General features: G+C 35.8%; 63 protein-coding genes (2 of these 63 running past the window's edge). 44 read left to right on the top strand and 19 right to left on the bottom strand.

Translation table 11 applies throughout. The annotated features are described in order from the left end of the window. On the top strand, positions 1-672 hold the 3' portion of the coding sequence (gene glnA / locus NST00_RS12725; RefSeq protein WP_340710053.1) for a type I glutamate--ammonia ligase. It extends 663 nt beyond the left edge of the window; only the last 672 of its 1335 coding nucleotides appear in the window; the start codon falls outside the window, past its left edge; the stop codon is at positions 670-672. A gap of 56 nt (positions 673-728) precedes the next feature. Here glnA and NST00_RS12720 read toward each other — a convergent pair whose 3' ends face one another. The 4 genes from NST00_RS12720 to NST00_RS12705 form a co-directional block, all read right to left on the bottom strand. After that, positions 729-2354: a pilus assembly PilX N-terminal domain-containing protein gene (locus tag NST00_RS12720; RefSeq protein ID WP_340710052.1), complete on the bottom strand. Its 1626-nt coding sequence runs from the start codon at positions 2352-2354 to the stop codon at positions 729-731. Continuing rightward, a complete protein-coding gene (locus tag NST00_RS12715; protein ID WP_340710051.1) occupies positions 2354-2809 on the bottom strand; it encodes a PulJ/GspJ family protein in 456 nt (151 codons plus the stop codon). Before NST00_RS12715 ends, NST00_RS12720 begins: the two co-directional genes overlap by 1 nt. Positions 2810-2826: 17 nt before the next feature. Next, positions 2827-3306, bottom strand: a complete 480-nt coding sequence (locus tag NST00_RS12710) for a hypothetical protein (RefSeq protein WP_016836857.1) — start codon at positions 3304-3306, stop codon at positions 2827-2829. A 309-nt stretch (positions 3307-3615) separates the two neighbouring features. Further along, positions 3616-4071, bottom strand: coding sequence for a hypothetical protein (locus NST00_RS12705; protein ID WP_016836858.1), 456 nt, complete (start codon positions 4069-4071; stop codon positions 3616-3618). 491 nt (positions 4072-4562) lie between these two features. Here NST00_RS12705 and NST00_RS12700 point away from each other — a divergent pair, with 491 nt between their 5' ends. From NST00_RS12700 to NST00_RS12655, 10 genes are all read left to right on the top strand, one after another. Beyond that, complete coding sequence (locus NST00_RS12700; RefSeq protein ID WP_340710050.1) at positions 4563-5903, top strand: VanW family protein; 1341 nt, start codon at positions 4563-4565, stop codon at positions 5901-5903. Positions 5904-5918: 15 nt separating this feature from the next. Next, positions 5919-7586, top strand: coding sequence for a GspE/PulE family protein (locus NST00_RS12695; RefSeq protein ID WP_016836860.1), 1668 nt, complete (start codon positions 5919-5921; stop codon positions 7584-7586). 13 nt (positions 7587-7599) lie between these two features. Next, entirely contained in the window at positions 7600-8643 is a 1044-nt protein-coding gene (locus tag NST00_RS12690) for a type IV pilus twitching motility protein PilT (RefSeq protein WP_016836861.1), read from the top strand. Continuing rightward, positions 8640-9848, top strand: a complete 1209-nt coding sequence (locus NST00_RS12685) for a type II secretion system F family protein (protein ID WP_340710049.1) — start codon at positions 8640-8642, stop codon at positions 9846-9848. The genes NST00_RS12690 and NST00_RS12685 overlap by 4 nt, the downstream gene beginning before the upstream one ends. A gap of 113 nt (positions 9849-9961) precedes the next feature. Then, positions 9962-10429: a type II secretion system protein gene (locus NST00_RS12680; RefSeq protein WP_016836863.1), complete on the top strand. Its 468-nt coding sequence runs from the start codon at positions 9962-9964 to the stop codon at positions 10427-10429. A gap of 233 nt (positions 10430-10662) precedes the next feature. Continuing rightward, complete coding sequence (pilM, locus tag NST00_RS12675; protein WP_016836864.1) at positions 10663-11640, top strand: type IV pilus biogenesis protein PilM; 978 nt, start codon at positions 10663-10665, stop codon at positions 11638-11640. Next, entirely contained in the window at positions 11637-12221 is a 585-nt protein-coding gene (locus NST00_RS12670) for a hypothetical protein (RefSeq protein ID WP_016836865.1), read from the top strand. Before pilM ends, NST00_RS12670 begins: the two co-directional genes overlap by 4 nt. After that, positions 12218-12907 (top strand): hypothetical protein, encoded by a 690-nt coding sequence (locus NST00_RS12665; protein ID WP_016836866.1) that lies wholly within the window; start codon positions 12218-12220, stop codon positions 12905-12907. Before NST00_RS12670 ends, NST00_RS12665 begins: the two co-directional genes overlap by 4 nt. A 28-nt stretch (positions 12908-12935) precedes the next feature. Beyond that, a complete protein-coding gene (locus NST00_RS12660) occupies positions 12936-13697 on the top strand; it encodes a prepilin peptidase (RefSeq protein WP_340710048.1) in 762 nt (253 codons plus the stop codon). Between the two features lie 304 nt (positions 13698-14001). After that, entirely contained in the window at positions 14002-14706 is a 705-nt protein-coding gene (locus NST00_RS12655) for a gamma-glutamyl-gamma-aminobutyrate hydrolase family protein (RefSeq protein ID WP_168411740.1), read from the top strand. Positions 14707-14758: 52 nt separating this feature from the next. On the opposite strand, the gene lexA is transcribed toward NST00_RS12655, so the two are convergent. Then, positions 14759-15376 carry a transcriptional repressor LexA gene (gene lexA, locus NST00_RS12650; RefSeq protein ID WP_016836870.1) on the bottom strand — a complete coding sequence of 206 codons (618 nt, stop codon included), beginning with the start codon at positions 15374-15376 and terminating at the stop codon, positions 14759-14761. A 167-nt stretch (positions 15377-15543) separates the two neighbouring features. Here lexA and yneA point away from each other — a divergent pair, with 167 nt between their 5' ends. From yneA to tkt, 4 genes are all read left to right on the top strand, one after another. Beyond that, positions 15544-15885, top strand: coding sequence for a cell division suppressor protein YneA (yneA, locus tag NST00_RS12645; protein ID WP_016836871.1), 342 nt, complete (start codon positions 15544-15546; stop codon positions 15883-15885). Then, positions 15872-16528: a YneB family resolvase-like protein gene (locus tag NST00_RS12640; RefSeq protein WP_340710047.1), complete on the top strand. Its 657-nt coding sequence runs from the start codon at positions 15872-15874 to the stop codon at positions 16526-16528. The genes yneA and NST00_RS12640 overlap by 14 nt, the downstream gene beginning before the upstream one ends. A 66-nt stretch (positions 16529-16594) precedes the next feature. Further along, positions 16595-16825 carry a DUF896 domain-containing protein gene (locus NST00_RS12635; protein WP_016836873.1) on the top strand — a complete coding sequence of 77 codons (231 nt, stop codon included), beginning with the start codon at positions 16595-16597 and terminating at the stop codon, positions 16823-16825. A gap of 129 nt (positions 16826-16954) precedes the next feature. Continuing rightward, complete coding sequence (gene tkt, locus NST00_RS12630; protein ID WP_340710046.1) at positions 16955-18949, top strand: transketolase; 1995 nt, start codon at positions 16955-16957, stop codon at positions 18947-18949. A 173-nt stretch (positions 18950-19122) separates the two neighbouring features. Here the strand turns inward: tkt and NST00_RS12625 are convergent, their stop codons facing one another. The 5 genes from NST00_RS12625 to NST00_RS12605 form a co-directional block, all read right to left on the bottom strand. Further along, complete coding sequence (locus NST00_RS12625; protein ID WP_016836875.1) at positions 19123-19761, bottom strand: response regulator transcription factor; 639 nt, start codon at positions 19759-19761, stop codon at positions 19123-19125. After that, positions 19754-20854, bottom strand: coding sequence for a sensor histidine kinase (locus NST00_RS12620; protein ID WP_016836876.1), 1101 nt, complete (start codon positions 20852-20854; stop codon positions 19754-19756). Before NST00_RS12620 ends, NST00_RS12625 begins: the two co-directional genes overlap by 8 nt. After that, on the bottom strand, positions 20851-21534 hold the full coding sequence (liaF, locus tag NST00_RS12615) for a cell wall-active antibiotics response protein LiaF (protein WP_016836877.1): 684 nt from the start codon (positions 21532-21534) through the stop codon (positions 20851-20853). The genes NST00_RS12620 and liaF overlap by 4 nt, the downstream gene beginning before the upstream one ends. Before the next feature lie 102 nt (positions 21535-21636). After that, positions 21637-22281 (bottom strand): PspA/IM30 family protein, encoded by a 645-nt coding sequence (locus NST00_RS12610; RefSeq protein ID WP_016836878.1) that lies wholly within the window; start codon positions 22279-22281, stop codon positions 21637-21639. Between the two features lie 13 nt (positions 22282-22294). Continuing rightward, on the bottom strand, positions 22295-22642 hold the full coding sequence (locus NST00_RS12605) for a lmo0954 family membrane protein (RefSeq protein ID WP_016836879.1): 348 nt from the start codon (positions 22640-22642) through the stop codon (positions 22295-22297). A gap of 227 nt (positions 22643-22869) precedes the next feature. Between NST00_RS12605 and sirA the strand changes: the two genes are divergently transcribed. Beyond that, complete coding sequence (gene sirA / locus NST00_RS12600) at positions 22870-23295, top strand: sporulation inhibitor of replication protein SirA (protein ID WP_016836880.1); 426 nt, start codon at positions 22870-22872, stop codon at positions 23293-23295. A 108-nt stretch (positions 23296-23403) separates the two neighbouring features. Here the strand turns inward: sirA and NST00_RS12595 are convergent, their stop codons facing one another. Next, positions 23404-23898, bottom strand: a complete 495-nt coding sequence (locus tag NST00_RS12595; RefSeq protein WP_016836881.1) for a hypothetical protein — start codon at positions 23896-23898, stop codon at positions 23404-23406. Positions 23899-23974: 76 nt separating this feature from the next. Beyond that, a complete protein-coding gene (gene phaQ / locus NST00_RS12590) occupies positions 23975-24544 on the bottom strand; it encodes a poly-beta-hydroxybutyrate-responsive repressor (RefSeq protein ID WP_340710045.1) in 570 nt (189 codons plus the stop codon). A 210-nt stretch (positions 24545-24754) separates the two neighbouring features. Between phaQ and NST00_RS12585 the strand changes: the two genes are divergently transcribed. The 4 genes from NST00_RS12585 (at position 24755) to NST00_RS12570 (ending at position 27679) form a co-directional block, all read left to right on the top strand. Continuing rightward, positions 24755-25207, top strand: a complete 453-nt coding sequence (locus NST00_RS12585; RefSeq protein WP_096550752.1) for a polyhydroxyalkanoate biosynthesis repressor PhaR — start codon at positions 24755-24757, stop codon at positions 25205-25207. A 39-nt stretch (positions 25208-25246) separates the two neighbouring features. Further along, positions 25247-26026 (top strand): 3-oxoacyl-[acyl-carrier-protein] reductase, encoded by a 780-nt coding sequence (gene fabG, locus NST00_RS12580; protein ID WP_016836884.1) that lies wholly within the window; start codon positions 25247-25249, stop codon positions 26024-26026. 35 nt (positions 26027-26061) lie between these two features. Further along, positions 26062-27147 (top strand): class III poly(R)-hydroxyalkanoic acid synthase subunit PhaC, encoded by a 1086-nt coding sequence (gene phaC, locus NST00_RS12575; protein WP_016836885.1) that lies wholly within the window; start codon positions 26062-26064, stop codon positions 27145-27147. Positions 27148-27451: 304 nt separating this feature from the next. Continuing rightward, on the top strand, positions 27452-27679 hold the full coding sequence (locus NST00_RS12570) for a YneF family protein (RefSeq protein WP_016836886.1): 228 nt from the start codon (positions 27452-27454) through the stop codon (positions 27677-27679). A gap of 366 nt (positions 27680-28045) precedes the next feature. On the opposite strand, the gene NST00_RS12565 is transcribed toward NST00_RS12570, so the two are convergent. Further along, positions 28046-28981: an alpha/beta hydrolase gene (locus tag NST00_RS12565; protein WP_184656199.1), complete on the bottom strand. Its 936-nt coding sequence runs from the start codon at positions 28979-28981 to the stop codon at positions 28046-28048. Positions 28982-29215: 234 nt separating this feature from the next. Here NST00_RS12565 and NST00_RS12560 point away from each other — a divergent pair, with 234 nt between their 5' ends. Both NST00_RS12560 and NST00_RS12555 read left to right on the top strand, forming a co-directional pair. After that, on the top strand, positions 29216-30397 hold the full coding sequence (locus tag NST00_RS12560) for an acetyl-CoA C-acetyltransferase (RefSeq protein ID WP_016836888.1): 1182 nt from the start codon (positions 29216-29218) through the stop codon (positions 30395-30397). Between the two features lie 39 nt (positions 30398-30436). Next, positions 30437-30679, top strand: coding sequence for a YqkE family protein (locus tag NST00_RS12555; protein WP_016836889.1), 243 nt, complete (start codon positions 30437-30439; stop codon positions 30677-30679). Between the two features lie 155 nt (positions 30680-30834). Here NST00_RS12555 and NST00_RS12550 read toward each other — a convergent pair whose 3' ends face one another. The 3 genes from NST00_RS12550 to NST00_RS12540 all read right to left on the bottom strand — a co-directional run bounded on the left by NST00_RS12550 (position 30835) and on the right by NST00_RS12540 (position 34021). Beyond that, entirely contained in the window at positions 30835-32175 is a 1341-nt protein-coding gene (locus NST00_RS12550) for an amino acid permease (protein ID WP_168411743.1), read from the bottom strand. A gap of 464 nt (positions 32176-32639) precedes the next feature. Beyond that, positions 32640-33125, bottom strand: coding sequence for a VanZ family protein (locus NST00_RS12545; RefSeq protein ID WP_340710044.1), 486 nt, complete (start codon positions 33123-33125; stop codon positions 32640-32642). After that, positions 33122-34021, bottom strand: coding sequence for an aldo/keto reductase (locus NST00_RS12540; protein WP_340710043.1), 900 nt, complete (start codon positions 34019-34021; stop codon positions 33122-33124). Before NST00_RS12540 ends, NST00_RS12545 begins: the two co-directional genes overlap by 4 nt. 427 nt (positions 34022-34448) lie before the next feature. On the opposite strand from NST00_RS12540, the gene NST00_RS12535 reads away from it, so the two are divergent. Continuing rightward, entirely contained in the window at positions 34449-34853 is a 405-nt protein-coding gene (locus tag NST00_RS12535; RefSeq protein ID WP_016836893.1) for a hypothetical protein, read from the top strand. Positions 34854-35386: 533 nt separating this feature from the next. Here the strand turns inward: NST00_RS12535 and NST00_RS12530 are convergent. Continuing rightward, entirely contained in the window at positions 35387-35572 is a 186-nt protein-coding gene (locus NST00_RS12530) for a hypothetical protein (protein ID WP_016836895.1), read from the bottom strand. A 44-nt stretch (positions 35573-35616) separates the two neighbouring features. Then, positions 35617-36126, bottom strand: coding sequence for a hypothetical protein (locus NST00_RS12525; protein WP_340710042.1), 510 nt, complete (start codon positions 36124-36126; stop codon positions 35617-35619). A 620-nt stretch (positions 36127-36746) separates the two neighbouring features. Here NST00_RS12525 and NST00_RS12520 point away from each other — a divergent pair. The 14 genes from NST00_RS12520 to NST00_RS12455 all read left to right on the top strand — a co-directional run bounded on the left by NST00_RS12520 (position 36747) and on the right by NST00_RS12455 (position 50523). Continuing rightward, positions 36747-37289 (top strand): NUDIX domain-containing protein, encoded by a 543-nt coding sequence (locus NST00_RS12520; RefSeq protein ID WP_168411748.1) that lies wholly within the window; start codon positions 36747-36749, stop codon positions 37287-37289. A gap of 96 nt (positions 37290-37385) precedes the next feature. Beyond that, positions 37386-37898, top strand: coding sequence for a hypothetical protein (locus NST00_RS12515; protein WP_016836899.1), 513 nt, complete (start codon positions 37386-37388; stop codon positions 37896-37898). Between the two features lie 64 nt (positions 37899-37962). Beyond that, positions 37963-38421, top strand: a complete 459-nt coding sequence (gene fur, locus NST00_RS12510; protein WP_016836900.1) for a ferric iron uptake transcriptional regulator — start codon at positions 37963-37965, stop codon at positions 38419-38421. A 258-nt stretch (positions 38422-38679) separates the two neighbouring features. Beyond that, on the top strand, positions 38680-39582 hold the full coding sequence (gene xerD / locus NST00_RS12505) for a site-specific tyrosine recombinase XerD (RefSeq protein ID WP_168411749.1): 903 nt from the start codon (positions 38680-38682) through the stop codon (positions 39580-39582). Between the two features lie 25 nt (positions 39583-39607). Next, positions 39608-40786 (top strand): phosphopentomutase, encoded by a 1179-nt coding sequence (deoB, locus tag NST00_RS12500; RefSeq protein ID WP_168411750.1) that lies wholly within the window; start codon positions 39608-39610, stop codon positions 40784-40786. 13 nt (positions 40787-40799) lie between these two features. Next, positions 40800-42104, top strand: coding sequence for a pyrimidine-nucleoside phosphorylase (locus tag NST00_RS12495; RefSeq protein ID WP_340710041.1), 1305 nt, complete (start codon positions 40800-40802; stop codon positions 42102-42104). Between the two features lie 248 nt (positions 42105-42352). Next, entirely contained in the window at positions 42353-44074 is a 1722-nt protein-coding gene (locus tag NST00_RS12490) for a SulP family inorganic anion transporter (RefSeq protein WP_340710040.1), read from the top strand. Positions 44075-44549: 475 nt separating this feature from the next. Then, entirely contained in the window at positions 44550-44693 is a 144-nt protein-coding gene (locus tag NST00_RS12485; protein WP_172597779.1) for a hypothetical protein, read from the top strand. 535 nt (positions 44694-45228) lie between these two features. Further along, a complete protein-coding gene (gene spoIIAA, locus NST00_RS12480; RefSeq protein WP_016836905.1) occupies positions 45229-45579 on the top strand; it encodes an anti-sigma F factor antagonist in 351 nt (116 codons plus the stop codon). Beyond that, a complete protein-coding gene (gene spoIIAB / locus NST00_RS12475; RefSeq protein ID WP_016836906.1) occupies positions 45572-46015 on the top strand; it encodes an anti-sigma F factor in 444 nt (147 codons plus the stop codon). Before spoIIAA ends, spoIIAB begins: the two co-directional genes overlap by 8 nt. 92 nt (positions 46016-46107) lie before the next feature. Beyond that, positions 46108-46902 carry a SigF/SigG family RNA polymerase sporulation sigma factor gene (locus NST00_RS12470; RefSeq protein WP_016836907.1) on the top strand — a complete coding sequence of 265 codons (795 nt, stop codon included), beginning with the start codon at positions 46108-46110 and terminating at the stop codon, positions 46900-46902. Continuing rightward, positions 46899-48356 (top strand): spore germination protein, encoded by a 1458-nt coding sequence (locus tag NST00_RS12465; protein WP_016836908.1) that lies wholly within the window; start codon positions 46899-46901, stop codon positions 48354-48356. Before NST00_RS12470 ends, NST00_RS12465 begins: the two co-directional genes overlap by 4 nt. Before the next feature lie 270 nt (positions 48357-48626). Beyond that, complete coding sequence (gene lysA / locus NST00_RS12460; protein ID WP_016836909.1) at positions 48627-49952, top strand: diaminopimelate decarboxylase; 1326 nt, start codon at positions 48627-48629, stop codon at positions 49950-49952. Between the two features lie 202 nt (positions 49953-50154). Beyond that, positions 50155-50523: a GNAT family N-acetyltransferase gene (locus NST00_RS12455; RefSeq protein ID WP_096550772.1), complete on the top strand. Its 369-nt coding sequence runs from the start codon at positions 50155-50157 to the stop codon at positions 50521-50523. On the opposite strand, the gene NST00_RS12450 is transcribed toward NST00_RS12455, so the two are convergent. Beyond that, positions 50520-51020 (bottom strand): DUF309 domain-containing protein, encoded by a 501-nt coding sequence (locus NST00_RS12450; protein WP_168411753.1) that lies wholly within the window; start codon positions 51018-51020, stop codon positions 50520-50522. The genes NST00_RS12455 and NST00_RS12450 overlap by 4 nt on opposite strands. 63 nt (positions 51021-51083) lie before the next feature. Here NST00_RS12450 and NST00_RS12445 point away from each other — a divergent pair, with 63 nt between their 5' ends. The 7 genes from NST00_RS12445 to ccsB form a co-directional block, all read left to right on the top strand. Further along, positions 51084-51857 carry a segregation/condensation protein A gene (locus NST00_RS12445; RefSeq protein WP_340710039.1) on the top strand — a complete coding sequence of 258 codons (774 nt, stop codon included), beginning with the start codon at positions 51084-51086 and terminating at the stop codon, positions 51855-51857. Then, complete coding sequence (gene scpB / locus NST00_RS12440; protein ID WP_016836913.1) at positions 51850-52425, top strand: SMC-Scp complex subunit ScpB; 576 nt, start codon at positions 51850-51852, stop codon at positions 52423-52425. Before NST00_RS12445 ends, scpB begins: the two co-directional genes overlap by 8 nt. A gap of 12 nt (positions 52426-52437) precedes the next feature. Further along, positions 52438-53427 carry a D-alanyl-D-alanine carboxypeptidase family protein gene (locus NST00_RS12435; protein WP_340710038.1) on the top strand — a complete coding sequence of 330 codons (990 nt, stop codon included), beginning with the start codon at positions 52438-52440 and terminating at the stop codon, positions 53425-53427. A gap of 160 nt (positions 53428-53587) precedes the next feature. Continuing rightward, a complete protein-coding gene (locus tag NST00_RS12430; protein WP_016836915.1) occupies positions 53588-54322 on the top strand; it encodes a pseudouridine synthase in 735 nt (244 codons plus the stop codon). A gap of 103 nt (positions 54323-54425) precedes the next feature. After that, entirely contained in the window at positions 54426-54959 is a 534-nt protein-coding gene (gene resA, locus NST00_RS12425) for a thiol-disulfide oxidoreductase ResA (protein ID WP_016836916.1), read from the top strand. A gap of 14 nt (positions 54960-54973) precedes the next feature. Then, positions 54974-56626 (top strand): cytochrome c biogenesis protein ResB, encoded by a 1653-nt coding sequence (gene resB / locus NST00_RS12420; RefSeq protein ID WP_168411755.1) that lies wholly within the window; start codon positions 54974-54976, stop codon positions 56624-56626. Beyond that, positions 56623-57671, top strand: the 5' portion of a protein-coding gene (gene ccsB / locus NST00_RS12415; RefSeq protein WP_340710037.1) for a c-type cytochrome biogenesis protein CcsB. The gene runs 133 nt beyond the window's last position; 1049 of the gene's 1182 nt are visible here — the first part of the coding sequence; it begins with the start codon at positions 56623-56625; its stop codon lies beyond the right edge, outside the window. Before resB ends, ccsB begins: the two co-directional genes overlap by 4 nt.

Below are 57671 nucleotides of genomic sequence, written 5' to 3'. Positions count from 1 at the left end.
GCAAGAAAACATGGATTACATGCAACGTTTATGCCGAAGCCATTATTCGGTGAAGCAGGGTCAGGTATGCACTGCAATGTTTCTTTATTCAAAGGAAATGAGAATGCATTCTATGATCCATCAACAGAACTTGGATTATCCGAAACGGCGATGCAATTTATGGCTGGTGTATTAAAACACGTACAAAGCTTTACGGCCATTACAAATCCAACAGTGAACTCTTACAAGCGTTTAGTACCTGGGTTTGAAGCCCCTGTATATGTCGCTTGGTCTGCACAAAATCGCTCTCCATTAATTCGTGTACCAGCTTCTCGCGGAGTGTCAACACGTATTGAAGTGCGTTCTGTTGATCCATCAGCGAATCCATATTTAGCAATGGCAGTTATTTTAGCGGCTGGTCTTGACGGAATTAAAAATAAATTAACGCCGCCAGCACCAATTAACCGAAACATCTATATCATGACAGAAGAAGAGCGTCGTGAAAATGGAATTGAAAACTTACCAGCACAATTAGATGATGCCCTTCGTTTATTAGATCAGGATGAAGTGGTGAAAAACGCACTTGGACCACATATTTACCAAAACTTTAAAGAAGCGAAGGAAATCGAATTCGAAATGTACCGCTCCACAGTTCACCCGTGGGAGAGAGAGCATTATTTGAAAATGTACTAAGGTATAATGAAAGCGTAGAAAACTTTCTGAAATGGAGAGTTTCTACGCTTTCTTTTTTATTTATCAATTTCAACTAATGGTTGTTCAATAAATGGATCACTTAAGTCAGTATCAAGATTATATTCTGTATCCGTTGGAGTATTAGGTGTTGGTGGAACAGCTGGATTTGGAACGATAGGTTCACCATAATTTATGCTTGTTCCTCCGCTAGCGTTGATAGAATTTGCAATAACTGTGCCGGTTACGTTACCGCCTCCGGATAAGGATAAAGTTGCTTTTGGAGCGACTATCCATTGACCTCTTGTTGGTACTCCTCCTGATATACTAATCATTGAACCGCCGCTATAAATATTGCCATAAAAAGCAAAACCACCAGATAAGGATAAATTGCTTTGTTTTACATACAAGGATCCGTTTACTTTTGCTCCACCAGAGAAGGAGAGAGGGGCAGTGCCATTATAAAATATATTAAAAGAAGCAGGGTTGCCATTTAAATTTAATTGACAAGATCCTCCAATAGAAGAAATTTTTTTCGCATAAATATTTAATGTTCCTGATCCTATAATGTTGATATGACCTTGTGAAATGTTTAAATTATCAACTAGTAAATTAATATCCTTATTACCAATATCAATTGTAATTGTATTACTACCAGTTATGTTAATAGATTTAAGTCTTGTGTCGTTATTCAATGTTAATGTAAAGTTATCTGCTAAATAAGAAGTAGCATTTAAATGCCCATCTTTTATGACCCAATGTTTATTGTATGGACTTCTCACAATTTCATAATCCTCTGGTAGAGGGAAATATTCTCCTTCTTGAAAAATCTTATCTGGAAATTCAGGTAAATAATGATCTAATTTTGAAGGGGAATTTTGTAAAAATTCAGGGAGTGATGTAAATTTTTCTTTAATGCCATACATCCAATTTGGATATTTTAGATTCAATTCATCAGCTGCTGCAATACTTCCAGTAATGGTTGAACCTCCGTTTAAAGAAATATCGCCTTGTATAGATCCTGCATTACCATGGATGGTTGCTCCACCGCTCAAATTTATATCTCTTTTTGTAAGCACTGTAAAATTCTCTAAAGGGAGAACGTTTTCTTCTTTTTCATTTTCGCGTTCATCTTCATTCGATTGATCATTTCCACCTTCTTTAGGTTGAATATTGACATTAATATTTAAATACAATTCTTGAGTAACTGTGCGTGATTGCGCTGGATACTCTTCAAAAAAACCTGTTGATGTAATGGTGATAATTGGCTGTTGATTTAAATGTATCGACACTTCTGTTTCTGCTTTAGGTTTTTTGGAGAACTGTTCTTCCAAATAATAAGTAGAACCACATTTACCACCAGTATATTTTTTACAAAAATCATCTACTAATTTTTCGTAATATAAATTTTGTAAGTCTTTTTTATCGATATTTGGATCCAAATTTTCGAAAGAGGCTTTAATATCTCCGTCCAGTTCTTTTAACACTTTCAATACATTTGATTTTTCAAGGTTTACACCTGCCTCGGCAATGTAAAATAATGCTTGATTTTCTCTTTCGTGGATAGTTGTTTTATTTGCATTTGCCGTGATGGTTAATAGGGATATTCCGATAACAGAAGCTAACATAAGAACCAAAATGGTCAGAAATAATGCGTAGCCTTGGTGATTTTTAATGAACTTCATCACGATCCCCCTCTTCTAAAATTAATGGTCGTTCGATATTCTTTGCCATTAATTTCAAATAATATGGTTGCTTCTTTTCCTTCATTATCAGTTGAGATTAAAAAGCTTTCTATATTTTTTCCTACTACTGTAACATCGTTGTTTTCATCTGTTCGTAACAATTCATTGTTTGACGTGTATTCGTATTGATAGAGTAGTTTTTCTTTATTGTATAGATAATATTTATTCGCATTTTCAGAATCAATTTCAATTCTATAACTCTTTCTCATATCTTTCGTGATTTGTTTTAAAACAAATGCACCACTTTGAATTTGTTGTACTTCTTTTCCTTGTTCAGAATGTTGTGAAATAGAAGAGTTCATAATAGAAAAGATAAATGTGAAAATAATCGATAAAATGATGATAACAGCTAGAACTTCCACCAAAGTCAAGCCTTGTTGATTATGCTTAGACATTCTGATAATCCCACCGCCTAATTTGTCACCTTTAACATATAAACATTTTCTAAAATAGCTTTTGTGCTATTCGTATTCACGTCAATCAACTCTATCCGAAAAGATACGCTATTCTCATATTGACAAAGAGTTTTTATATGAATTTCTCCTTTGAAATTAGGATATTGAGAATCTATTTTTTCGAACACATAATCAGAATAATCTTGATTATTATTTGGGCATTTTTTTAGATTCTCCGATTGCAACGTATAATTACTATCAGACTTCAGTTTTAATATTAGATTATCAAAGTTTTCACCAATCGATAATGAATATAAATTTTCCATTTCCATTTGCGCTATATATGTTGCGTCTGCGATAGACTCGGATAAACGATTTATTTTTTTGGATTGTACTAAGAAAGTGAAAAAAGCAATTAGAATAATGGAAAGGATAATGATTGAAGCAACTACTTCTAATAATGAAAGGCCCAGTTCATTTCGTAAGATTTTTTTCATTTACTCCTCCTAAAGAACAAAATTAACCTCACTTAAAATAGATTTATGTATAACCTGATGAATTAAGAGCGCTATTTAAACTGTCGAGGTTGATTATTATTATTTACAATCTCAAATGGGAACAAAATACTATTTATACTTCATTATACATTTTTATGAAATTTTAATGGGTATTATTTATTATAAAAATATTGACATTTGATGAATATAAAATGAAAGTTTTATAATTCCTTATAAATAAAGTTACCGTAGAAAAAAGGAGCGAATTGAATAACATAATGTTATCATCATTCGCTCCTGTTATTAGAATTATTTTCCTTCCGTTTCCCATTTCAAAACATTTTCTTTTTCAACAATAAGTGCCCCGTTTTCTTTATCAAAAACCGATACATACACTCTTGTCAGATTTTCGTATTCTGCATGCGGTTTCATTTTTAAAATAACGTAAAATTCATCTTCTTCTTTATATTCTTTTTCAAAGGTGAAGATGGCATATTCTCCTTCCTTTGGTTCGCGATAGCCGATTGATTGGATTGCTTCGAATCGCTTTTCAAATGGATATTGTTCCGCAACAGCATAGGCTTTATTAAGTTCCGCTTCTGCCACCCTTGTAGCCTCAGCTATCACTTCTTCAGAAAATTCGATATTTCGATCTTTAATTGTAAAATAAATCATTGCACCGCCTGAAATAAGAAAAAGTACACAAATCGTGATTACTGTAACAACTAGCGATTTGCCGCCTCTTTGATTGAATAGATATTTCACTATAAGCACCTACTTATCATGTAGAATGAATTCTAATTTCAATGTAATGAAAAACGTTGAAAAATGCCATAGAAGTCAGTGAATTGTGCTTTCATTGTCACAATATGTTGATGTTTTGATTTATCTTGCTTACAAAACATTATGGAATCATAACATATTGTTTTTGTAACAAAAATGAAACATTTTTTACAAATCTTATATACATATAACAAAGGTAATCAAAAATATAATTATAGTAGAAGGGAACTATTATTTATCAGGAATGGATATATATTATAAAATAAAAAATTTCCAGTAAAATGGATGATTTTTGGTCTATAAATTTATTGTACAAAAAAATTTAAGGAAAATAGGTATAAAGAATCATACTAAAAATTGTAAATTAATGTATCCTATTTTGTGTGAATTTGATTAGGGGATTATTTACTATGAGATATAGTAAATTATGATTAATATTGGTACAAAAAGTGTTGTGTAATGAGGTGGATACGTTGAAATATTTACAATCTCACAAAGCATTCACCTTCATCCTAGTGATTATTGCAATGATTTGCATATTGATTCTGATGCAAACTTCACTAAAAGCTTTTGCAGATGGAAAACAAACGAACGGTTCTACAATTGGTGGAGTTAGCGTTTCTGGATTAAAAGAAGATGAAATTAAAGAAATACTAGAAAGTGCAATTGTTGAATGGAAATCACAACCAATTATCATCAAGGGTGGCGGTGCGGAACTTTCAATTGATCCGCAAGAAATACAATTTGACATTGAAAGTTCGATAGCAAACTATCAAAATTTAATAGACAAGCCATTATTCTTATTTTGGACATCGGATAAAGTCGTTCATCTACCTCTTTACATTTCTGACAGTGAAGTTATAAAAAATCGACTTTCCAATATTTCGATTTGGGACATAGAAGCAACATACAATCAAGTTATTATGCAAGCTTCTTATTTAAAATCTCATGAAGTAGAGGCTACTGTTATCGATACGACTCTACTTGAAAATGAAAGAATCGCATTGTCCATTGAACAAATTCCAACTGAAGCAAGAGGCGTACTAGCATTAGCAGAATCGTTAAACGATTATATATTAAAACCAAACGAACCATTCTCTCTATTAACCTATTTCGAGAGTTTAAATCTAACAGATGAGGCAAATTTGGAAGGATTCAATTTCTTTAGCTCGTTAATTTACAATACCGTATTGCAAGGAGAAGTTGATATTTTAGAGAGACATTCTCAAAAAGAAATTCCTACTTATTTGCAACCAGGAATGGACGTATATGTAGATGCATTTTTCGAAAAAGATTTGCAATTTGTCAATGTTTCTGAACATCCTTATCTATTTAAATCAACAGTCGAAGGTGACCAATTAAAAGTAGCGTTACATTCTACAGTAAAAGATGCAACTATTCACATTTCTGTTCATCACCAGACTATTAATCCTCGAATCATTAACCGCTATTCTAATGATTTACCAATGGGAACAACAAAGCTCATTCAAGAAGGAAAACAAGGGCTTCGAGTAACGGTTTCGAGAAAAATTTCCAAAAATGGGGACGAAAGAATACAAGAGATTAGTAGAGATTATTATCCTCCAAAAAATCGTATTGTTTTGATTTCAGCAAAAAAACCAGTTTTTGAAAACAGCGATGTGATGGAAGAACAAGGTAATTTATCAAGCTTTAATTTCGTGGAGAATGTGGATTTAAATGGTGATGGATTACCGGATTATGACGACCGTTACGAAGTTGAAAATCATAATTTCGAGGATAGGTTGCCTCCTGGAAGTTACTATGATAAAGGCGGAAATTTAGTAACTCCATAGAAAGGAGAGGGCAAAATGATTACAAAAAATCGGAAGCGATTAGGGGATTTGCTCGTAGAAGCAGGGGTTATATCACCTGAGCAGCTTGAATACGCACTAAAAAATAAATCAAGCAACGAAAAATTAGGGGATTTCTTAATTCGAGAAAATTTTTTAACAGAGCAACAATTAATTGAAGTGCTTGAGTTTCAATTAGGTGTTCCTCATGTAAACTTAAGCCAATATCGAATCGATCCAGAAGTACTTCAGTTAGTGCCTGCAGAGTTGGCAAAACGAGCTCAAATTATGCCTATTCGCCGAGATAAAAATCGATTGTTTATCGCAATGGCTGACCCGATGGATTACTTTGCTATAGAAGAAGTTCGAATGGCAACCGGATGTCACATCGAGACGGGGATAGCTGCGAAAGATGATTTATACAGAACAATTGCTAAATATTATGATTTACAAGAATCGATGGATGCGGCGATGGCCGATTTAAACATTGCTGCATCGGAAACGGTAGATCAGCAAATTACCGATGACGATTCACCGATTGTTCGATTAGTAAACCAATTAATTTCCAATGCGGTATTGCAAAAGGCGAGTGATATACACTTTGATCCGCAAGAGACGGAATTTCGCGTAAGATACCGGGTAGATGGTGTGCTTCGAACAGAGCGTTCACTTCCAAAACATATGCAAAACATGGTGACAGCCCGCATTAAAATTATGGGGAATTTAAATATTACAGAAAACCGTGTACCACAAGACGGCCGCATTAAAACGACCATTAATTTCCGGCCGGTGGATATTCGTTTATCAACATTGCCGACCATTTATGGCGAAAAAATCGTTATGCGTATTCTTGATTTAAGCAATGCTGCTACAAGTATCGATAAATTAGGATTTAGTAAACAAAACGAAGAATTATTCCGAAATATGATTTCAAGACCAAATGGCATCGTATTAATCACCGGTCCAACCGGTTCAGGTAAATCGACGACATTGTATGCCGCTTTATCTGAACTTAATCAAGAAGGGGTAAATATTATTACCGTTGAAGATCCAGTTGAATATCGATTAGAGGGAATCAATCAAATTCAAGTAAAAGAAGAGGTAGGGTTAACTTTTGCAGCAGGCCTACGTTCCATTCTCCGTCAAGACCCAGATATTGTAATGATTGGAGAAATCAGGGATACCGAAACTGCTGAAATTGCAACTCGAGCATCCCTTACTGGTCACTTAGTTTTGAGCACGCTCCATACAAATAGTGCTGTTGAATCGATTTCTCGACTAGAAGACATGGGAGTAGAACCGTTTTTAATCGCATCTTCCGTCGTAGGAGTTATTGCACAACGATTAGTAAGAAGGGTATGTCGCGACTGCGCAGAAACAGTATCTGCAACCCTTCGAGAAAAGGAAATTTTTTCTAGGGAAGGATTGCAAATTGATAAGGTGCTTCGAGGTCGAGGATGTCCAGCATGTAACCATACGGGATATAAAGGTCGAATTGCAATACATGAAATCTTACCGATTGATCGTACGGTGAGAGATTACATTTTGCAACGAAAAGGAATTCCAACCATTATGGATTACATGAAGCAGGAAGGTTATCGAACTTTACTTGGAGACGGATTTTTAAAGGTATTAAATGGCTTGACAACTACAGAAGAAGTACTACGCGTAGCAACGGTCGAATAGAAAGGGATGTGCCATGGGATATTCAATCCAAGATTTACTACAAAAAACTTATGAATTAAATGCTTCAGATTTACACATTACCGTTGGAACTCCACCAGTGTACCGAATTCACGGTCAATTAGAAAGGTTTGGAGATTCCGAGTTGATTGCTGAAGAGATTATTGACATGGTGAACGCTATTATTCCGGATAACAAATTAGAAGAATATCGTTCAAAAGGAGATGCAGATTTTAATTACGCTTTTAACGAAAATTTTCGATTCCGTGTCAATGCTTATCATCAACGAAATGCACCAGCATTAGCTTTTCGATTAATTCCAACGAAAATCCCGACAATTGAATCGCTCGGAATGCCGAAAGTGTTATATGATTTGGCGGATAAACCACAAGGACTTGTGCTAGTAACGGGGCCTACAGGTTCTGGTAAATCTTCTACGTTGGCAGCAATGATTCACCATATCAACGAAACGAAGGCAAAACACATCATTACTCTAGAAGATCCGATTGAATTTATTCATCAACATAATCAATCCATTGTCAATCAACGGGAAATTGGAATTGATGCAAAAGATTTTGCAACAGGACTAAGAGCTGCTCTTCGTCAAGACCCAGATGTCATTCTCGTTGGAGAAATGCGGGATTTAGAAACAATATCAACTGCGATTACTGCTGCAGAAACAGGGCATTTAGTGTTTGGCACACTTCATACATCCAGTGCACCGACAACGATTGATCGTATTATCGATGTTTTTCCACCACATCAGCAAAATCAAATTCGTTCACAACTTGCTAATGTGTTGCAAGGAGTAATTTCCCAACGACTTTTCGTTCGAAAAGATAGAAGCGGCCGTGTAGCAGCAACCGAAATTCTTGTGGCTGTGCCGTCAGTGACAAATTTAATTCGCAACGAAAAGATTCACCAAATTCAAAATATCATGCAAACGAGCCGTGCACTAGGCATGCATACGTTGCAACATTCAATTCAAGAGTTGCTTTCAAGAGGCATCGTGTCGTTTGAGGAAGTGAAACCTTACATGAACGTTGGTGAGTACAATTGACCATTTATAGATATGTAGGAAGGACAAAAAACGGTGAATTAACAAAAGGAAAAATTGATGCCACAACTAAAAAAGCAGCAATTGCAAAGTTAAGAGAACAGGGTATTAATCCACGGGAATTAAATGAATCATCGAGCATTCTTGACAAAGAGTTGAATTTCGGCGGTACAAAAGTGAAAAAACAAGATTTTGTCATCTATTGCCGACAATTTGCTACGTTAGTACGCGCAGGTGTATCTATCGTTGATGGAACCAATATATTATCGCGCCAAACGAGAAGTAAACCGTTGAAAAAAGCGTTGGAACAAGTAGAGGAAGATATCCGAACAGGGATTTCATTTTCGGAAGCGACAAGAAAACACCCGAAAGTGTTTCCCGAATTGTTCGTTAACATGATGGCTTCCGCAGAATTATCGGGAAATATCGATACGACGTTGGACAAACTTGCGACAACTTTTGAAAAGCAATACAACTTAAAGAAAAAAATTCAATCGACGATGACTTATCCGTTAATATTGCTTGTATTAACTATTGCAGTAGCCATATTTATGATGGTCTTCATTGTTCCAACATTTACTGAATCCTTTGAAAGTATGGGAGCAGAGTTGCCAACAGTTACCATCATCACCATCAAAATTAGCGATTGGTTACGAAATTTTTGGTGGGTAGTACTTGGTATTCTTGTAATCGCAATTGTGCTGTTTTATTTCCTTTATAAAAACAATAAAGAGTTTCACTATACGATGAATTATATGTTGTTGAAATTTCCGATTTTTGGTCCGCTGTTGCAAAAATCTGTTATTGCACGGATGGTATCCACTTTGTCTTCATTGTTTAGTAGTGCAGTACCGATTTTGCAAAGTCTAACGATTGTAGAAAAAGTGGTCGGGAATCCGGTGATTTCAAAAGTTGTAAGAGAAGCAAGAGATAGCTTGGAAAAAGGAAGTTCATTATCAGAACCGTTAGCAAAAAGTTGGTTATTCCCGCCTCTTGTGACATCGATGGTATCAATTGGAGAATCTACTGGCTCTCTCGAATACATGCTAGAAAAAGTTGCGGAATTTTATGAAGCAGAAGTGGAACGCAATGTGGATACGTTAAAGTCTTTGGTTGAACCTATCATGATTCTATTTCTAGCAGTAATCGTAGGTGGAATCGTTGCGGCAATCTTCTTGCCGATGTTTAGCCTGTATGAACAAATGTAAGAAAATAGATTTCTAGTTTCGGGCCAATTTAAGGGGGTGAGGTTTACAGATAAAAGTTTTGTGTTCGAACGATGATATAACGAATTATAGACAAATCCTAAGGAGGTTTTTATATGTTCAATTTATTGAAAAAACGATTAAGAAATGAAAAAGGTTTAACATTAGTGGAGTTATTAGCGGTAATTGTTATTTTAGCAATTGTTGCAGCAATTGCAGTTCCTGCAATTGGTAATATTATTGAAAATAGTCGTGTAAAAGCTGCTAAAGCTGATATTGCCAACGTAGTTAGTGCGGCTAATTTATATTTTACAGAATATAATACTGCAAATGAATTTAAAGTTGTTAAAACAGAAACAGAGAATAATAAAAGTACACCTAATGCAGCACAGTTTGTAACAAATTTAGGTACAATTTCTGAAATCACTGTTACTAAAAATAATGGAAATATAACTTTTAAAGTTTCTGGGACAATAGCTGGTAATAAATCTTACACAGTTGATGAAGGTACAGACTTAGAAAAATTGCAAGTTGAAAAAGGAAATATTTCAGGTGATGGTTTCAAACTTGAAGGAAAAGATTAATTATAATTCAATCTATTAATAATGGCAACTAACCTCATAAATAGGTTAGTTGCCCAACATCTTGTTATTAAGATTAAATATTACACCATTTTCTGTAATCAGATAAACTAAAATATTAATTTTTATTAAATAATATTTAATTCCTATAGGAACAACTAACAATTTAAGTTGGTTTTTCGATTAGGTATTAAATAATAATAGAAATATGTATTTTAATAAATGGAGGCCTGCGTATGTTTAGACGAAAGAAAAAGTCACATATATCCATTGAATTCAATGATTATGTACTTCGCTTCCTGGTGATGAAGGGTTCAGATTTATCGCAGGCGAAAGTAATGGAGATTGCCATTCCAGAAGGGGTAATAGAAGAATCGGATGTAAAAGATGAGTTGACGCTATACGAACTCTTAAAAAAATATGCTCCAAAATGGGGGACGAAAAACCAATCTGTTCGTTTTATCGTTCCAGATTCTTTTATTCTATTAAAAACTTTTGATCATCCTGAAGATGTTGATTTGAATAATTTAAGAGAATATGCGGAAATGGAAATTGGTCATTCCATACATCTTCCTTTTGAAGAACCGCTGATTGATGTGTTTGACCCAGAAGAAGGAGACGGCAAGGCAATGATGTTTGCTGCCAGCTCCGAACAAGTCAATAAATACATAAATCTATTGTTAGATATTTCAATGCATCCAGAAGCGGCGGATGTTCGAGCACTCTGTAATTTACGATTGCTTGAATCGTTGAATCTATTAAATGAACAAAAAACCTATTTATTGACAAATTGGTTACTTAATGAATTATCCATTACTATTTATTCTAAAGGGAATGTCGAATTCCAACGGTTTCAACCAATTGATACGGATTTGAGCCGATGGAAGGCGAAAGAAGCGGGGGAGCACCAACTAGACTTCTCCTATAATGGAGAGTTTGAAGATTATCGCATGCTCATTTCTGACCAAGTGTTGGAACTGGACCGTATTATGAATTTCTTCCGTTTCTCTTTAAATAAAGGGGAAAAGGGAGTCGATGAAATCATCGTCATGGGGGATAATCCTTATCTTGATGAAATTCATTCCTTTTTGCAACAAAGTTTTGATTTACCAATGCAATTAATTAATGATCCGTTTATACAACAACATTATCCTGAATTGAAGGCAAAACATGCATCGTTAATGGGACTTGCCTTAAAGGAGGTTAAATCATGATTCCAGATATTAACCTGTTGCCGAGAGTCGATAAAAGGCAGTCCGCATCGAAACATCTCTATATTCTCTTAACAATTGTTGTTTTACTTCTCGTTGCTTTTTTTGCGTTCCAATATTTTAAAATTCGAGGCGAAATTGCGCATTTGCGAAGTGAAGAACAACAAGTGATTGCAGAGCGGAATCAATTGCAAGAAGAACTCGACAGCATGACCGTTAACACAGGTTCGTTAAAGCAATCCATTGAATTTGTTGAACAAATTTCGTATCCAGTTTCATCCATAATCGATGAAACGATTCGTTTGAAGACGGAACATTCTTATTTAAGAGAATATGCATTTGACGCAAAGACAGCAAAGGTAACAATAGACTTTGAAACATTAAGCGACATAGCGAACTATTTGTCTCGACTAACAGGAAGTGCATATTTCCAAGATGTGCAAGTGTCTTCCATTGAACATTTTGATCCTAGTGATCGTGAGGAAGAGAAAGACACGACGAACTTCAACGAAATCCCCCGATATGAAGTAGTATTTACACTCTTTATTAATCAACAATATTTAGCTGCTGGAGGTGTTGAATGATGAAATTAACAAGTGGCAAAAATTCGTCCGCCTTATTAATCATTGCCCTCATAGCAGCGTTGTTATTTGCAGTATATTATTACGTTATTTTACCTAAAAAAGAAGAAAGATCGTCTCTAGAATCATCCATTGCTTCGACTCGCTCTGAAATTGCCACAATTCAACAACAAATAGAGGAAATTAACGCTAGTAAAAGCATTGACGAAGCAACGATTTTTGAAATGCGTCAAAAAGTTCCTGCTACAAGAAATTTAGATGATCTCATATTAAATATAGAAGAAACTCAATATGTATCGGGTACTAAAATTTTATCGGTTGATTTTAACAACTACGATACGCTCGTTTCTAATTCTGAGTTGGAAGACCCTAACGCTTTAACAGAAGTCAGTGAAAATGTAGATGCCTCTGGAGAAGAAACGTCAAACGAAAGACCTGTTTCGACAATTGCAAAAGAATCTTTACCTCCAGAGTTAAAATTAATTACATTTGAAGTCAACGTGGAATCTCCAGATCTCCAACATCTAGTCCATTTTATTAAAGAAATTGAAAAAATAGAACGCATTATGCACGTTGATATTATCGAATTCACTTTACCTGGTGAAGAAAATGAATTTGCTGAACAACCAGTTGAAAGTGTCGAGGCAACTGTTCAAGTGACAACCTTCTATTATGAAGGAGATGAATAGTCAATCGATTTTGTGAGGAGCGCTTTACATGGAAATTGTGTATGGAATTTTTTTCTTCCTGTTTGGAATTGTCTTTGGGTCATTTTTTAACGTTGTAGGCCTAAGAATTCCTAAAAATGAATCAATCATTACTCCACCATCCCATTGCCCGAATTGTCAAAGGAGATTGACTGCGATTGATTTAGTTCCTGTATTTTCATACATATGTTTACGAGGAAAATGCCGGACGTGTGAGGCGAAGATTTCGCCGATATATGTAGTTTCAGAGCTTGCAACAGGATTGCTATTTGCATTTAGTTATATTCAGCTCGGATTGTCCATTGAATTGGCGATTGCACTTTTCTTTATTTCATTATTAGCCATTATCGTCGTATCAGACCTAAAATATATGATTATTCCGGATAAAGTGCTTCTGTTCTTTTTACCATTGCTAATCTTAGGTCGATTCGTTTCCCCGATTGAACCATGGTGGGATGCTTTTCTCGGTGGAGCGGTAGGATTTGGTATATTGCTTTTGATAGCAGTGATTTCAAAAGGCGGTATGGGTGGTGGAGATATAAAACTATTTTTTTTAATCGGATTGGTTTTAGGGACAGTGAAAACGTTGTTAACTTTATTTTTAGCATCCGTCATCGGCATGATTGTCGGTGTGATTGTGTTATGGATGCGAAATCAAGGTCGCAAAACTCCTGTTCCATTTGGCCCGTCCATTGCTTTGGCAGCAGTCATCGTGTATTTTTACGGCGATGCAATCATCCAGTGGTATTGGGGATTGTTTAGTTTTAGTTAAATTCATCAAAAGAGTATCACCTATTTGGGTGATGCTTTTTTGTTTGGTTTAAACAATGGTGTGGGAGGTTAGTGTAGATAAGGTAGAAACTTTTGCGGATAGAGTGTCTGCTTGTGTAGTAAAGTAGAAACATGTGTGAATAGTGCACAGTTTTGAGGTAATGTAAATCTAATTCATGAGAGATTCCTCCTTGTAAATGTTGGTGTGGTAACTACCTTTTACATGGAATCTCGTTATATTTTTTGGTAAAAAATAGATAATCAGCTGGTATATTACATAATATATTGGCAAGGGGGATGACTATATGAAACCAATTATAGGTATAACAATGGATTGGGAGGGGGGAACTTATCGGGTAAATGAGTCATACGTACAAGCCATTCTCAATGCAGGTGGAATTCCAATTTGCCTTCCGTATATTGCAGAAGAAGATGGAGAGCAATTGATAAATAAAATCGATGGATTATTGCTCACAGGAGGAGGAGATATCAATCCCATCCTTTTTGGTGAAGAACCGCTTCCTAAATTGGGGAGAGTTGTAACAAAGCGTGATGAAAGGGAAATTCAATGGACAAAGATTGCACTTCAACGAAATATCCCGATTCTTGCAATTTGCCGTGGATTGCAAGTGTTAAACGTAGCGCTAGGTGGGACAATTATCCAAGATATTTACTCACAAAATGAAAGAGAAATTCTTCTGCATACCCAAAATTCTCATCGTTCCGAAACATCCCATTTTGTTCATCTTCAAGATAAGTGTAAATTGCAGCAAGTTGTAAGCTCCACAAAAATAGCAGTGAATTCCTTCCATCATCAAGCTGTAAAAGAAATTGCGGAAGACCTGACAATTGTCGGAGTGGCTAGCGACGGCATCGTGGAAGCGGTAGAACATAAAACTTCACCATTTTGCATCGGCGTTCAATGGCATCCAGAAGAGCTGGCTTTTAATGGTGAGGAAGGAGCAATAAAATTATTCAAAGCATTTGTTGCTGCTTGTACAAAAGAATAATAATGAAGAAAACTCGCATTCAGATGAATAGTTTGCGAGTTTTTTCTAGTAATTAATGAAATTTTCTATATAAACCAACTACAATTCCTAAAATCGTGACATTATCAACAATGATTGGTTCCATAGAAGAGTTTTCAGGTTGTAAGCGGAAATAATTCTTTTCTTTATAAAATCGTTTCACAGTCGCTTCATTTTCTTCCGTCATGGCAACTACAATTTCTCCGTTGTTTGCAGTAGATGCCTTTTTCACAACGACGTAATCTCCATCTAAAATACCGGCTTCAATCATCGAATCTCCCATTACTTCTAGCATGAACAGCTGATCTTCACTTGTTCCGTATGTAGCAGGTAGCGGAAAATATTCTTCTATATTTTCAATCGCTGTAATTGGACTACCAGCAGTTACTCTACCGACTAATGGCACATGGACAACTGGCTGTTTTTGAACCACTTCGTCACTATCCAATATTTCTATTGCTCGAGGTTTAGTAGGATCTCTCCGAATATATCCTTTTTGTTCTAGGCGCGTAAGGTGACCGTGTACTGTTGAGCTAGAGGCAAGCCCAACTGCTTCACCTATTTCGCGAACGGATGGAGGATACCCTTTTGCTCGAACTTCCTCTTTTATAAATTCTAAAATATCCTTTTGCCTTTTTGATAATTTCTCCATGTTGGTCACCTCTAATGTGAATAGTTTTACATATTTTACATATAGTATAACAGCACATCTCGAACAATGCAAACACAAGTTCGAAAAACCTATTGACAAAAACGTACGTTCGTATTATATTAAGAACAGATATTCCGAACAAGTATTCGAGAAAAGGGGAACGGAAAATGAGTTGGTTAGAGAAGAATCATTATATTAAAATTCTATCTATTGTAACATTACTCATTATTGCTTATATTTTCATTACAGATGATGGAGATATGACGTTTGAACAAATTACAATTAAAGAAGGCGATACGCTTTGGACATTAGCAGATCGCTATAAAGGATATATGACGACGGAGGAATGGATTCGAACAGTAGCGAAGGAAAACAACATCAACGTTGATTATATCATTGCAGGTGAGACATTAATGATTCCTATTCCGAAAGATGCAATCTATATTGCGATGAATGAAGAAGAAATTCAATCAATAAAGGTAGCTGTAAAAGACAATGAAAGAAAATAAAGCGGTTATATATGCAAGGGTAAGCACTGAAAAAAACGAGCAAGAAACTTCATTAGAACGACAAAAAGAGGAACTCTCAATCTATGCCCAACAATTAGGGTTTCAAGTAGTCAACATTTTCGAAGATCAACATAGCGGTTATGATGTAAACCGAGAAGGATTGCTCGAAATGATGGATTATATTGTGGAACACAATATTGGAAGTGTTTTCGTTCAAGATGAAACGCGTTTAGGCCGTGGACATGCCCGCGTTGCAGTATTGCATTTGCTAAAAAAAAGCGATATAGAAATATATTCTCTTAATGATGCCGGTCCATTAACAATGAATGAAATGGATACGATGCTGTTAGAAATTTTAGCCATTGTTGAAGAATATCAGCGGAAAATACATAATGCCAAAATAAAACGAGGAATGCGTCGAGCAGTGGAAAACGGATATCGCCCTGAACGGAATTTTAAAAATAAACATAAACGTGAAGGGAGAGAACGGATTGTTGTTCCGATTGAAGAAATTGTCAATTTACGGGAAAAAGGATTAACATTCCAAGAAATTGCTTCAATTCTGAGAGGTTTAGGATATGAGGTAAGTAAAGCAACTGTTCATCGCAGATATATGGAATATAAAGAAAGACTCGAAGATTAATCTACTTGCACTTCGAGTCTTTTTTGCATATCCTTTTATGTATTGAAAAGGAAAGGTGTGAATGGAATGTTGTCTAAAGAAAAAATTGCCCGCATCAATGAATTAACGAGAAAAGCGAAGGAGGGCAAATTAACAGAAGAAGAAGCGAAAGAGCGCACAATGTTAAGGAAAGAATATTTAGAGGCTTTCCGTGAGTCATTTAGAAAGACGATTGAAAATGTGCAAGTATATGATATCGAAGGTAACGATGTCACACCGGATAAAATAAAACAGCTTCGCCGCAATAAATTAAATTAACGAGTTATAAGTATATTGCTATCTAAAGTAAAAAATATGACATTCCTAAAAATTAGATTGTTTTCTCTGTAAATGTTGTCTAAACTGAATACGGAACAAATATTTAGCACGAGAAAGGATGTCAATCATATGACGACTACAGCGGATTTACTTGCAATTAACGCAATCCGAACTTTATCAATTGACGCCATTGAAAAAGCGAACTCTGGGCATCCAGGTCTTCCAATGGGTGCAGCTCCAATGGCATACACATTATGGACGAAACAAATGCGCCATAATCCAAAAAACCCAAAATGGTTTAACCGCGACCGCTTTATTCTTTCCGCAGGACACGGTTCCATGTTATTATACAGCCTTCTCCATTTAGGTGGATATGGCTTAGATATGGAAGAAATCAAAAATTTCCGCCAATGGGGTTCAAAAACGCCTGGGCATCCTGAATACGGTCACACAGTAGGGGTTGAAGCAACAACTGGCCCACTTGGACAAGGTATTGCAATGGCTGTTGGTATGGCGATGGCTGAACGTCACTTAGCAGCTACATACAATAAACCTGGTCATGAAATTGTAGATCATTATACTTTTGCTCTTTGCGGTGATGGAGATTTAATGGAAGGTGTTGCTGGCGAAGCTATTTCATTAGCAGGACATTTACAACTTGAAAAATTAATCGTACTTTACGATTCAAATGATATTTCATTAGACGGCGATCTTTCAAAAGCCTTCTCTGAAAACATTCAACAACGTTTTGAAGCTTGTGGATGGAACTATATTCGTGTAGAAGATGGCACAGATGTGGATGCAATTAATGACGCGATTGCACAAGCAAAGCAGTCAAAAGGGAAACCAACATTAATTGAAATAAAAACAGTAATTGGTTATGGTTCGCCAAATAAATCTGGAAAATCCGATGTTCACGGTGCACCACTTGGAGCTGACGAAGTTCAGTTAACGAAGGAATTCTATGGCTGGAAGCACGAGCCGTTTAAAATTCCGGAAGAAGTGTATGAAACATTCAAAGCAGCTGCTGAAGTAAACGGTGTACAGGCTGAGGCAGAATGGAACGAGAAATTTGAAAACTATAAAAAGGAATATCCAGAATTAGCAGAGCAATTTATTAAAGCTATGAATAATGAACTTCCGGAAGATTTTGATGAAGAGATTCCTGCATATGAGCCTGGAAAATCTATTGCGACTCGTTCATCTTCTGGCGATGTAATTAATGCATTAGCGAAAAAAGTGCCTTATTTCTTTGGAGGAAGTGCCGACCTTGCTGGTTCTAACAAAACAACAATTAAAGGTGGAGGCGATTTTTCAGCGCAAACACCTGAAGGTCGCAACGTTTGGTTTGGCGTGCGCGAGTTTGCGATGGGTGCTGCTTTAAACGGTATGGCGCTACATGGTGGTTTAAGAGTATTTGGTGGTACATTCTTCGTCTTCTCTGATTATATTCGACCAGCAGTTCGCTTATCTGCATTGATGGGACTACCAGTTACTTATGTGTTCACGCACGACTCAATCGCTGTAGGGGAAGATGGGCCAACACATGAGCCAATTGAACATTTAGCATCTTTCCGTGCTATGCCAAATGTTTCTGTTATTCGCCCTGCTGATGCAAATGAATCAAAAGAAGCATGGAAACTTGCAATTCAATCAACAAATCAACCAACAATTTTAGTGCTTTCACGCCAAAACTTACCTGTGCTTGAAAATACAGCAGCTCTAGCTAAAGAAGGTGTTGCAAAAGGTGCATATGTCGTATCACCAGCGATAAAAGATACACCAGATGCTATTCTAATTGCTACAGGTTCTGAAGTAGCATTAGCGGTGAAAGCCCAAGAGAAATTACGTGAAGATGGTATCGATGTATCGGTTGTATCGATGCCGTCTGTTGATCGATTTGAACAGCAGTCTGATGAATATAAAGAATCTGTCTTGCCAAAAGCGGTGACAAAACGATTGGCTATTGAAATGGGTTCTTCTTTAGGCTGGCATAAATATGTTGGCACAGAAGGAGATGTACTTGCGATTGATAAGTTTGGTGCAAGTGCCCCAGGTGAAGTGGTAATGGAAAAATACGGATTTACTGTCGACAATGTAGTGGCAAAAGTAAAAGCTTTATAATGCTGAAAGAAGGATATCTTCTATTTAGAAGGTATCCTCTTTTTTATGGAATAGAAGGGTTAAGAAGATTTTAGAGGTGGTTAAATGTTGAGATGGATCTTCTGGGCGAGGATAGTGACCGCAGGAGAAAAGGAGAGGGGGTGTTTTCCTCTTTCTAGACACCCCATATCTTGTTATTTCACCAGCCCATTTTGGAATGCATATACCACTGCTTGGGTTCTGTCTTGAACTTCCAATTTCGATAAGATATTGCTCACGTGCGTTTTTACGGTTTTCAAAGCGATAAATAATTCATCTGCAATTTCTTGATTTGATTTACCTTGGGCTATAAGTAATAATACTTCCATTTCCCGATCAGTTAATTGTTCATGAAGGGGATGGCTATTTGTATTTCGCATCCGGTTAATCATCTTTGAAGTGACTTCAGGTTCCAACACGGATTCGCCGCTAACGGTTTTTCGAATCGCTTCTGCAATTTGTTTGGCATTGGAAGTTTTTAAAATGTAGCTGATAGCGCCAGCTTCTAGTGCAGGGTAAACTTTATCATCATCAAGAAAACTTGTCACCATCATAATTTTTGCTTCCGGCCATGCTTTTAAAATTTCTTTCGTCGCTTCAGCACCGTTCATAACTGGCATCACATTATCCATCAAGATAATATCAATGTCAGGCTTAAGCTGGAGAATTTTTTCCACTGCCTCTTGACCATTACTTGCTTCTCCGACAACGGTCATATCTGTTTGGGCTGATAGGTATGCAGAGACACCGATGCGAACCATCTCATGATCATCGGCAATGAATACTTTAATCATCTGATTCACCTCCCGAATTTTTCTGTTCCATCAAATGCTTTTCCCGTATTTCATCAAGTGAAATCTTTTCTTCCATCTCATCTTGTGCTTTCAATGGTATTTTTACTTCAACAATCGTTCCTTCGCCAGGCACCGAAACTATTTTATATTTTCCTCCAATTTCCACAGCACGCTCCGCGATGTTTCGTAAACCATAAGAAGTCGTATTGGATTCTTTATTCATATCAAATCCACGGCCATTGTCTTGAATTCTTAATATTGCCAGTTGATCTCTTTCAATCAGTAGCAGTTCCACTTCCGTTGCTTTTGCATGGCGCAATGTATTCGATAACGCTTCTTGAGCGATGCGGAATAAATGGTCTTCCTCAGCTTTTGAAAGCTGAATCTCTTCAATTTCATATTCAATTTCAACGTTGACTTTTTGCTTTAATTCGTTAATTAATTCTTTTAACCCTTGAGCAAGGGTATTGTTTTTTAATGCGATTGGTCGGAGATGTAATAACAATGCACGCATTTCTAATTGGGCTTGCTGCACCATTTTTTCAATTTGTATTAGCGTATGTTTTGCATTATCCGGTGGAGTCTCCGTTTCTGTTATGGAAGATAACAACATCGACGCAGCAAACAATTGTTGAGAAACGGAATCATGAAGTTCCCTTGCAAGTCTTTGTCTTTCTGCGATAATACGTTCCTGAATGATTTTGTCACTTGCTTCTGCTTTTTCATTGGATAAACGTTGCAGACTTTTTCGTTGCGTTTCGATTAATTCATTCGTTTCAATTAAAGCTTTTCGGAGTGGATAGGAAACGTTTCGTTTAACAGTTAGCTCAGGCTCAGCCAATTGCTTTACATAATGTAATGTAGTGAATTCTTTTGATTTTTCTACAATCATCCACCATAAGCTTATGAAAAAGCTGATAATGAACGTACCAATTACAATAATTGCAAAAAGCGGCAGCTCGTTATAATAATTTTCCCATATAGGACTCCAAGTTGTTTCATTTGGTACACCATATAATAAATAGAAAAGTCCAAAAAACATACCTAAAATAATCAGTGAAATCGTAAAGGTGCGGAATATCAGTGAAATCATTTCCGAATCACCTCCACATCCCCAAGCCAAGTAGCGACATGAATAACTAGTTTTCGTTTTGCTTCATTCGGGTCACCATCTTCAAAAACAAGCCGTTCATTCCACAATCTTTTCGGTGAATAATGCAATAATTTTGCCTCACCAATTAGAGCAGAATATTGAATGCGGAAAGGAATTTCATAAGGTAAAATAATTTTTATTTTTCCTATCCCTTGGCGAATCGTTATTACAGAAGTACCTGCTGGTAAAATCGTTTCTGTCACATCAATCGTGTAATCGCCTAAAAAGTTTTGGATTTGGATATCTTGCCATTTATAATTTTCCATTGGAATGGATGAGGTGTGTAGAAAATCATTTTTCTGAACTGTCCCTAATTCAAAGTCTTTTGCTAATATGGTTACTTCTTTATGATGTTTTGTTAAATGTTTAAAGAGAATATAAATGATTACGCAGACGATAAAGAATCGCAAACTCCAAATGGTGATAATAGCTAAAAAGATAAAAAAAGCACCTAACCAAAAATACAGCTTTTTCTCTTTTACAAAACTTTTATAAAGAAGAAATGCACCAATAATTAGAAAGAAGGCACCACCGTTATTGAAAATGGTTAGCTCCGCAAAAACAATAAGCAACATCATAATAAAAATGGTTGTTAACTGCTTCGTCGTCAAACTTTTCAACGTGGTTCCTCCTTCATGTTGCACGATAAATGTTTAATAATAATAAAGAAGGGAGATAATTCCCTTCTTAATTTCTCATCTTTTTCATTATAGCATGTTCGATTATTCCTTTGATGAAAGTATCGATGTTTCATCGTTATTTTTGGTTGATTGTTGTTCTAATAGGGCTAAGCGAGTTTCGAGTTGAGTATATTCGTAGTTTTTCTCAATTTTATTTGATAGTTGATCTATATAAGTTGATAGCTCATGGAAGTTCATATCTTCAGAATTTAATACACGATTCATCTTTACATTCGCTCGCACGACATTTTCTTTCCCCATTAATTGCAATTGTCGAACTTTCATATCTTGAATCTTATGCTTCATCATTTCAAATTTTTGTTCTAATTGAATGACTTCCTCATTCGCTTGATTTAAGCTTTCTTGTAATGTCATTTGGCGGCTTTTGTAAGTTTCCACTTCTTGTGTCGCAAAGAGAATTAAATCTTCTTCACCGCTAGCTTTTGCTAACTCCAATTGATTTGTTCTTCTCTCCAGCATTTTGCCAGTTTCTTTTAAATTTTGTTCCAATTCTTCTTTTAATAATCTTTGTCTTTCTAATAGTTTCCCTGTTTGTTCTGTTTGTTTTTCAGCTTCGCGAATATATTGATTTAACATAGCAATTGGATTTTTCGCTTCTTTTTTGTCAAACAGTGCATGTAAATCTGCTTCTAATGTATAGCGGAAACGTTTTAATAAACTCATCATTTAAAATCTCTCCTTATTTTGTAATTTTTGACCATTCATTTTCAAAGTTTGTGAAAGGATCATCCTCTTCTTTGATAGGAAGTGTAATATCTTCATTTTTCCATTTTTTATATAGCGCATATAAGAGGACGATTGCTACAAGACCAACTAAAGCAGGGATATTGGATACAGCCATCAATAATCCAATTAAACCAATGAATATCCAAATCACCTTGCTAAAAACAGAATTACTTTTAACGTAATAGTGCATTCCTAGGAATACAAAAGCTAAGGCAAAAGCTAGCCCTAATAAAGGTCCTAATGTTCCAAGGATAATGAATACTAGAACCACTGCTGCAAGCAATAAGAGTAATTTTTTCATTTTCATTCTCCTTTCTCGTTTGTACCTTAATGTTACAATGCATCACTATTTCTCAAAATGACCTTGAATTGTATTTTCGACTAAGACTCAAGACCGAGATTTGGAATATAAAAATAGAAGAAAGATTTTATCGGAATTTGGCAAAAAAATATCGATAATTGGGACAAGGTTTGACAAAAAATTCAAAATCTTTCAATTATAATGAGGTTAGGAAGGAGGACAGGCAGATGAGAATATATTCAATATTCATCATAAAAAAACAATATCAATCATTCGTTTTTGGAAGGGAAAGAATGCTGTTAGAAATGGTTGCAAAAATAGATGATCAACAGGAGTCCTCTGCAAGAAAACAATTAAGTTATCTATGTGAACCAATTGAAGGGGATGTAGAGGGAAAAATTTATCAGCATCTTCAAAAATGTTTTCCTGAAATGCATTGGATGGATGATTACTTAGGGTTTGAACATAAATTAAAAGGCCGAATTAAAATTAAAGTGTTCGAATATTATATTGAAGCCATTTGTGAAGGATCGCGAATGCTTGATTTAGATTTGTTCCAAAGTTTAAGCCAAATGAATGATTCTTTTCTTGCATTTAATAAAGAGGAACATGAATGTGGTTGGTTAAAGCCGGTGAAATATGCGTCGTATTAGAATGAAATGAAAAACCCTGTTGGCAACATGGGACAACAGGGTTTCAATGGGGAGTTAGGGGATTTTTTTAATTAAAAGGGGATTTAACTATAAGTTTAGTAGGAAAAATTATTCTGCAACTGCCAACAATTTTTTATGAGTTTCTTTTAATTGATTAGCAATTTCTTCAATTTTATTTAATGTTTCAATGCGTTCTTGTTTTTGTTGCTCGATTGCTTGTTGAAGTGTTATTTCGATTTGTTTTTGCGCATTTGTAAATAAATCAAGAAGTGCGTTGTTTGGTTTCCAAGCTAAATTTTGTGCTTTGTCTGTAATTTCTTGAACGCTTTCCAACCATTTCGAAATGTCATCGAATTGACCTTCTTTACCTAATTCTTTGAAGCTATTTTCAAGTCTTTCTTGCCATTCTCTTGAAGCTTTTCTCCCTTCTTCTTCAATGGCATTAATGGCATTTACGGAAGATTCAATAAATTCCTTTTGTACGTTAAATGTTTGTAGAGCTCTTTTTTCAAAGTCTTCTTGGACTTTTTCAATCGTCTTTAAGCTATTTACCCAGCTGTCCCATACTAAATCTACACCTTTTGCAAGTTGCTCTTTTGCCATTACTTGATTTCCTCCTTTAATGTAAGCAGACTTTATATTTATAATGAATGCATTTTCATGCATTACATCCAAAAATTTAAGATTGTGGTTGCTCTTCTGGTGCATTGGAACTTTGTGCTTTTGTTTTGCGAGTACGAGTGGATTTAGGTTTTGTCGTGGATGCTGTGGATTTTGCTTTCGTTGAAGTGGTTTTCGTAGATGTTTTTTCTTTGGTTGGTACGTCTGTTGCTTGAGGAGTTGCTGCGAATTGTTCTTTTAATCGTTTCGATGTCGTATTTGGTGTGAAAAATGGATTATATAAATTGAAAAATTGATTTAATAAACGTTGATATTCACTTAAAGAATTAGCCCACATATCTAAATATTTTTCGCCAGCTTCTGTAATGGAATAAATGCGTTTTGCTGGTCCTCCAGAACTTGTATCCCAAACAGAAGTTACTAAATTCTCTTTTTCAAGCTGTCTTAATAGGCGATAAAAATTTCCGTGATCCAATGATTCAATGCCAAACTTTGTAATTTTCTCCATCAGTTCATAACCATGAGTGTTAAATTCACGTAAATGTAACAACATGATGGGGATTAAAAAGTTTTTCGGCGCTCCAATACTTGGACTTTTCGGTTTCTTTTTTTCATCTTTCGATACCAATATTTTTACACCGCCCTCTGATATTTACTTATATATGTAATTTACACATAGATGTATTTGTTGTCAACTGTTTTTATTTGAAATTATTTATTTTATTACAAAAAATTCATAAATTTGTAAATTTTTCATAAGAATGAAATTTCTGCATAAATAATATATTGAAATATGTTATGAAAAAAATAAAAAGATTTGTAGAGGAGATGATCTTCGTTGACCCAATCAACCTTTGATGTTTTTTCTTTATGGAAAGAAATCTATAACAAAACAGAAAGTGCATGGCATGATGCCATTCAAGAAACACTAGAGAAAAAATCTTTTGCTGAAAGTTTAGGACAAATTCAAAGTCAATATGTTCAATTTCAAGAACTTGTCAATAAAATGACGGAAAGCTATTTAAAACAAACAAATATACCATCACGTGATGAAATTGCCAATGTGGCTTCCCTCATTATTGATGTTGATTCAAAAATTGATCAATTGGAAGATGAAATAGATGAGAAAGAAGAGCGCTTAGTAAAAGAAATGGATGCTCTGAAAAAATCCGTTTCTTCATTAGAAAAGAAACTCGATAAGGTCATTGAATTATTAAATAAGTCGATTGAATCAATATCAGACTCAAATGCTACTGTAGCGGCAACAGCAAACAAAACGGTTTCAAAATAATCTTTATATAAAAATATATTCAGAAAGGGAGACTGTTTTATGACAACTACAGTATTTGAAGTAGAACAAGTGAATTCATTAAAACCATTGGAAGGAAAAGTGGCAATTGTAACTGGTGCATCCCGTGGAATTGGTGCAGAGATTGCTAAGGTGTTAGCCAGAAATGGTGCAACGGTTATTGGCACATATAATAACAGCCCAAAACAAATTGAAGATGTTGCGAAAGTAATTGAAGAAGAAGGCGGCAAATTCCATGCCCTTCAAGCGGATGTATCCGTTTTTGATGATACTGAAAAACTAGCAGCAGAAGTAATAGAGAAGTTTGGAAAAATTGATATTTTAATAAACAATGCAGGAATTACAAAAGATCGAACATTTAAAAATATGTCAAAAGAAGACTGGGATGCCGTAATCAATGTAAACTTAAATGGTGTGTTCAATGCAACGAAATCAGTCATCCAACATATGTTAGAGCAAAATTATGGCCGCATTGTAACGATTAGCTCCATCGTAGGCCAAGCTGGTGCGTTTGGACAAACTAACTATTCAGCGACAAAAGCAGGGATTTTAGGTTTTACGAAATCTTTAGCATTAGAAACTGCTTCCAAAGGTATTACCGTGAATGCAGTGTGCCCTGGATACATCGGAACGGAAATGGTGGCTGCTATGCCGGAAAAAGTACTGAATAATATTGTAGAAAAAGTTCCAATGAAACGATTAGGACTGCCGAGCGAAGTTGCTCAAGCGGTGTTATATCTTGTTCAAGCAGACTATGTAACAGGTCAAGCGATTGCTGTAAACGGTGGTCTATATATGTAAATCGTTTAATTGGAACAATTGTTGGGAGGGATTTTGTGGTTACTGTTGATACAACACCATTAAAAGAATGGTTTGAAAGTTTGCCTAAAAACAAAGATTTCGAAAAATTGCAACGTTTCAATAAAGTATTATTTACCGATCCAGAACCTCAAGTGGGTCAAACGCCAAAAGAAATTATCTGGACAAAAAATAAAGCGAAATTATATCGTTATCAGCCAAATAAAGTAAAAACGAATAAAGTGCCAATTTTAATGATTTATGCACTCATTAATAAACCTTATATATTAGATTTGTACCCTGGGAATAGTTTTATAGAGTATTTAACAGACCGCGGCCATGATGTATATTTACTAGATTGGGGTACGGCTGGTTTCGAGGACCGCCATATGAAATTAGAAGATTATATTGTTGATTATATACCACGGGCTGTAAAAAAAGTGCTAAAACAATCTGGCGCAAAAGAAATCACGATGTTTGGGTATTGCATGGGCGGAACGATGACGGCGATTTTTACTGCTCTTTATCAAAAGAAATTGCCGATTCGCAATGTAGTCTTGTTAACAAGTCCAATTGATTTCGAAGATGCCGGACTTTATACAAATTGGTTAGATAAACGCTACTTCAAATTAGATAATATTGTAGAAACTTTCGGAAATGTACCGTTTGAATTCATTGATTTTGGTAATAAATTATTAAATCCACTTTCAAATACTGTAGGTGTTTACGTCAATGTTGCTTCTAATATTGAAAATGAAGAGAAAATTTTAAACTGGAAGCTAATGCAAAAATGGCTAAATGATGGTGTGCCATTTCCGGGTGAGGCATATCGCCAATGGATACGCGAATTTTACCAAGAAAACAAATTGATTAACGATGAATTAGAAGTTCGTGGTGAAAGAGTATTATTGTCAAACATTACAGCGAACTTATTAAATATTGTTGCCACTCGCGATAATATTGTGTTACCGCAACAAATTGAACCGTTGAATGATAAAGTCTCCAGCAAAAATAAAACATTGCATGTTGTTAATGCAGGACACGTTTCGGTTATTACTGGTAAACGCGCCGTAGCTGAAAACTATCCATTTATTGAACAATGGATTACTGAAAATTCGAAATAACGAATTTTGAATGATCACAGCATCCGAACAATATTTGAAACTCTAGTACAGAGAGTTTCAAATAAGTTCGGATTTTTTTGAGTTGGAAAAGGTATCATTTTAATAAAGTATGAAAATTAAAAATATTTTATTTTGGAAAAATATCTTTATATTATAGAGGAATTTGGTTAAAATACATAAGGTATGTAAAGTGTATGGGTTTAGAAAAATTCGGGAAAAACTAGAATCGCTGTTATGAATAGTGTATAATCCATCGTGGAGAGTAAAGTTTTTCTCGGGAAAAGTTGAGAGGGAGGTAAGTATTTTGGAAACTTGGCTAGCGATATTATTAATTATTGTTGCGTTAGTAGCTGGCGTTGCGTTAGGATTCTTCCTAGCTCGTCAATCAATGATGAAATATTTAAAAGAAAACCCACCAATTAATGAACAAATGATTCGTGTAATGATGGCACAAATGGGCCGTAAACCATCTGAAAAACAAGTTCGTCAAATGATGGCTCAATTAAATAAAATTCAAGAAAAACAAAAATAATCATACAAGGTTGTCCTGTATCGGAATTTTTCTGGAAAGGGATAACCTTTTTTATTGTGGATTGATGAGGTTTATGCATTGGTCATAGTGTATTTGCTATTGAGGAAATATATGCAAATATGACTGTAATTCCACGTGTGAGATTTTGCAGAGTTGATGAGACAAGTGCATTAGCTGATGGATTTTCTACATATGATGAGAAATATTCATAAAAAAGGTAATTAATGCACTAACCCCATTTATAATGGCGCTGGATTTTTAAACAAGCCCTCACTAAATGCTTTATCAATTGAGGGCTTGGTTTTATTTGTCCAAATGATAAACAAAAGAAATATAGAAAAAGAATTTAATGCTATTCAAAGCTCTCTAAAATCTCAATATATATTTCTCTAAGAACTCGCGAACCGTTTCTTCGTATTCTCTTGGGTTTTCATTAAATGATTGGGCATGAGCTCCCATCTCAAATAGTTTTAATGCTTTTGGGCCTTTTTTCAATTCATACATTTCTTCTGTCATTTTACAAGGAATGAATGTATCTGGAATGCTATGAATAAATAGCATAGGTTTCTTAATATTTTTTACTGCTTCTTTCGGTGTGAGATGTTTAAAGCGATAGCCATCTCGGAAACGAATAAAGAAATCTGCTAAATGAATAGGAATATCAGGATTGATGCGGGTTGAATTTTTGACGATGTGACGCAATAATTCTTCAAAATCAGAAAAAGCGCAGTCCGAAATATAAAAATCTACATGATTTCCAACCGTACCTGCATATAAAATCATGGTTGCAGCACCCATCGACTCACCATGAATCCCTAATTTTGCATCTTCTCCAATAACTGAACGAACCGTTTTGACAACAGCATCTAAGTCGAACTTTTCATAATAGCCATAGCTTGTTGTCTTTCCACCGGACTCTCCATGTCTTCGATGATCGTAAACAAAAGAATTAAATCCTAACCTTTCAAACATTCGCGCATATTTAATTGAATTTATTTTATTTTCCGTGACACCGTGACAAATAATCACAGTGTTTTTCGTAGGGCAAGGTTGTAAAAGTATACCTTTAATTGGATAGCCGTTAGGGGAATCGATTGTAAATTCATCTTTTTTCACGTGATTATACCAGTTTTCATCGAATCGATTCGCTTTCAATTCTCGATCTAATATAAAATCGTCATCTTTCTTTTGGATGTACATGAGACGATTTGTTAATGCAAAACCAAAAATTGTAGTCAGTACACTAGCTGTCATTGTAATGAAAGTTGAAAACCAAAGAATTTTACGTTTTTTCTTTTTCATCTAGGACACCTCCTTCGCATTTTTGATAATATGTATAAAGACAATAAATTTTGAAAAGTCGAAAATGAACGCAAATTAACAAAAAAATGTTGATTATGAAACAAAATATAACATATCATTTGGTAGAATAATATTGCACGGTTTTGAATTGTTTTCTACTAATAATACTTTTTAGTTTCTAGGATTCACACAAAATCGTGTATACAATGTAAACTGAAATTGGGGGAGATGTTCATGTTAAATGATGTAGTTATTGTAAGTGCGGTTAGAACAGCAATAGGTTCTTTCCAAGGTTCGTTAAAAGATGTACCTGCCACAACATTAGGCGCGATTGTCATTAAAGAAGCGTTACGTCGTGCAGGAATTCAACCGGATCAAGTGGATGAAGTCATAATGGGAAATGTTCTGCAAGCAGGACTAGGACAAAATCCAGCTCGCCAAGCAGCAATAGAAGCGGGACTTCCAAAAACAGTTCCGGCTATGACAATTAATAAAGTTTGTGGTTCCGGTTTAAAGACGGTACACCTTGCTTCACAAGCCGTTGCAGTAGGTGAAGCAGACATCGTTGTGGCTGGCGGGTTTGAAAATATGAGCCAAGCACCTTATCTATTAAAAAATGCTCGCTCCGGCTTTAAAATGGGCAATCAAAACCTAATTGATAGCATGATTCATGATGGATTATGGTGTGCATTTAACGATTATCATATGGGGGTAACAGCAGAAAATTTAGCTTCTCAATATCATATTACGCGACAAGAACAAGATGAGTTCGCGGCACGTTCCCAAGCTCGTGCAGCAAAAGCGATTGAGGAAGGGAAATTCAAAGATGAAATTGTGCCAGTAGAAATTCCTCAACGCAAAGGGGATCCAATTATTTTCGATGCAGATGAATTTGTACGCCCTGGCACAACGGTAGAAAAATTATCCGCATTACGTCCAGCTTTCAAAAAAGATGGAACAGTCACTGCTGGAAACGCTTCCGGAATTAACGATGGTGCTGCAGCAGTTGTGGTCATGTCTAAGAAAAAAGCGGAAGAGTTAGGAATTAAACCGCTCGCTTCGATTGTGGCAAACGCTGCAGTTGGGGTAGATCCTGCGATTATGGGTATTGGTCCAGCTGAAGCTGTTCGAAAAGCTTTAAAGAAAGCTGACTTAACGCTCGATCAAATCGATTTAATTGAAGCAAATGAAGCTTTCGCAGCTCAGTCTATTGCTGTTGATCGCGAACTTCACTTTGATTCTGATAAACTAAATGTAAATGGTGGAGCAATTGCCCTTGGACATCCAATCGGTGCAAGTGGAACACGTATTTTAGTGACGCTTCTTCATGAAATGCAAAAACGAGATGTGAAGTACGGGCTTGCCACACTTTGCATTGGTGGTGGACAAGGAGTCGCAACAATTATTCAACGATAAGCTGTTGTTTCCACCGCAAAAAAGTAAGCAGGTGAGAATATGGCTAAAAAGAATAAGAACACTAATCATCAAGCAACAAATGAAGGGATTACTCTTCAAGATCAACTAGATAGCGAGTTAATCGCAAAATTAAAAGAAGCAAAGAAAGAATTAGCCGCTGAGGAAAAAAGAAAAGAGGAAGAACGACAAGCACAGCTCGAATTTGAAAGAAAACAGCGGGAGAAAAATATGAGCTTTGCAGAATTGCTTGAAAAGTATGGAGATAAAGGCTCTAAGTACTAATAAAAAGGTGTCGCAAAATAATGCGACACTTTTTTCATTTAGTGTGCTTAAAGATTGATTCGTATCTCTGTCTCGGTAATGAGTTCTTCAATCATCATACCTCAATCTACGTATCACATACATAAAAGGGAATTTCCAGAAAAAACGCCCTGCGCTTATTTTTTCTTGCGAAGGGCGTAAGTAATAAACAAAATAATAAACCAAATCGGAGTAAGTAAAACCGCTATTCTTGTTTCTTCGGAAATCAACATCACGACTAATACAGCCACAAAAAATATCAACACAACATAATTTACAAATGGTGCAAGAGGAGCTTTAAAAATGGATGTTTTATGTAAATCCGGTCTTTTTCTTAAATAAATTATATGAGTAATTAAAATAATGCTCCAAACCCAAATAAAACAGATAGCACTAATTGTGGTGACAATACTAAAAGCTGTATCTGGAATAATATAACTTAATAGAGCCCCTATTGAAACAACGATGGAAGAAATGAAAAGTGCATTTCCAGGGACAAAGTTTTTATTTAATGTTGATAGGAATTTTGGCCCTAGATGGTTCTTACTTAAATTGTACATCATCCGGCTTGTTGAAAATAAACCGCTATTTCCGGCAGAAGCGGCTGATGTTAACACAACGAAATTGATAATGCCGCTAGCCAGTGGAATTCCTGCCAAAGTAAAGACTTGTACAAACGGGCTATTGGTAGCACTTAATTCAGTCCAAGGATTAATGCATAAAATGACAAAAATTGCTCCTACATAAAACAGCAATATACGAATGGGAATTTTATTGATAGCAGAGGGTATATTTTTTTCGGGATTCGAAGTCTCCGCTGCTGCTACCCCCACAAGTTCAACTCCTACAAAAGAGAATACGACCATCTGGAATGCAAAAAGGAATCCAATCATACCATTTGGAAAAATTCCACCATGACTCCAAATATTGCTTACTGACACATGACCAGTATCCGTTTCAAATCCAATAATGATTAAGAAAATACCGATTACAATTAAAGCAATAATCGTAATTACTTTAATAATTGCAAACCAAAATTCCAACTCTCCAAATAGTTTTACAGTTAATAGATTTAATAAGAGCAATAAAATAATCGCAATCAATGTTGGAATCCATTGAGGGATATCGAACCAATAACGAACATACACACCAACGGCAATTACATCAGCCATCGCTGTCATAATCCAGCAGAACCAATATGTCCATCCTGTTACATACCCTGCCCAAGAACCTATGTAATCTGTAGCGAAATCGGTAAAGGATTGATACCCAGCATTGGATAACAGCATCTCTCCTAGGGAACGCATCACAAAAAATAGGGCAGTCCCAACAATAAGATAAACTAATAAAATGGATGGACCTGCTTTAGAAATTGCAGCACCAGATCCTAAAAACAGTCCAGTACCGATTGTTCCCCCGATTGCAATTAGTTGTACATGCCTGTTTTTTAATTCTCTTTTTAATTCTTTCTGTTTCATCTTGTTGCCCCCAAGACTCGTTAACTAGGAAAGGAATGACAATTTGCACTTTCCTAATCTTAGTTATCACTTTTTTTAAACAAAATCATCATTTTTTTTGATGACAACTTCAAAATTCTATCAATAAACTATTTTTCTTTCAATATCTTATATCGAAATAGAATTCGCAAACGTAATTTTGAGTAGAAAATACCAACCAGGGCAGAATTTTTAACAAGGTTTTGACACTGCTCGTATTATCATCCCGGAACTAACAAGAGCTCAAGCGGTAAAAGTAATAAACATGCTTTTCAAACGAGGGCCATTAACTAATGTAGAAACTCCAACGTTTTCAGATGTTCCAAAAACCCATTGGGCTTTCAGCGAAGTGGAAGAAGCAGTAAGAGAGCAGATATATAATTAGATGATAATAGATAAAAAGCAAAACAACCTAGCAAATAGAAGCTAGGTTGTTTTTTTGCAATCTAATAAGATTTTCGATTCAACAAATATTTTATAAAAAAATATATCTTTAGACAAAAAATAAAAGTAATGGCACCTGCCGTATCAATTAAAACATCATCAAACACACCAGTACGTCCATCTACGAAAGTTTGGTGATATTCATCTAACATGGCAATGAAGAATGTAACTACACAAGAAATAACCGCTGCAAATGTCCATTTCAATCGACGAAATAGCAAATATAAGAGCACGGCAACGATTCCATAGCCAATAAAATGCAATGTTTTACGAATCAAAAATTCAACGAAATAATAATATCCACGGGTTTCGACAGAAATCGTTCTCCCCCAATATGTTACTTCAATTTTACTTAACAAGTCATAAAAAGGTTGGTTGCTTAGAAGCACTCTTAATTCAGGAACAATAGTCTGCTGTTCATAAGGCATGCTAGAAAGATAATATAAAATGATTAGCGAAGTGATGACGAAAAACAAATATTTCTTCATCGGTGATCAGTATATATTTCTTGTTTTGTAATACTTTGAATAAAAGAAATGTCGGTGATGTTTTGAGCTTCTTCATAAGCCTTCATATTTATCAGCAGCTGTTCCTTTGTTCTTGCTCCAACAACAATGGATGCTACAGCAGGTTGACTCAAATTATAAGCAATCGCAGCAGGGTGAACCGATCCGTATTGCGATTCAATTTTTTCTAAAATAGAGACAAGCTCTTCTTTCGAGTAATTCAAATAGGAATCGACTTTTTCCACTCGTTTTTTCCACTCATCCGTCAATAATCCCTTTGCAATGGAACCTCGTGTAACAATCGAAACGCCTTTTTCTTCAAAGAAAGGTAGCCATTCCTCTGGTCGTCTATCCAAAATGCTAAATTGCATCATATTGGATACGGCTTGGCTGCGTTCAAAAAAGGATTGAAAAACATTTGGACGAATGGAAGATATGCCGTACTCCCGAATGAGTCCTTCCTTTTTTAATTTCTCAAAAGTGTCGATGATGTCATCCCATGGATCGTCGATAGTGCCGCCATGAAGTTGATATAAATCAATATAATCGGTTTTTAATCGGCGTAAACTTTCTTTTACTCCTTCTTCAATATGTTCTTTTGATGCATCCCAATACCAGCCATCACCGTTAACATTCCAGCGATTTCCGACCTTTGTAGCAATGAATACTTGGTCTCGATAGGGCTTTAACAGTTCACCGACAATTTCTTCATTAATGCCTTTATTATATAAATCAGCTGTATCAAAATAATTAATGCCACATTCGATAGCTGTTTCAATTACTGGTTTTGCTTCTTCTAAGTTTGTTGGAAGGGACATGCACCCTAAACTGATTTCGGAAATTTCAAAAGCACTTGTACCTAATCTACGTTTTTTCATCGAATCCCCGCTTTCTTTCTTACATTTACTCAAACGATTGGATATAGAAAAATTATCATAAAACATGCTCAAAATCTAGTAATATCAAGGAATGTAGGGGTTTGAAGTTATGCTCTAAACCCGATTTTAACTCCATTTTGATTTAAAAATGTCTATCAATGCACGATAAAGGCTCAAGACTTAGAGTATGCCAATACTTGGAATAAAACAACAATCTATTGTGGTATATTTTACAAATTTATAATTAAATGTTAGAAGGTTTTATAGACTACAACATTGTTTAGACTTTCGGAAATCTAATTAAATGGTATTTTTCGTTGTCTGTAAACGAAATGCATCGTTGGTGATGGGAAAAATATCCAACACTTACCTCCAAAATCTTCATAAAAAATGATAAAATATACAAAATTTTAGAATGGTGGGGGTTATGAAATATCTTTTAAATATTAGTTTGTTATTGATTGTGATGTTGGTAGGTTGTGAATCGAATTTTGATGATCGTGTTAGTGAGGTTGAATATGCAAAAGAAATCATACACGAAGAACTAGATAATGAAAAGGATACTGAAGAACTAGATAAAAGATTTCAATCACGATTTCCAGACGCTAATGTATATAATAAGATTTGGTCTGATGTAACAAATGATGGCGTTGATGATCTAATCATTGTGTTTGACACGAATGATTTAAAAACAAATTTTGCTGTACTGACAGAAGGAATGTTTAATGCAGTATCTTTCAATGATATGAATAGCGATATTGTTTTTAGTAAAGGTAGTGAGTCAATAAAATTATTAGAAAATCCGAATCGGTTGTTTTTTTTCCATGCATGATAACAAGAAAAATTTTGATTTTGAACTTGAAGTAACAGTTGAATATGACAAAGAGAAAAATGATTCGAATATTGTAATAAAATCCATTGATTAACGATATTCTTGTTTTTATTTTCGATATTGCAGTTAAACTTTTCGATTTCAGTCCATTCTCTTTGCAGATATCATAAATGCTATTAGTGGAATGGGAAGATTATCTTGATTGGGCATGAAACAACAAGACATTCAAAATATTAATCTTTTTCATTCATAGTGTTTTGCCTTCGCGAGAAATCGAAGTTCCAACTACCTTGCGATTGGTGGTATCGGTGTTTTTTTAGTCATTACTTATTATAATCCTAAACCTTAAAAATGGAAGGCGACCCTATAGAGTGTGAGGTGCCTTTCATTTAATATATCTTTTCGGCTACAACAAAATTCAGAAAATATATAATTTATTTATATCAAAAAACACCCTCTAAACCTTTTTAGTCTCAACTTTCTTTCAAAATATTCAATCATACTTCTCCCTTCTACATTTGTTGAAGTAGATATCATCGCTCATCATCTAAATCATTATCAAAAAATGATTTTTTCTTTTCCTCTGTAATACCAAATTTCTTCTCAATTGCTTGTCCAACGATTGAACTGTTAATCCCTCTTCTAACTGCAGTTTCGATAACAACAAAAAGAATTATTAAACTAACTATATATAGAATTATTGAAGCCATAGGTATCACAAAAATCCCTCCATCGTCATTTTGTTAAATCCACTAATAGCATCTTATTTAATGCTTAAACTCTTAATCGAAATAAATAATTTTCCTGCAGAATTCATAATTGTATCCCTAATCCATTGGAGTTCATTCATAGTAGTAATTTTTGCCCGTACGGAAACTTCTGTTTTTTCACGGAGAATGCTATCAATTTCAAATTGACTTTCTAGTAACATATCTAAAAATATCTGTAATTTATCCTCTCTTTTTTTCCCGATATAAAATATAATTTTAATTTTATATTTTCTTTCGGAAAGTAAATACTGATTCAATGCCCAAATGTAATTTTTTGTTTTTTCATCAAAGTGACTGGGATCACTAAAAATTTTTGCTTGTCCACAGTGCTGGCAAATGGCTGAGTAGCGAACATGATATACACCAATACCTGGCTCTTCAACATTTACATATACTTCATAAGGAATGAACACATCATAGGTACAGAAACTGCAAATAATTGGCTCATCAAAAATCGTAATTCGGCTTTTTAAGGGACGTAAAGACTCATCTGTTCTGCTCATTTTTTATCACTTCCGTGTACTCAATAATCGATATGTGTTTTTGCAAAGAATGGTCATACCGAAATTTTTCTTGAAACAATCGAATATCACCACAAGATGTACAGGTAAAAGATTGCAATGTCAGTTTCTCTTTTTCATCCTTATTGAAAGTTACTCTATCCAAATAAACCTCGCGATGTGTAAATTCATTGTTTTGGCAAAATGAACAAATCAGTTGTTGATTACGAATTTTTATTTGATAAATGCCTTTTCTTCTAACCAACTTTTCACTCCTACACAAAACCTATACTTTATTTTACCATATTTTGAATAACTTGGATTTCTAGTGATGTAAAAATAGAATCTAAGGCTTTCAATTGTTAAAACTCATATGAATGTATAAAACTACCTAAATTACTGTAAAAGTGGGATTTAGAAGACGATCACTGTTTTATCAATTTGCGACAAAGCAAGTTCTATTAACAAAATAGCATCCAGAAATTTTACCATCTTCACCATTTTAGAGAATCTTGGAAAAATTTAATGATTCGCTTTTGGCGATTTCTGTTATACAAATTACTTTTCATTTAAAGAACTAATGGTACAATGAATTCTGTAATAACGACAAGCGAGGAATTAGTATGAAAAAATTTGAAGAAAAAACGATTCATTCGACAGAAATTTTCAAAGGGAAAGTAGTTTCTTTAAAAGTAGATGATGTATTATTGCCGAATGGAAAGCAGTCGAAGCGCGAAATTATTCATCATCCAGGAGCAGTTGCGATTATTCCAATTACCAATGAAGGAAAGATTGTTTTAGTAGAACAATATCGAAAAGCGTTGGAACGTTCAATAATTGAAATTCCAGCAGGGAAGTTGGAACGAGGAGAAGATCCAGCCGTCTGTGCACGAAGAGAATTGGAAGAGGAAACAGGTTATGGTGCAAGACAATTGACGTATATTCAATCTTTTGCAACATCTCCAGGATTCGCAAATGAAATCATTCATCTTTATGCGGCAAAAGATTTATATAAAATAGAAGAAAAACGAGAATTGGATGAAGATGAATTTGTATCCATCATAGAAGTAACGTTAGAAGAAGCGGAAGAAATGGTAAAAAACCAGCAAATCTATGATGCGAAAACAGCATTTAGCGTGCTTTGGGTAAAATTAAACGAAATGTAAAATTATGAAGAGCGAAATTTTGATAGAATTTACTAAAATTCGTACTAATAAACCCCGTGGACGAGCATAAGCTGTAACAACGAAAGGAGAATGCTTATGTTTCGTTCCGTACAAGTTATACAATATGGATTTTTACTAGCAATAGGTTTTGTTAGTGGGGTTATTTGTTTCCAAGCTTTTTCTTTGGACAAGTCTATGAATCTTATTAAGTTAGTGGATCCGCGTGTGTTAGAACTATCAGATGTCACTATGTGGCAAACGATATTACCAATTGTTGCATGGGGATTATTTGTATTATTTTTTACAACTCACCCATATCTCCATTTTTTTGCTAGACTAGTAGTAGCTGTAAAGGCCACATTTTTTGGTTTCGGATCGGTATTTTTGTTAACTCAACAAGAATCGATTCTTGTCTATAGTGTTTGGTGGTTTCCATTTCAGCTAATTTATTGTATCTTACTATTAGCGCTATGTTCTGTATTTGGAACTAGAAAAGTAGGGCCGAATCGTAAGTTTGTTTTTAATAAACATTTATTTATTACATTAATGGTTGCTTTTACAGTGATGTGCGTTGGGGAAATGTTCGTTATTTCATATATCATTAATTAGTCCCCTAATCTTGTAATTAATTTTAGACTTTTGTTATAATGGAATGTGTTTAGGAGGGCGTCATATGGAAAGCCGTATTGATCGTATAAAAAAGCAATTACATAGTGCTGGCTATAAACTGACGCCACAGCGTGAAGCGACAGTTGCAGTACTATTAGAACATGAAGAGGATCATTTAAGCGCAGAAGATGTATATCTATTAGTAAAAGAAAAAGCGCCTGAAATTGGTCTAGCTACCGTGTACCGCACTCTAGAATTATTAACAGAACTAAAAATTGTCGATAAAATTAATTTTGGAGATGGCGTTTCCAGATATGATCTTCGACAAGAAGGTGCAAAACATTTCCATCATCACCTAGTATGTATTGAGTGTGGTTCAGTAGATGAAATTCAAGAAGACTTATTAGAAGAAGTAGAAATGGTAGTAGAAAAGCGATGGAATTTTATAATTAAAGACCATCGTCTCACATTCCATGGAATTTGTCATCGTTGCCAAGAAAAACATGATCATGAAGATGAGTAATCCCTAAATAGGTAATCCTATTTAGGGATTTTTTGTCGAATAATCGTTAGAAATTCAAATGCTTGCGAAATCGGTTGAAATACTTGCAGAATTGTAAAGTTTGCACGATTTTTCGCAATAAAATGCAAAATGATGATTATAGAGAATATCAATTATTTAGGATTTCTTGCATCTGATTCCTAATAAAAAAATGTTAAATCTTGTATGCTTTCATAAAAATCTCTATCATTTTATATAAAGGAAGGGACAGGTGAGAAAATGAAAGAAGCGCAAGAAGCCGTCCTAGATTATCTCCATTTTCTAAGAGTAGAACGGCAATATTCTGAAAATACGTTAGCATCTTATAGAAGGGATTTAGAAGATTATATTGAACATTTACATAAAGGGCAAAAATTAGAGAGGTTAAATGATGTTGATCGTACTAGAATTCTAGTCTATTTGGAGCATTTAAGGGATAATGGCAAATCTTCTCGAACGATTGCCCGCCACATTTCATCAATCCGTTCATTCCATCAATTTTTATTAAGGGAAAAAATCACTGATCATGATCCTACAGTACATTTGGAAATGCCTCAAATTGTAAAGACATTGCCGAAAGTGTTATCCATTGCAGAAATCGAAGCATTAATACATGCGCCTGATCGTTCAAAACCCCAAGGCATCCGTGATGTGGCTATGATTGAATTGCTCTATGGTACGGGTATGCGGATTAGTGAATGTATTGAACTTAATTTAGAAGATGTGCATTTATCGATGGGATTTGTGCGCATTTATGGAAAAGGTGGAAAAGAGCGAATTGTTCCTCTAGGAAAGAGCGCACTTTATGCATGTGAAACATATTTGCAACAAGCTCGCCATCTGTTGCAAGGGAATTATCCAAAAACAGATGCGTTCTTCATTAACCGTAGAGGAAAACGTTTAACGCGGCAAGGATGTTGGAAACTACTGAAACAGCATGCTTTAGCTGCAAATATAAAAAAGGAAATGACTCCCCATACATTACGTCATAGCTTTGCCACACATTTAATTGAAAACGGAGCGGATCTTCGCTCGGTACAAGAAATGTTAGGACATGCGGACATTTCTACAACTCAAATTTATACACATATTAGTAAAACAAGACTTTCAGAAGTATATAAGCAATTCCATCCTCGTGCGTAGATTGTCAATGATAAGGAGGAAAAAAATGAAACCATTTAAAAGAATTCATTTAATCGTATTGGATTCAGTAGGAATTGGGGAAGCACCAGATGCAGAAAAATTCGACGATGTTGGAAGCGATACGTTAGGTCATATAGCAGAAGAGATGAATGGTTTACGCATGCCCAATATGGAGGCGTTAGGTTTAGGAAATATCCGAGAAATAAAAGGTATAAAAAAGGTTTCTAGACCGAAAGCCTATTACGGAATGATGCAAGAAGCTTCAGCAGGAAAAGATACGATGACCGGTCATTGGGAGATTATGGGGTTGCGAGTAGATCAACCTTTTAAAGTATATCCAAATGGATTCCCAGATGAGCTAATTAAGCAACTAGAAGAGAAAACGGGTCGGAAAGTAATTGGGAATAAACCTGCAAGCGGAACCGCCATTATTGAAGAACTAGGACAGGAGCATATGGAGACGGGAGCAATTATTGTCTATACATCCGCTGATCCAGTTCTTCAAATTGCTGCTCATGAAGACATTGTCCCATTAGAAGAACTTTATAAAATTTGTGAAATTGCACGAAATCTAACTCTAGAGCCGGAGTATTTAGTTGGGCGTGTGATTGCTCGACCTTTTGTAGGAACACCTGGAAACTTTTCTCGTACTGCGAATCGACATGATTATGCAATCAAGCCGTTTGGAAGAACGACGATGAATGAACTTAAAGATCATGGTTTTGATGTGATTGCCCTTGGGAAAATTTCGGATATCTATAACGGTGAAGGAGTAACGGAAGCCATTCGCACGAAAGATAATATGGACGGAATGGATAAATTAGTAGAAGTGTTAAAACGAGATTTCCACGGATTAAGTTTTTTAAATTTAGTAGATTTCGATGCGTTGTATGGACATCGACGAGACCCAATTGGCTATGGAAAAGCGTTGGAGGAATTCGATCAGCGATTACCAGAAGTGTTCGAGTTGTTAAAAGAAGACGATTTATTCATCATTACGGCAGATCACGGAAATGATCCAACCTTTAAAGGAACAGACCATACTCGTGAATATGTACCATTGCTCGTATATTCGAAAAGATTCAAAGAAACAGGAGATTTAGGTTTGAGAGAGACTTTTGCGGATATTGCAGCAACAATTGCTGAAAACTTTAACGTTCCCGCACCGGCAAATGGTACGAGCTTTTTGTCTAATTTAATTTAACGGGGTGAGTCAAATGAGAATGGTGGATATTATTGAGAAAAAGAGAGATGGTAAGGAGCTTTCAACGGAAGAAATTCAATTTTTTGTAAAAGGATATACAGAAGGTTCAATCCCAGATTATCAAGCTGCAAGTTTACTGATGGCCATTTATTTTCAAGATATGACAGAAAAGGAACGAACAGATTTAACAATGGCGATGGTAGAATCAGGGGATACCATTGATTTATCCGCCATACAAGGAATTAAGTGTGATAAACATTCTACAGGTGGTGTTGGAGATAAAGTGACCATTTGTTTATCTCCTATGGTGGCTGCTTGTGGAGTTCCAGTTGCGAAAATGAGTGGGCGCGGGTTAGGACATACTGGTGGAACGATTGATAAACTTGAATCTATTCCAGGCTTTAAAGTGGAACTATCTAGCGGGGAGTTTATTCAACAAGTCAATAACATCAAAATGGCAGTTGTTAGTCAAAGCGGAAATTTAACGCCCGCGGATAAAAAAATCTATGCTTTAAGAGATGTGACAGGTACCGTACCTAGTATTCCTCTCATTGCGAGTTCCATTATGTCCAAAAAAATTGCGAGTGGTGCTGATGCCATTGTTTTAGATGTAAAAGTCGGTGAAGGGGCATTTATGAAAACAGTAGAAGAGGCAGAAAAGTTAGCCCATGCAATGGTGAAAATCGGCAATCAATTAGGAAGAAGAACGATTGCCATATTATCCGATATGAGTCAACCGCTCGGCTATGCTGTCGGAAACGCCCTTGAAGTAAAAGAAGCAATTGAAGTGCTAAAAGGGAATGGCCCGGAAGATGTAAAAGAGCTTTGTTTAACCCTTGGCTCACAAATGGTTTATCTTAGTGGCAAAGCACAAACCCTAAAAGAGGCTAGGACGAAGGTGGAAAATGTATTAGCAAACGGAAAAGCATTGGAAGTGTTTAAAACATTTATTGCTTCTCAAGGTGGAAATCCATCAATTGTGGATGACCCAACTTTATTACCACAGGCAAAATTTCAAGTTGAGATTCCAGCAACTGAGTCAGGTTATGTAGAAAAAATAATTGCCAACGAAATCGGTGTAGCCGCTATGATTTTAGGGGCTGGAAGGGCAACAAAAGATTCCGAAATTGATTTATCTGTTGGAATCGTGATAAATAAAAAGGTTGGAGACTATGTTGAAAAAGGTGAACCACTAGCAACGATTCATTCAAACCGAGAAAATATCAATGAGATTAAAGAAAGAATATATTCGAACATCTTCATATCGAATCAAAAAGTAGAAGCTCCTTCTTTGATTAAAGGGATTGTTGCAGAATGAAATATTAGCTTGTAGTAATACACGCAAAATGAATAGACGATTTAAAAAGAGTGAATGGTGAGTTTTCCAATTCGCTCTTTTTCGTTTTCTTGCAATTTGTGATGGTTATTAATAAAAGGGTTCGATAGTCTTAATTTAAGAGACTAAAAAAGTTCTAAATTTTTCATAAAAAATATGACAAAAATATGAAAAATGTATATTATTAACTTAATAAAGCCATAAAAGAGAAAATTAAAGAAGGGATAAGAGTGGGTAAAATTTGGCGGGGGAGATTTGAAGGGTATTCGTTAAATTCTTTTAAAAAAGATTTAGTTTCAGGGACAATTGTTGGAATAGTCGCTATTCCTTTAGCGATGTCTTTTGCGATTGCCTCTGGTGTGAAGCCAGAGTATGGAATTTATACGGCAATTATTGCGGGGATTCTTATTTCACTATTTGGGGGATCGAAATATCAAATTGGTGGACCAACAGGTGCTTTTGTTCCTATTTTATTAGGCGTTGTACTTGTATATGGCTATGAAGATTTGCTGCTTGCCGGTCTGATGGCGGGAATTATGCTCGTATTAATGGGTGTATTGCGACTAGGAGTGCTTATACAATATATTCCTAGACCTGTTACAATCGGTTTTACTGCTGGGATTGCAGTAATCATTTTTACTGGACAAATTGCTAATTTTCTAGGATTGCAAGGTTTGGAGCAGCATGAGCGTTTCATTGATAACATGCGAGAAATCGCCTCTCATTTGAATACAATGAATGTCTATAGTATTTTTATTGCAATATTATGTTTGGCTATCATCCTCATTACTCCAAAAGTGTTGCCAAAAGTGCCGGGGCCATTAATGGGCATTGTTATTTCGTCAGTTGTTGCTGCTATTTTCTTTAATGGACAAGTGGCTACCATTGGTTCTACTTACGGAGCTATTCCTAACACATTGCCACAATTAAAATTACCGGAAATTTCCCTTGAACGATTGGTGTCCTTGTTGGGGCCAGCTTTTGTCATCGCCATGTTAGGTGCAATCGAGTCATTGTTATCTGCAGTAGTTGCTGATGGCATGACAAATAGTAAACACAATTCAAACCGTGAATTAATTGGACAAGGTATAGCGAATATGGTGACGCCACTATTTGGTGGTATTCCTGCAACTGGTGCAATTGCCCGCACAGCAACGAATATTAAGTTCGGAGCTACATCGCCTATGTCTGGTGTTATTCACGGACTATTTGTTCTCATCACATTATTGTTATTTGCGCCTTTAGCTGTGCATATTCCGTTAGCAAGTTTAGCTCCTGTGTTAATGGTTGTTGCATGGAATATGAGTGAGCGTAAACATTTTGCTCATGTATTAAAACTAAAATCAGGGGATTCACTTGTATTAATTATTACGTTTTTACTGACTGTTTTTACAAGTTTAACAATCGCAGTGTTTGTAGGATTGTTGTTGGCCATCTTGTTATTTGTGAAACGAATGAGCGACATGTTGATAGTGTCGAAAGTATTGCCCGACCATAAAAATAACGGAAAAGTTCAATCACATGTCGTAAGTGAATCTCGGGATTGTCCTCAAATTAGTATTTATACGATTGAAGGTCCACTGTTTTTCGGTGCAGCCCAAACCTTTGAAGAACGAATTTTAAAGTCCCTTCACTATAAACCGCAAATTCTTGTACTTCGAATGGGGAAAGTGCCATTTATTGATGCAACTGGTGAGGCATATTTGAGAAATATTGTTCGCAATTTTAAATCACAAGGTGGACGACTGCTTGTAACAGGCGTACAACCAAGTTTGAAAACATTATTAAATAAAAGTGGTTTAACAAATGAAATAGGTGAACATAATTTTTTCGAACATACTGGAGATGCCATTAATTGCGCATTAGGATGCGTTAACCGAAACAGTTGTATTGGATGTAAACATTACGCTTTCCGTGAATGCGAAGAATTATCAACAACAAAAATTAGTTAAAATGATTGAAAGGACAGATTTGACCATATTTTGGATCAAATCTGTCCTTATTAGTGCGCCTGGCATGGGTGTAATCTATAGGGTGTAAGTCCCGAACTGTGAAGGCAGAAGTAACAGTTAGCTTAACGCAAGGGTGTCCGTGGTGACGCGGAATCTGAAGGAAGCGAGCGGCAAACTTCCGGTCTGAGGAACACGAACTTCATATAAGGCTAGGTATCATTGGATGAGTTTGCTAAACAAAACAAAGTCCTTTCTGCCAAAGGTGGTACAGAGTAAATGAAGCAGATAGATGGAAGGAAAGATTACATTCTTACCCGGGGAGGTCTGGCGGATATGTGAAGTACGCTTCATAACCTACTTAGTGATAAGTAGCTGAACCGTCAGAAGTCAGCAGAGGTCATAGTATTAGTTGGTTTAGAACTACTAAGAAGGACCGAACAATTAAGAGAGAATAGCCCTTGGCATTCAGTGAGTCATGATGAACACAGAAAACGTAGTACCTCACTTGAGGAAGGAAGCGGTGAATCCCGTGGGAGACCTCTTGGAGGGTGGAGTGACCACTGGCATAAAGAGAACAGCTATTCACGGAAGTTATAAAGACTTGCGTCAATCATCTTAATTGAACCGCCGTATACGGAACCGTACGTACGGTGGTGTGAGAGGACGGGAGTTAATCGCTCCCTCCTACTCGATTGTTTAAAATTCTTCCTTTTTTTCCATACTAAAGCTGATTAGGTAATCTCTTCTTAACTTGACGTTTCATGATGACGCCAAATTCCAGTGCAAAAAAGCATAGGTCAAGTGGAATAAGGGAAGGCGGGTTGGATAACTGAATTGTAGGATTGAAGCATTATTTGCTTTAAAGACAATTGCATGCTGTGAATTAATAGATTTATGAATAGATGACGCCTTTCCAGATGAGCTTGCAATCCGTTTATCGACTTCTACTAGCGTACTTCGTTATTTCGCAAGCTCGTCAAATTGATTCGTTTGTATAGGTGGTGGATGAAGAAAACATAAGAAACGAGTAAAACATATTATTAAAAGATTTTGTCGTATTTTTACTAGTTTCGGCGAATTTCTTCTACTATTGTCAACCGAAAGGGATTTTGACGTGCTATGTGGAATTGCGAAGGGAGGAGGCGATGTAACGGATGAATTTTGAAATAAATATGGAAAGAGATATTGCCATCATTCGACTATATGGCGAATTGGATCATCATGAAACCGAAAAAATTCGTACTCACATTTCTCAAACGATTTTAAAAGGAAATCTGCACACTATCATTTGGAATTTAGAGAGATTAAATTTTATGGACAGTTCAGGGATTGGCCTCATCTTAGGCCGCATGAGAGAGTTAAGTGCGGTCAATGGACAAACCATCATTTTAAACCCTTCAAATACGATGAAAAAAATATTTCAATTTTCGGGGTTAAGCAAGTATGTGATGGAGGGTAAAGAAGAAGAGGCGATCTTATATGCAAGGGGGATTGTGAATGGATAATGAAATGACACTTTCATTTGTAGCTTTAAGTGAAAATGAGAGCTTAGCGAGAATTGCAGTAACAAGTTTTGTGGCTCAATTAGATCCAACAATTGATGAACTATCTGAATTCAAAACGATTGTTTCAGAAGCTGTATCCAATGCAATCATTCATGGATATGACGAGGATGGCAAAGGGATTGTCACTGTCCATGCAGTTCGCGAAGGAGATGTCGTTTCAGTAGCTGTGAAAGATCAAGGAAAGGGGATTCCAGATATTAAAAAAGCTATGGAGCCTTTGTTTACGACAAAGGCAGATATGGAACGGTCTGGAATGGGCTTTACAATCATGGAAAGTTTTGCAGATCATCTTCAAGTGGAATCTGAACCTGGTGTTGGTACGGTCGTTACTTTTTCCAAAAAATTTCACTCGATGAAAATGACGCAAATATCTTAACAACATGAGTGAAATTCAACACCTTTGCGTTTTAAAAGAATAATTTTTGAATTGGATGCCAATATTAAAGGTATTTGGAAGAAGTAAGGGGGATGAGGACAATCGAACAGCCGTCCAATGTTTTGTTAACGCAAGAAGAGATGCGGGAGCTCATTAAGCTTGCTCAGGCCGGCGATATGGAAGCACGTAAACAGATGATTGAAGGAAATACGCGGCTCGTTTGGTCGATTGTTCAACGCTTTGCTTCTCGCGGAGTAGAGCTTGAAGACCTATTTCAAATTGGTTGTATTGGATTAATGAAATCGGTGGATAAGTTTGATTTATCATATGATGTAAAGTTTTCAACCTATGCTGTTCCCATGATTATCGGAGAAATTCAGCGCTTTTTGAGAGATGATGGAATGGTGAAGGTTAGCCGTTCCATCCGAGAGTTAAATTATAAAATACGTCAAGTCACCGATGAATACTTAAAGACCAATGAGAAGCCGCCTTCAGTCTCAGAATTAGCTGAAATGCTTGGTGTGTCACAAGATGAAATTTTAGTGGCAACTGATGCAATGAGAGATCCGGCGTCTCTTCATGAACAGTTGTTTGAGTCAGAGGGAGACTCCATTACGTTAATGGATCAAATGAAGGATGAAAAATCTGAATTACCGTTTCAATATATTTCATTAAAAGAAGTATTGAAAAAGCTTGATAAGCGAGAACAAGCAATCATTTACTTACGTTATTATTTAGATTTAACGCAAACGGATATTGCTGAAAGGCTTGGCATATCTCAAGTTCAAGTATCAAGGCTAGAAAAGAAAATCTTAGCCCAATTAAAACAATGGATGGATACTTCATCAAATACATCAAGTAAAACAAAAAAGACGGTGAATAAATGACGAACAAAATTTTTGCATCATTGGATGAAGCGAAAGAGTTCTTATATTCAAAATTTGGTAAAGATGAATCTTTCGATGTCTGCATTAAAGAAGTTCATGTCAAAGATTTGCCTGTACTATGCGTATATATCAGCGGTCTTGTTGATGGAATGACGCTCACTGTGCAATTAACACCGCTTTATTTTGATAGTGAAGAAAAACAATCTGCTCATCCGGTTAAAAATGACGACATCTATTTTGACAATATGTTCAACTTTTATGGAAAAGCTGAGCCGAAAGATAAAGAAGAATTTCTGCTCGGCGTTTTAAGTGGTCAAGTTGGGTTTGTGACAAAACAAGGCTACGCCTACTTAACAGAGATAAGAAGTTATCCAGGTCGTCAACCGGATGAACCGGATAATGAAAAAGTTATTCGAGGTTCCCGAGATGGGTTTGCTGAAAACATTATGCTAAATACGGCGCTCATTCGCAGGAGAATTCGAAGCCCAGAGCTGCGTTTTGAACTATATAAAATCACAACAAACGGAAGAACTGATGTTGCAATTGCCTATATTAAAGATATTGTCAATGACAAACATTTAAAGTGGTTGAAGCAACGTTTAGAAGAAATTAACCACGATGGATTGACGATGGCAGACAAAACATTAGAGGAGTGGATTTTTAAACAAAGGTTTCACCCAGTTCCGTTTGTTCGGTATTCGGAAAGACCAGATATTGTTGCCGCCCATTTGCTTGAAGGCCATATTGCCATTATCGTTGATACGTCTCCGTCGGTTATTTTGCTGCCGATTACGATCTTCCACTTAATGCAGCACGCCGAGGAGTATCGACAATCACCCTTTGTTGGTTCAACCGTTAGATTTTTACGTTATACTGCAATTCTTTTAAGTTTAACATTTATGCCGATTTGGTATTTGCTGGCCACCCATGAGCAATATTTACCGGAAGCACTTGATTTTATCGGTTCAAAAGAAGAATCGAATATTCCATTATTATTGCAAATCATCATTGCCGACTTAGGTTTGGAATATTTGAGAATTGCGGCAATCCATACACCAACGCCACTATCCACTGCAATGGGGTTAGTAGCGGGTGTAATCATTGGACAAATTGCCATTGATGTAGGTTTATTTTCACCTGAAGTTGTACTTTATGCAGCAGTTGTCGCAATATTTACTTTTTCCATTCCAACCTTCGAATTAAGTGTTTCCATAAAATATTTCCGTTTTATCGTATTAGGTTTAACAGCCTTATTTGGACCTAGTGGATTTTTCATCGGCTTCTTCTTCATCTTTTCGTATTTTTGTGCACTAAGGCCGATGCAAATTCCTTACATGTGGCCACTAATACCATTTTTCCCCAAAGCCTTTTTAAGGGTATTCATTCGATTCCCGATGGCAGACGATGCCCTCAGGCCATATATTGTTGGAGCAAAGCAGCGGAAACGTGTTTAAATTCAGTTGCGAAAGATGTGCGCCTATGTTAAAGTTCAAACATAAAACTAAAAATTTAAGGCTGTCCAGTGTCAAAATATTCAATCTATATTGTATAGATGATTTAATTCAAGGAAAGTTGGCGAAATTGGGCTTTCCTACCATTTTATCTGCTGACTGGTAGATGGAATTCATAAAGTTGAAATGGAATGCTTAGTGTTTAGCCGATCCTTAGAGGAAAAAGTTAGAATTTTTGACATGGACAGCTTATTTGTATACGGAGGGGAATCTATGCACTTATACGGAACTCAAACAATCGGAGAAAATGGCCATTTACATATCGGTGGTGTTGATACAGTTGAGCTAGCTAAAGAATATGGGACTCCACTAATCGTTTATGACCTAGAATTAATAAGAAATCGTGCTCGCGCATTTAGAGACACTTTTATTAAACATGGTGTTGAAGCACAAGTTGCATATGCATCGAAAGCATTTTCATGTATTGCAATCTATCAATTTGTTAACGAAGAAAATTTATCGCTAGATGTTGTGTCTGGTGGAGAATTATATACTGCTATAAAGGCAAACTTCCCCGCTGAACGCATTCATTTCCATGGAAACAATAAATCTTATGATGAATTAATCCTCGCCTTTGATGCAAAAATTGGTTGTATCGTTGTAGATAATTTCTATGAAATTGAACTATTAAAAGAAATTTCAGAATCTCGAAAACAATCGATGAATATTTTATTGCGTGTCACTCCTGGTGTGGAAGCACATACTCACGATTTCATTACAACTGGACAAGCAGATTCTAAATTTGGTTTTGATTTATATAACGGTCAAGCGGATGAAGCATTCAAGCTAGTTGCGAATCATGAATATTTAAATTTACTAGGTTTACATTGTCATATTGGTTCTCAAATTTTTGAAACGGACGGCTTTAGTTTAGCTGCAGGGAAATTAATTGAAAAAATTGGCGAATGGAACGATGCATTTGGCTTCCAATGTAAAGTACTTAATTTAGGCGGTGGCTTTGGCATCCGCTACACAGAAGAAGATCGTCCTCTTGAACCCCATGTGTATGTTGAAGAGATGGTCAAAACAGTAAAAGAGGAAGCTTCAAAACGTCGTTTAGCAATGCCTGAAATTTGGATTGAACCAGGACGTTCCCTAGTTGGAGATGCAGGAACTACATTATACACTATTGGTTCTCACAAAGTCGTACCAAATATCCGTGAATATATTGCAGTTGACGGTGGAATGAGCGACAATATTCGTCCAGCATTATACAATGCAAAATATGAAGCTGTCATTGCTAATAAAGCAAATCTGCCAAAAGATTACACTTATACTGTGGCTGGAAAACTATGCGAATCTGGTGATAAACTAATTGAGGATGCTCCTCTCCAACAAGCAGAACCTGGTGATATACTCGCAATTTTCTGTACAGGTGCTTATGGCTATGCAATGGCTTCTAATTATAATCGTGTGCCGAGACCAGCAGTTGTCTTTGTGGAAAAGGGTGCATATCAACTAGCAATTAGAAGAGAGAGCTATGAAGATATTATTTTAAACGATCAAGAATATCATTTAAACAAGGTGAATAAATTGTGAAATTTTCAAAATGGACATTGTTAGGATTTTTTGTCGTTTTTTGTTTAGTATGGGCATTGTTTTACATTTTTGTACTTATTCCTAAACTTCAGTAAATGAATTGAGATGCTGGTAATTTCTGGGTGAAATTTGATTCTTAATTTGAAATCGTGTACGATAGTAAAGAATGTTTGTATGCGATAAGAAAACGAGGGAATGATACATGTTAGTACGTTATAAAAAATCACTCGAAAAAATTGCGATGGGTTTACTTTCGTTTATGCCCCAAGAAAAGGACGTCAAAAAATTAATGGAAACAATGCAGTCTTATGAACAAGAAGACAATTGGCAATTATATTTATGGAAAAAAGATGATGAGTATGTAGGAATTGTAGGCGTATTAGAGGAAGATTCTGTAGCGACGATTCAGCACATTACGGTTGTTCCTTCCTATAGAGGTGAGGGAATTGCCAAGCAAATGTTAAAAGAATTAAAAACATGTGGTGAATATACAGAAATCAAAGCTTGTGAAGAAACAGAACCCTTTGTTAAGAAATGCTTACATAGCTTACAAGAGGCAGACGAAAATTAACGTCTGCCATTTCTTTTTTCTTCACGCATTGTTAGAATATCTGAACGATCGCGCAGCATATGCTTATGAAGAAGAAATTCATGGGACAACGGTGGAAGTGATGAAATCTTGCCATTGACTTTTTCTATTAAATCACGATTCATCAATTTGATTTGAATAGCTTTGTATGGTTGATTGTTTTCTATGGCATCAATACTTTTTAAACAATCGTTACATAATTGCTGAAAATCGATATAATCAAAAAATGGATGTCCTTGATTGGATAAAAATTTTTTGTAGGCTTTTCTCATTATGCGATGAGCGCCGCGAAGATTTCCTCTTCGCCAATGATATAAGCCGGTCGCCAATTGTATATACCCAACGAGAGGATGTTCTTTTTTTCCAGGTGCAATTGTCTTCCAATATTCCTCTAAAACTTCGTGACATTCAAAATAATCTTGATTACCATTGAAATATGCGCAAAAATCGATAAATAGCGGATGAAATAAGGGATGCATAGTGAATATGAACCTCTTTTCTCTATACTCATTTTTTAATATGAAACGCAAGGTGTGTGACATATGTATGAAGTAAAACTAGATGCTTTTCAAGGACCACTTGATTTATTATTGCATTTAATTCAACGTTTGGAAATTGATATATATGATATCCCGATGGCAGAATTAACCGCTCAATATATGGAGCATGTTCAAGCAATGAAGGTGCTGGAGTTGGATGAAGCCAGTGAATATTTAGTGATGGCTGCAACACTCCTTGCAATTAAAAGCCGGATGTTACTCCCGATTCATGAAGGGGAGATGGAAGAGACAGAATTTGAGGTGGAAGAACCCGATCCAAGGGAAGAATTAGTCCTAAAGTTAATTGAATATAAAAAGTATAAAGAAGCAGCAATTGAATTGAAAAAGATGGAAGAAAATCGACCAGAGAACTTTACAAAGCCGCCAAGTGACCTGTCTCCATTTATGCCGGATGAGCAACTTGCATTGTTTAATGCAGACGTCAATATTTATGATTTGCTGTACGCATTTCAAAAAATGCTTCGAAGAAAACAATTGAGAAAGCCATTAAAAACGACTGTAAAAAAACAAGATATTCCAGTTAAAGAACAAATGTTAAGAGTTGTGGATGTGCTGAAAAAACGGGGTGGTAAATCCAGCTTTTCAGATCTCTTCCCTTATGAAGATAAATCCACAATCATTGTTACCTTTTTATCGCTGTTAGAATTGATGAAACGTCAAGTTGTTTTCGTCGAACAAGAAAGAAACTTTGAAGATTTGACCGTGATTTTGCAGAAGGAGGAACGATTAGGTGAACTCGAAGATACTGATGGCTAGGATGGAGGCATTACTATTCGTTGTAGGAGATGAAGGACTGACGGTTAAACAACTGGCGGAATTATTAGATGTAGATGAAGTTGATATCGAAGCTGGATTAAGTGAGTTAAAAACCCTTTATGAAAATAATGATGCATCTGGTCTTACAATAAAACAATTGTCTGATACATATTTATTAACAACAAAACCAGAATTAGCAAATACGATCAAAAAATTAGTTGAAAATCCAAATAGTCAAGTACTTTCAACAGCCTCATTAGAAGTTCTTGCAATTATTGCATACAAACAACCTATTACGAGGACAGAAATTGAAGACTTGCGCGGTGTGAAAAGTGAACGTCCTATCCAGACTCTCGCATCACGAGGCCTTATTCGGGAAGTCGGACGAGCAGAAGGTACAGGACGAGCTATTCTTTACGGAACAACAAAAGAGTTTTTAAATTATTTTGGACTATCCGATTTATCAGAGCTTCCTCCATTACCTGAAGGTGATGAAGATGTTGAAAATGAACAAACAGATCTCTTTATGACAAAGTTCCAAGAAGTATTTCACAATGAAAATGAATAAAGGAGTGGCTAAGTGAAATTAGCTAAATTCATCATTACTTTCGTTTTTTCATTGACGTTTTATTTCTCGCTCCATCATGTTGTAAAAGCATCTTATGTTGTCATTGATGCAGATACTGGAAGAACATTGATTGGAAATAATGAGCATGCAAGAATGCCCATAGCAAGCCTTACAAAAATTTGGACTGCACTTATTGCTATTGAAAATAGCAATTTAGATGATGAAGTCGTTATTTCTCGAGAGGCTGCAATGAGTGAAGGGTCATCAATTTATTTAGAACCAGGCGAAGTGGTCACTGTAGAAACATTGTTGTATGGCCTTATGCTTCGATCAGGGAACGATGCAGCGTACGCTTTAGCGGAACATGCAGGCGGATCTGTTGAAGGATTTGTCGATTTAATGAATGAAAAAGCACTATATTATCGCTTAAATCAAACATATTTTACTAACCCTTCAGGCTTGCATCATGATTTGCATTTATCCAGTGCCTATGATACTGCCCAAATGTTAAGAATTGCTTTAGAAAATGAAGATTTTTTTAAAATTGCATCAACGATTCAATATAAAAGTAATACGAAAAATAAAACGACATGGTTAAATAAACATCGCTTACTCCGAGAGAATGTTGGCGCTGTAGCAGGAAAAACTGGATACACAAAAGTAGCTGGAAGAACTCTTGCAACGTATTTTGAAAAGGGGAATGAACGCATTATCGTCGTAACATTAAACGAAGCCAACGATTGGCAAGTACATAAACAACTTGCAAATCAGGTGTTTGAAGAGTATGATGTGAAAACGATTGTAAAAAAAGGAAAGTATAAAGCGAATGATAATATTACAGTTCAGCTGAAGGAACCAATTAAATTACTGATCTCGGAAGAAGAAGAAGATCAATTGCAAAACGTGTTGCACCTATCACGAAATCAAGATGTTAAATTCGGCATTTGGCATGTGTTTTTAAATAATGAAAGTATTTATTCAACAAAGGTAAAGTTAAAATAATAACATAAAAGCTGTCCGAAACGCTCTTATTTTTCGGGCAGCTTTTCCCTTGTATAAACTGAGTTGTTTTTCTTTAATATTGAGACAAAATATGACATAATTTTCATCAGTAAAGAAGCTAATGAATTATAGTTATATGTATTTAGAGGTGAGTCATCAAATGGAAAGGCTTCAGAAAGTAATTGCTCAAGCAGGTATTGCTTCCAGAAGAAAAGCGGAGCAATTGATATTAGAAGGAAAAGTGAGAGTTAACGGTGAGGTCGTTACAACACTCGGGACAAAGGTTTCAAGAAGCGATGTTGTAGAAGTGAATGGTATAAAAGTAGAAAGGGAAGAAAAAGTTTACTACTTATTCTATAAGCCAAGAGGTGTCGTATCAACGGTATCCGATGACAGAGGACGAAAAACAGTTTTAGACTTTTTTCACGATCACGTGGAAGAGCGAATTTTCCCTGTAGGTCGACTAGATTTTGATACATCGGGCTTAATATTATTAACGAATGATGGCGAATTTGCTAACTTAATGACCCATCCGAAATACAAAATTGAAAAGACATATATTGCAAGGTTAAAAGGGATTCCGAGTTTTGAAGATATCAAAAAATTGCGGAGAGGTATTATGCTTGAGGACGGTATGACTGCTCCTGCAAAGGTGAACATCAAAAAAGTTGATCGAAAAGCAAATAAAGCAATTTGTGAAATTACCATCCATGAAGGGAGAAATAGACAAGTACGACGCATGTTTGACGCAATTGGAACGCCTGTTGTCAAATTAAAACGTGAAAGATTTGCTTTTCTTGACTTAAAAGGATTAAATGCAGGAGAATTTCGGGAACTTACTGCCCATGAAGTGAAGCAGTTGCGCGTTTTGGCAGAAACAGGGAAAATTGGTTGATACTATGTTCATAGTGATAACCTTCATAAACATTTCAAATTTGGCCTTTAAATATTTGCTATAATGAAAGAGATTGGAATGTTCTCTTCAAGGAGGTTGCTGAATGGAAAAGAAAAAGAAACGTTCGATTATTAGAGGAATCATACTTGGAGTATTGGCTTGTGCAATTATTTATACAATATACAATACTGCGACAAAAGATACAGTAGAGGTTTTAGCTGATGGAGATACAGCTCCTGATTTCGAATTAGTAGATTTAGAAGGGAACACACATCGTCTATCTGATTACAGAGGTCAAGGGGTATTTTTAAATTTCTGGGGAACATGGTGTGAACCGTGTAAAAAAGAAATGCCTGCGATGGAACGACAATATCAACAATTTAAGGATCAAGGTGTACACATTTTAGCAGTAAATATAGCTCAGTCCAATTTTGAAGTAGAAAATTTTGTTGAGCAGTATAATCTTACTTTTCCAGTAGTCATTGATAAAACAAAAAGCGTGATGCAAGCTTATAATGTTGGGAAATTACCTGCAACTTATTTAATTACTCCGGAAGGAAAAGTGAAAAGAGTTCCTCCTGGTGAATTGTCAGAAGAACAAATTCAATCTCTTATGGAGTCAATTAAGCCAGAATAGGAGTATTTAAAATTATGGAAAAAATCTCATGTGTTTGTGGTCATGAAAACCCATTTGGTACAAAGATTTGTGAAAAATGTGGTAGACCATTATCTGAAGAAGCGAAAGCTCAAAAAGTTCTTGATATGCGATACGATGGTACAGCCATTCGTTCTAAAACATACAACAAATCCATTATTGATAAAATCTGGAATTTCTTTTCGAGTGTTAAAGTCGGTGTATCGTTAATTATTATTACACTAATTGCATCAGCTCTTGGTACGATTTTTCCTCAAGAATTTTACGTTCAAGTGGCTACACAAGAAGAGAAAGCGCTTTATTATAAACAAAACTATGGCGTTTTTGGTGAACTATATTACAATTTAGGTTTATCTGATTTGTATAGTTCGTGGTGGTATCAGATTCTAGTAGGGCTATTAGGAATCTCCATTATCGTAGCAAGTCTTGACAGAGGTCTTCCTCTATATAAATCGTTAAAAAATCAACGTGTAAAGCGCCATGAAAGCTTTATGAAAAGACAGCGAATTGTTGCTCATGGGCCAGTAACAGAAGGCGATTCTTCAAAAACCCTTGATTTAATTGAAGAAAAAATGAAAAATTTACGTTATAAAGTTCGTCGAGATGGAAACGCTTTATTGGCAGAAAAAAATCGCTTTGCCCGCTCTGGTCCATACATAAATCACCTTGGGCTTATTATCTTCTTGTTAGGAGTAATGTTACGATTCCTACCGGGATTCCACGTAGATGAATCGATGTGGATTCGCGAAGGAGAAGTTCGTGCGATTCCTGGAATGGATGGATATTTCCTAGAAAATAAACAATTTATTTTAGAAACTTATGACAATGATCCAACGAGAGCACAAATTGAACAAGGTGTTGCTGCCATTGCGAAGAACTATCAGACGGATGTAAAGTTATATAAACAGGCTGAAGGTGCAGTGTTAGGGGATACGGAAAATATGGAACTCGTTAAAGAGTATTCCATTCGTGTTAACTACCCATTAAAATATGATGGTTATGCTATTTATCAAATGGATTATCGATTAAATGAATTAAAATCAATGACGTTTGAATTAACCCATAAACAATCTGGTGAGTCTCTTGGATCGATGAAAATTGATTTGACAAATCCAGAAAAAGAATATGTTTTAGGTGAAAATACAAAAGTTCAAATCTTGAACTACTACCCAGACTTTTCTGGACTAAAAGATGGTGTTCCTCAAACTGCATCCCAATATCCAAATAACCCTGCTTTTGTGTTTAAAATGATGACACCGGATAAGCCAGAAGGGGAAGTAAGTTTCGTTTCAATTGGTGCTTCTCCAATTGAAGCGGGGGAAAATGAATATAAAATGACCTTTAAAGGTGTAGAAACAAGAAATGTATCAGGATTAACAATTCGAAAAGATGTAACGATTCCTATCTTGATTATTGGTGGAGTTATTTTCTTATTAGGATTAGCAATTGGTTCTTATTGGAATCATCGTCGCCTGTGGGTACAACAATTAGAAGATGGCAAAATTATGCTTGCTGCCCATACAAACAAAAACTGGTTTAGCATGAAAAAAGATTTAGATGTTGTGACAGAATATGCGCATTTACCACAATATATTGACCAACTAGAAGAAAAAGATGAGAAGGATAAGGAAGGTGACGGTGCCGAATGAGTTTAATTGATATTAGTGGTAATTTACTTTTTACAGCATTCTTTGCATATATTATAGGTACGGTTTTCATAGCGGGTTCCATTAAAAGAAATGATGGTGCTGCCAGTAGAGCCGAAAAATGGGGAAAAATAGGAATTGTGATTGCAATTATTGGTTTTATTTCCCAGCTAGGCTATTTTATTACCCGTTGGATCTATGCGGGACATGCTCCTGTAAGTAACATGTTTGAATTTACTACAGCCTTTGGAATGTTCCTCGTTGGAGCATTTATATTAATCTACTTTATGTATCGTGTTACGGTTCTTGGTTTAGTGGCATTACCGATAGCAGTACTATTTATTTCTTATGCAACAATGTTCCCAACGGAAGTAACGCCACTTGTGCCATCGCTACAAAGTAATTGGCTAACTATTCACGTTGTAACAGCGGCAATTGGACAGTCGATTCTTGCTATTAGCGCAGTGGCTGGTCTTGTTTATTTACTAAAGGAAGTAGATCCAAAAACAAGCTCAAGGGAACGTTTTTGGCTTGAAGCCATTTTATATTTCTGCGTTGTTGTAATTGGCTTTGTACTTGTAACGATTACATTCCGCGGCATGGGATATGAAGCACAATTTACTTATGTTAATAATAATGGTATGGAATCTGAAATCGTTTATAATATGCCGGCATTATTCGGAATGAATGAATCTGAATTAAAAACGGAAGGCGTTATGAAGCCGTTAGTCGAAATGCCTGCGATTATTAATGCGAAGAAATTAACGACTGTTGTATGGTCATTCTTGGTTGGAACGATTTTATACTTGTTATATCGCTTCATTGTGCGAAGACCGATTTGTGAGTTGCTTCATCCTTTAGTGAAAAAAGTAAACTCTCATTTAGTTGACGAAATTGGATATCGTTCTGTATTAATCGGATTCCCTGTCTTCACATTAGGGGCTCTCGTCTTTGCCATGATTTGGGCACAAGAAGCTTGGGGCCGTTACTGGGGCTGGGATCCAAAAGAAGTATGGGCTCTCATCACTTGGTTATTCTATGCAGCTTA

This window comes from Ureibacillus sp. FSL K6-0165 (assembly GCF_038004285.1).
In the GTDB taxonomy this organism is placed as follows: domain Bacteria; phylum Bacillota; class Bacilli; order Bacillales_A; family Planococcaceae; genus Ureibacillus; species Ureibacillus thermosphaericus.
The sequence above is the reverse complement of the archived record's forward strand: the minus strand, read 5'-3'. Positions and strand labels throughout refer to the sequence as shown.

Excerpts from the sequence above, each read along its gene's own strand:
- NST00_RS12520 (WP_168411748.1), top strand. The coding sequence starts at position 36,747 with ATGAAAAAATTTGAAGAAAAAACGATTCATTCGACAGAAATTTTCAAA.
- NST00_RS12430 (WP_016836915.1), top strand. The coding sequence starts at position 53,588 with ATGGAAAGGCTTCAGAAAGTAATTGCTCAAGCAGGTATTGCTTCCAGA.
- NST00_RS12565 (WP_184656199.1), bottom strand. The coding sequence starts at position 28,981 with ATGAAAAAGAAAAAACGTAAAATTCTTTGGTTTTCAACTTTCATTACA.
- NST00_RS12560 (WP_016836888.1), top strand. The coding sequence starts at position 29,216 with ATGTTAAATGATGTAGTTATTGTAAGTGCGGTTAGAACAGCAATAGGT.
- NST00_RS12540 (WP_340710043.1), bottom strand. The coding sequence starts at position 34,021 with ATGAAAAAACGTAGATTAGGTACAAGTGCTTTTGAAATTTCCGAAATC.
- lysA (WP_016836909.1), top strand. The coding sequence starts at position 48,627 with ATGCACTTATACGGAACTCAAACAATCGGAGAAAATGGCCATTTACAT.
- NST00_RS12680 (WP_016836863.1), top strand. The coding sequence starts at position 9,962 with ATGTTCAATTTATTGAAAAAACGATTAAGAAATGAAAAAGGTTTAACA.
- NST00_RS12535 (WP_016836893.1), top strand. The coding sequence starts at position 34,449 with ATGAAATATCTTTTAAATATTAGTTTGTTATTGATTGTGATGTTGGTA.
- NST00_RS12485 (WP_172597779.1), top strand. The coding sequence starts at position 44,550 with ATGATGAACACAGAAAACGTAGTACCTCACTTGAGGAAGGAAGCGGTG.
- NST00_RS12665 (WP_016836866.1), top strand. The coding sequence starts at position 12,218 with ATGATGAAATTAACAAGTGGCAAAAATTCGTCCGCCTTATTAATCATT.
- NST00_RS12720 (WP_340710052.1), bottom strand. The coding sequence starts at position 2,354 with ATGAAGTTCATTAAAAATCACCAAGGCTACGCATTATTTCTGACCATT.
- yneA (WP_016836871.1), top strand. The coding sequence starts at position 15,544 with ATGAGTTGGTTAGAGAAGAATCATTATATTAAAATTCTATCTATTGTA.
- NST00_RS12555 (WP_016836889.1), top strand. The coding sequence starts at position 30,437 with ATGGCTAAAAAGAATAAGAACACTAATCATCAAGCAACAAATGAAGGG.
- resA (WP_016836916.1), top strand. The coding sequence starts at position 54,426 with ATGGAAAAGAAAAAGAAACGTTCGATTATTAGAGGAATCATACTTGGA.
- NST00_RS12455 (WP_096550772.1), top strand. The coding sequence starts at position 50,155 with ATGTTAGTACGTTATAAAAAATCACTCGAAAAAATTGCGATGGGTTTA.
- NST00_RS12640 (WP_340710047.1), top strand. The coding sequence starts at position 15,872 with ATGAAAGAAAATAAAGCGGTTATATATGCAAGGGTAAGCACTGAAAAA.
- spoIIAA (WP_016836905.1), top strand. The coding sequence starts at position 45,229 with ATGAATTTTGAAATAAATATGGAAAGAGATATTGCCATCATTCGACTA.
- NST00_RS12495 (WP_340710041.1), top strand. The coding sequence starts at position 40,800 with ATGAGAATGGTGGATATTATTGAGAAAAAGAGAGATGGTAAGGAGCTT.
- NST00_RS12690 (WP_016836861.1), top strand. The coding sequence starts at position 7,600 with ATGGGATATTCAATCCAAGATTTACTACAAAAAACTTATGAATTAAAT.
- NST00_RS12595 (WP_016836881.1), bottom strand. The coding sequence starts at position 23,898 with ATGGCAAAAGAGCAACTTGCAAAAGGTGTAGATTTAGTATGGGACAGC.
- NST00_RS12670 (WP_016836865.1), top strand. The coding sequence starts at position 11,637 with ATGATTCCAGATATTAACCTGTTGCCGAGAGTCGATAAAAGGCAGTCC.
- xerD (WP_168411749.1), top strand. The coding sequence starts at position 38,680 with ATGAAAGAAGCGCAAGAAGCCGTCCTAGATTATCTCCATTTTCTAAGA.
- NST00_RS12470 (WP_016836907.1), top strand. The coding sequence starts at position 46,108 with ATGAGGACAATCGAACAGCCGTCCAATGTTTTGTTAACGCAAGAAGAG.
- NST00_RS12450 (WP_168411753.1), bottom strand. The coding sequence starts at position 51,020 with ATGCATCCCTTATTTCATCCGCTATTTATCGATTTTTGCGCATATTTC.
- NST00_RS12695 (WP_016836860.1), top strand. The coding sequence starts at position 5,919 with ATGATTACAAAAAATCGGAAGCGATTAGGGGATTTGCTCGTAGAAGCA.
- pilM (WP_016836864.1), top strand. The coding sequence starts at position 10,663 with ATGTTTAGACGAAAGAAAAAGTCACATATATCCATTGAATTCAATGAT.
- NST00_RS12710 (WP_016836857.1), bottom strand. The coding sequence starts at position 3,306 with ATGAAAAAAATCTTACGAAATGAACTGGGCCTTTCATTATTAGAAGTA.
- lexA (WP_016836870.1), bottom strand. The coding sequence starts at position 15,376 with ATGGAGAAATTATCAAAAAGGCAAAAGGATATTTTAGAATTTATAAAA.
- deoB (WP_168411750.1), top strand. The coding sequence starts at position 39,608 with ATGAAACCATTTAAAAGAATTCATTTAATCGTATTGGATTCAGTAGGA.
- NST00_RS12605 (WP_016836879.1), bottom strand. The coding sequence starts at position 22,642 with ATGAAAAAATTACTCTTATTGCTTGCAGCAGTGGTTCTAGTATTCATT.
- scpB (WP_016836913.1), top strand. The coding sequence starts at position 51,850 with ATGGCTAGGATGGAGGCATTACTATTCGTTGTAGGAGATGAAGGACTG.
- fur (WP_016836900.1), top strand. The coding sequence starts at position 37,963 with ATGGAAAGCCGTATTGATCGTATAAAAAAGCAATTACATAGTGCTGGC.
- tkt (WP_340710046.1), top strand. The coding sequence starts at position 16,955 with ATGACGACTACAGCGGATTTACTTGCAATTAACGCAATCCGAACTTTA.
- resB (WP_168411755.1), top strand. The coding sequence starts at position 54,974 with ATGGAAAAAATCTCATGTGTTTGTGGTCATGAAAACCCATTTGGTACA.
- NST00_RS12715 (WP_340710051.1), bottom strand. The coding sequence starts at position 2,809 with ATGTCTAAGCATAATCAACAAGGCTTGACTTTGGTGGAAGTTCTAGCT.
- spoIIAB (WP_016836906.1), top strand. The coding sequence starts at position 45,572 with ATGGATAATGAAATGACACTTTCATTTGTAGCTTTAAGTGAAAATGAG.
- NST00_RS12660 (WP_340710048.1), top strand. The coding sequence starts at position 12,936 with ATGGAAATTGTGTATGGAATTTTTTTCTTCCTGTTTGGAATTGTCTTT.
- sirA (WP_016836880.1), top strand. The coding sequence starts at position 22,870 with ATGAGAATATATTCAATATTCATCATAAAAAAACAATATCAATCATTC.
- NST00_RS12610 (WP_016836878.1), bottom strand. The coding sequence starts at position 22,281 with ATGATGAGTTTATTAAAACGTTTCCGCTATACATTAGAAGCAGATTTA.
- NST00_RS12465 (WP_016836908.1), top strand. The coding sequence starts at position 46,899 with ATGACGAACAAAATTTTTGCATCATTGGATGAAGCGAAAGAGTTCTTA.
- NST00_RS12620 (WP_016836876.1), bottom strand. The coding sequence starts at position 20,854 with ATGATTTCACTGATATTCCGCACCTTTACGATTTCACTGATTATTTTA.
- NST00_RS12655 (WP_168411740.1), top strand. The coding sequence starts at position 14,002 with ATGAAACCAATTATAGGTATAACAATGGATTGGGAGGGGGGAACTTAT.
- NST00_RS12525 (WP_340710042.1), bottom strand. The coding sequence starts at position 36,126 with ATGAGCAGAACAGATGAGTCTTTACGTCCCTTAAAAAGCCGAATTACG.
- NST00_RS12515 (WP_016836899.1), top strand. The coding sequence starts at position 37,386 with ATGTTTCGTTCCGTACAAGTTATACAATATGGATTTTTACTAGCAATA.
- NST00_RS12545 (WP_340710044.1), bottom strand. The coding sequence starts at position 33,125 with ATGAAGAAATATTTGTTTTTCGTCATCACTTCGCTAATCATTTTATAT.
- NST00_RS12445 (WP_340710039.1), top strand. The coding sequence starts at position 51,084 with ATGTATGAAGTAAAACTAGATGCTTTTCAAGGACCACTTGATTTATTA.
- NST00_RS12625 (WP_016836875.1), bottom strand. The coding sequence starts at position 19,761 with ATGATTAAAGTATTCATTGCCGATGATCATGAGATGGTTCGCATCGGT.
- fabG (WP_016836884.1), top strand. The coding sequence starts at position 25,247 with ATGACAACTACAGTATTTGAAGTAGAACAAGTGAATTCATTAAAACCA.
- NST00_RS12635 (WP_016836873.1), top strand. The coding sequence starts at position 16,595 with ATGTTGTCTAAAGAAAAAATTGCCCGCATCAATGAATTAACGAGAAAA.
- NST00_RS12550 (WP_168411743.1), bottom strand. The coding sequence starts at position 32,175 with ATGAAACAGAAAGAATTAAAAAGAGAATTAAAAAACAGGCATGTACAA.